The sequence below is a fragment of the Xanthomonas sp. XNM01 genome (assembly GCF_014851915.1).
Classification (GTDB): domain Bacteria; phylum Pseudomonadota; class Gammaproteobacteria; order Xanthomonadales; family Xanthomonadaceae; genus Pseudoxanthomonas.
The window spans coordinates 114,818-171,479 of record NZ_JACVAP010000004.1; the positions used below are offsets into that span (position 1 = coordinate 114,818).

The following is a 56,662-nucleotide window of genomic DNA, read 5'->3' on the forward strand; positions in this document are numbered from 1 at the left end:
GTCGGTGGCGCCCTCCAGCGCGACGCTGCCGGACACGCCCAGGCGGGCTGCCAGACGGGCCAGACCGGTCTTGTCGCCGGGGCCGACGATGTGCAGCCTGCTGTCCGGGTGCCGCGCGGCGATCCGCGCCCAGGCCCGCAGCAGCAGGTCGAAACGCTTCTGCCGGGTATTGCGCCCAAGCGCGAGCACGCGCGCGCCATCCAGCGCCGCGCGTGGCCCGTTCGGAAAGCTCTGCGCGTTGGGAATCACCGCGATGTTGTCCAGCGCGCCCCAGGCCTGCCGGTCCTCCTCGGTCAGCACCACGAACCGGTCGTAGCGGGCGATCAGCGCGTAGTCGGCATGCTTGTACAGCCGCAGCAGGCCGCGCAGCAGCGGAATCCGCTCCAGCCCGTACAGGTACTGCGCGCTCTTGTGCTTGGCGAAATGCAGTTCCAGCAGCGTGGCGCTGCCGCCGGCCACCGCATGCACGTGCCGCGACCACGTGTCGAACATCGAGACGACGATGTCGCTGCCGATCTGCGCCAGCACGCGTGCGGCGGCATCCAGGAACTGCCTGCGACGGGCGCGTGCGCGCAGTCGCGCCGACAGCCCCTTGCGGTACAGGTGCTCGCAGTCCAGCGACCACATGCGGACGCCGGGATGGAAGGCGAAGAAGGTCGGGCGTCCAGCAGTGCTGCCGATCGAGACGATGTGCACCTCGTGGCCGGCCTCGGCGAGCGCGTTGCACTTGTTGGCCAGCACGCGTTCCATCCCGCCGTGCGCGGTGACGTCCTTGAGGAAATACGTGATCTTCACTGCAACAGGCCCGACCGCGTTGGCGCGTGGGCGCAATCGTACATGTAAACTGGAGCGCGACATCGGCGGGGCGCTATGGACAAGGTATTCATCGAAGGGCTGGAGATCGACGCGCTGATCGGCATCTACGACTGGGAGCGCCGGATCCGCCAGACCCTGCGCTTCGATCTGGAGATGGCCTTCGACAACCGCGTTCCGGCGGCCAGCGACGACATCGCCCACACCCTGGACTACAAGGCGGTCAGCAAGCGCCTGATCGCCTTCGTGCAGCAGTCCGATTACGGGCTGGTGGAGACGCTGGCCGAGCGTTGCGCGGCGATCGTGCTGGACGAGTTCCGGGTGCCGTGGGTGCGGCTGAAACTGAGCAAGCCCGGCGCCGTGCGTGGTGCGCAGGCGGTGGGCGTGATGATCGAACGGTCGCGGACGGACGCGACGCAGCAGGAGTAGCACGGCAATGGCGGTGATGGCGGTGGCGGGAACGGCGGCAGCGGCGACGATCCGGTGGCTGGATGGACTCGAGAGCGCGCTTCAGCCGTATCCCTGGGCCTATTCACTGTTGACGCTGGGCGCGCTCGCGCTTGCCGCATGGCTGGCCAATTTCGTCACCAAACGGATCCTGCTGCGCGGCCTGCGCCGCGTGCTGGGCCTGCTGGCCGGCGGCTCCGACAGCGATCGGAGCGTGCCGCTGCGGGTGATCTCGCGCCTGGCCAACGTGGTACCGGCGCTGGTGATCTCGGCCGGCATCGGCTGGGTGCCGGAACTGCCGCCGGCCCTGGTGGCGTTCGTCCACGGCGCGTGCAAGGTCTGGGTGGTGCTGACCGTGGCGCTGGCGGTCTCGCACGCGCTGGACGCGCTGAACCTGGTCTACGAGCGCCGCCCCGACGCGCGCAACAAGCCGATCAAGGGCTACCTGCAGGTGGCCAAGATCGTGGTGTTCGTGCTCGCGGGTCTGTCGATCGTGGCGACGCTGGCCGGCGTCAAGATGCTGCACCTGATCACCGGTCTGGGCGCGGCCACCGCGGTGCTGATGCTGATCTTCCAGGACACGATCCTGTCGCTGGTGGCCAGCGTGCAGATCAGCGGCGACGGCCGCGTGCGCCTGGGCGACTGGATCGAGATGCCCAGCCAGAACGCGGACGGCGACGTGATCGACATCGCGCTGCATACGGTCACCGTGCAGAACTGGGACAAGACCGTCACCACGATCCCGACCAAGAAGCTGATCAGCGAGTCGTTCAAGAACTGGCGCGGCATGCAGGAATCGGGTGGGCGCCGGATCAAGCGTGCGCTGTACCTGGACCAGTCCAGCGTGCGCTTCCTCGACCCGGCCGAGCAGGCCGATCTGAAGCGCTTCGCGCTGCTGCGCGACTATCTGGCCGACAAGGAGCGCGAGCTGGCCGAGTGGAACGGGCGGCTGGCGCCGGACGAGGCGCTGCCGGTCAATGCGCGCCGGGTCACCAACCTGGGCACCTTCCGCGCGTACGTGCAGCAGTACCTGCGCAAGCATCCGGGCATCAACCAGGACATGACCCAGCTGGTGCGGCAGCTGCAGCCCGGCTCGACCGGCCTGCCACTGGAGGTCTACTGCTTCACCGCCAGCGTGGCCTGGGCGGTGTACGAGGGCACGCAGTCGGACATCTTCGACCACCTGATGGCGATCCTGCCGGAGTTCGGCCTGCGCGTGTTCCAGGAGCCCAGCGGCGCCGATTTCCGCACGCTGCTGGCGGCCGGGGCCGCGTCACCGCCCGCGCCAGCAGGCCCGCAGCAGCGCGCCTGACCGGCATCACCCGCGGCAGCGGGCGGAGCCTCCGCGGATTCAGCGGCAGGCCACGCCTGGCTGCGGTACGAATCCTGGATGATCGGCGAGGCGCACCACGCCGACGCGGCCCTGCAGGTCTGCGCGCGAGCGGAAGTAGCGCTCGGCCCGTGCCACATAATCGTCCGGCGCCGCCACGTCGCAGACGCCGAAGCGGGCCATGTCGACCGGATCCAGCGTGTACATGTAGCCGCCGTCCGTCCCGGTGACCCGCGGCAGCTCCAGATGGTCGCCCAGGCACAGCAGGCGGTCGTCGATGCCGCTGCCGTCGAAGATCCGGCGATGGCCGGCCTTGGTGTCCCGGACGGTCTGCACGAACTGCGCCGCATGCGCTTCCAGATCCTGCTCGAACTGCCTGCGGACGTCCTCGTCGGTGCCGGCGGTGCGCGCCTCCGAGCGCTCGATCCGGAGCGCGCCGCCATAGTTGTGCCGCAGCCAGCCGCGCCAGTACGCCGGATCTTCGGAGAATCCGGTCGGGCAGGAGTTGTGGAACATCACCAGGCTGCCGGGAGCGATGGTCCTGCTGCGCGCGGGCACGAAAAGATAGTTGGCGCAGGAGGAGCCGCAGCCACGGCCGACGACCTCCACCGCCAGGCCGCGCGCGTGCACCGCCTCCCCGGCCGCGATCGCGGCGACCGCGTCGCCGCCGCGCGAGGTGACCACCAGGCGCGACACCGTCGCCGGCGCCGCCACCAGCGCCTGCAGCAGCCGGTTCACGTCGCGCACCTCGAGCGCGCCGTAGTAGTGCAGCGCATCGCCTTCGACGAAGACCTGTGCCGGCTCGCTGTCCCAGTCGGGTGCCGGCTTCGCCGCGTCCTGCGCGCGTGCGGGCACGGCGAGGGCGAGGGCCATCAGCAACGTGAATGCGCTCCACTCCATCTGCATGCGTGTCGTCCGGCTCCGCTGTGTTGCGCCGAGTGTGAGCGGGGCGATGCCGGCTGTCACGGCCGGGTCCACCCGGCGGCCGGTGCAATTCGTCCGCGGGCCGTCGATCCCGTCCTCGTGCCCGGCGCAGCGCGCATGCCGGCGAATGACGGCGCGCCCGCCCTCAACGCTGGCGCCGGCTCGGGAGGCCCTGCGCGGATGGGCATCGCATCTGCATCGCGCGACACGCCAAGCGCCATGCTGCCGCCCTTCTGAAAAGGAGATGCCACGCGCGCAGCGGCGCATGGCGTCCAGGCCCAACCTAGCCATCCCCGGCGGTGCTGAATAGAATCGCGCTGCACAGCATCATGGGCCCGTCATGACCTACTGCGTCGGCATCGAAGTGGACGAAGGCCTGGTCTTCGCCGCTGACACCCGGACCAACGCCTCGCTCGACGACGTGCGCGTGCATCGCAAGCTGCACACGTTCGAGTATCCGGGCGAGCGCGCGCTGGTGGTGATGAGCTCGGGCAATCTGGCCACCACCCAGCTGGCGATCTCGCGCTTGCGGCGCGATGCCGACGACCCGGCCGCCGCACGCAGCCTGCGCAGCTTCCGGCACCTGTTCGAGGTGGCCGAGTACGTCGGCGAGGTGCTGGTGGCCAGCCAGGTCCAGCTCAGCGAGGAAGACCGGCACAACGGCATCAGCACCCAGGCCACGTTGATCCTCGGTGGCCAGATCGCCGGCGAGCGGCCGGGGCTGTACATGGTCTATTCGCTGGGCAACTGCATTTCGGCCTCGCCGGAGACCCCGTACCTGCAGATCGGCGAGTCCAAGTACGGCAAGCCGATCCTGGACCGCATCATCCGCGCCGATACCCGGCTGGAGGACGCCGCGCGCTGCGCGCTGGTGTCGATCGACTCGACCATCCGCTCCAACCTGTCGGTGGGCCTGCCGGTGGACCTTGCGGTGCTGCGCGCGGGCGACCTGCGCATCAGCCAGCAGATGCGGCTGGACGCCGATACGCCGCTGTTCGCCGAGATCCATGGCACCTGGTCGCGCAAGCTCGAGCATGCGGTGCGGACGCTGCCGCGCTTCCCGTGGGAGCCCGCACTGGACGAAGCGGCGGACGAGGCGCAGGATGCGTCGCCATCGCACGGCGGCGCCGGCCCGGCCCCGCGTCCGTAGCACAGGACCACGCAGACGCCATGCATCCAGTCAGCGACAACGGGGAAGGCGCACCGGTGCGTGTGCTGCTCAGTCTTGGCAGCAACATCGAACCGCAGCGCCACCTGCGCGCGGCGATGGAGGCGCTGGCCGCCCGGTTCGGCACCCTGACCGCCTCGCCCGCCTACAGCACGCCGGCGGTCGGCTTCGACGGTGCGCGGTTCCTCAACAACGCGGTGGCGTTGGAGACGGCGATGCCGCTGCAGGCCCTGGAAGACTGGCTGCATGCACTGGAGGACGCGCACGGCCGCGACCGCAGCGGCCCACGCCTGAGCGACCGGACCCTGGATGTGGACGTGGTGTTCTACGGCGATCTCGTCCAGCGCGATGGCGACAAGGTCAGGATCCCGCGGCCTGAGCTGAAGCACGCCTTCGTGCTCAAACCGCTGGCCGACATCGCCCCCGACTTCGTCGATCCGCTCAGTGGCCGCGCGCTGGAAGCGCTGTGGCGCGCGCATCCGCAGCATGCCGATGCCTTCGACGTGTTGCCGCTGTAGCGCGACGCGTCGCTCCCGACTTTATCTATTGATGGACCTTGCCCGATGACATCCCGCTGGCTTGACTCGCCTGAACGTTATGGCCTGGTCTCGCGTCTGCTGCACTGGTCGATGGCCGCGCTGCTGCTGTGGCAGTACATCGGCATGACGGTGAAGATCGTGCTCGGCCGGCATGCGCTGACCGCGTTCCTGGTCGGCACCCACAAGCCGGTCGGCACCGTGCTGATGCTGCTGATCCTGCTGCGTGGCGTGTGGGGGCTGTCGCAGTGGCGTCGGCGTCCGCCGCATCCGGCCGGCGCGGTCAGGCGGCTGGCTGCGCTTGGCCATGCGCTGCTGTACGCGTTGATGGCGTGGATTCCGCTGGTCGCGCTGCTGCGCGAGTACGGCAAGGGACGCGGCTTCGCCCCGTTCGGCATGCCGCTGTTCCCGCAGACCGGCCAGGAGATCGGCTGGATGCTGTGGCCGGCCGACTTGTCGCACGGGGTGCTGGCGTGGGTGCTGCTGGCGCTGGTCGCCGGGCATGTGGCGATGGTCGCGCTGCACCAGGTCTGGTGGCGGGACGCCACCCTGTCGCGGATGGCCGGCAGGCTGTAGGCGGCGCGCTGGCCGCGTCGGCGATGCTGTCGCTGCGATCCTTGCATGGCCGCGGCATGCGGGCCGGTCACGGAAAGCACGGCACCGGCGTCGATGCGCGACGTGGTGCGGCCGGCAGGGCGCGCGGTGCAGTGCGAGTGATGGTGGACGCGCGCGCCTAGTCGCGGCCGCCGTCGACGTGCAGGACCTGGCCGGTGATGTAACCGGCATCGGCCGACAGCAGAAAGCGTACCGCCGCGGCGATGTCGTCGGCCTCGCCGGTCCGGCCCAGCGCAGTCGCATCGAGGATCGCCTGGCGTGCCGCGTCGTCCTTGCCGTGCTCCGGCCACAGGATCGCACCGGGCGCGACCGCGTTGACCCGCACCCGGGGCGCCAGTTCCAGCGCCAGGCTGCGGGTCAGTGAGACCAGCGCGGCCTTCGCCGCGCTGTACAGCGGGTGCCCGGCCAGTGGCCGCCCGGCATGCAGATCGGCGAGGTTGACGATCGCGCCGCCGGCTGCACGCAGATGCGGGGCGGCCGCCTGCGCCAGGAACAGCGGCGCACGCGCGTTGACCGCGAACAGGTCGTCCCACTGCGCCGGTGTCGCCACGCCCAGCGGGGTCGGATAGAAGTTGGAGGCGTTGTTGACCAGCGCATCGAGCCGGCCGTAGTGGCCGACCGTCCGTGCGACAAGCTCGGGAAGACGGTCGAACGCGCGCAGATCGGCGCTCAGCACCAGCACGCTGCCGGTGCTGAGCGCGTCGAGTTTGGCGGCCAGCGCCGCCATTTCCGCCTGCGAACTGTGGTGGTGCAGGGCCAGGTCGTAGCCGGCCGCATGCAGCTGGCGCGCGATCGCCGCACCGATGCGGCGGGCGGCGCCGGTGACCAGGGCGACGGGTCGGGATTCGCTCATGCGTCAGGCTCGCTCGGCTATGCTGGCCATTGTCCCTTCTGTTCCATGCCGATGCACGCCGATCTGCCGCCCCCCGATACCGAAGCCCTGCAGCACAGCGATGAACTGGCCGCGCGCCTGCGCGCCACGATCATGCAGGAAGGCGGCAGCATCCCGTTCTCGCGGTTCATGGAGCTGGCGCTGTACGCGCCCGGGTACGGCTACTACAGCGCCGGCAGCACCAAGTTCGGCGCCGCCGGTGATTTCGTCACCGCGCCCGAGCAGGGCCGGCTGTTCGCGGCCACCGTCTCCAACGTGCTGGCCGACGCGCTGCGCCAGCTCGGCCCCCAAGCGCGCGTGCTCGAACTCGGCGGCGGCAGCGGCGTGTTCGCCGAGGTCGCGCTGAAGCGGTTGCTGGCGCTGGATGCGCTGCCGGACCGCTACGCCATCCTCGAGCCGAGCGCCGACCTGCGCGAGCGCCAGCGCGAGCACCTGCAGCGTGCGCTGACGCCGACCGTGTTCGAGCTGGTCGAGTGGCTGGATGGCCCGTTCGACGACGAATGGAACGGCGTGCTGTTCGCCAACGAGGTCATCGACGCATTGCCGACGCCGCGCTTCACCCTGCGCGATGGCGAGGTGATGGAGGAGCATGTCGCGCTCGATGGCGATGGCCGCTTCGTCCGCAGCGACCGCCCGGCCGATCCGCTGATGGCCGCGGCCGTGCGTCACGTCGAGCGCTACCTGGAAACGCCGTTCGCCGAGGGCTACCGCTCCGAGCTGCTGCCGCAGCTGCCGTACTGGATCCAGGCGGTGGCCGGCGGGCTGCGCTCGGGCGCGATGCTGTTCGTCGATTACGGCTACAGCCGCCGCGAGTACTACCAGCACGACCGCAGCGACGGCACCGTGCGCGCGTTCTACCGGCACCGCATGCATGGCGACGTGCTGCGCTGGCCGGGCCTGCAGGACATCACCGCCTCGGTCGATTTCACCGCGCTGGCCGAGGCCGGGACCGGTGCCGGCTTCGACCTGGCCGGCTACTGCAGCCAGGCCAGCTTCCTGCTCGGCAACGGGCTGGACGTGCTGCTGGCCGAGGCCGAATCGCGCAGCGACGAGGTCGGCCAGCTGCGCCTGCGCCAGGAGGTCAAGCGCCTGACCATGCCCGAGCACATGGGCGAGCGCTTCCAGGCCATGGCGTTCTCGCGCGACATCGAACTGGGCCAGGCGTTCCTGCTCGGCGATCTCACCTGGCGCCTGTGAGCATGGCGGCACCGCGGGTGTTGAAGCCGCTGCGCTGGCCGGCGTTCTGGGTCGCGTTGTGGGGCGTGGCGGTGCTGGTGGTGGTGGTCGGCAGCCTGAGCGCACCGGTGACGCTGGAACTGCCGCGCAACAGCGACAAGGTCCAGCACCTCCTCGCCTACGGGCTGCTGGCCGCGTCGGCGGTGCAGCTGTTCGCCGACCGGCACTGGCGCCGGGTCGGCCTGGGCCTGGTGCTGCTGGGCGTCGCGCTGGAGTTCGCCCAGGGCGCGCTGACCGACAACCGCCAGGCCGATCCCTGGGACGCGCTGGCCAACACCGTCGGCGTGCTGCTGGGGCTGTCCACGCGGCTGACGCCGCTGCGCGACCTGCTGCTGCGCTGCGTGCCTGCGCGCCGCTGAGCGCGCGTCCGCGCGATCAATCGCGATCCGGCAAGGCGTCGACGAAGGCAGCTGCGCGCCGCTTCTCGTGCCAGCGGCAGCCCTGGACGACCGCGGCGGCCACGGACAGCGGCCAGACGACGGACAGCAGCACATGCCAGGCCCCGTCGGGATCGATGCTGGCGACGCCGCTGGCGGGCACCAGCAGCATCGCGCCGAGCGGCCCGGCGGAGAACAGCAGCTGCGTCACCGCGTTCCAGCCCAGATGCATGCCGGGCGGCGCGGCGATCGAACCGGTGGTAGTGAACGCGCGGGCCAGCATCAGGCCGATCGCACCGGTCATCACCAGCACGTAGGCCATCGCGACCGGTTGCCCGAGGACGTCGGCACTGAACCAGTGGTAGATCCCGAACGCGGCCGCGTCGAGCCACACCGCGCGCCGTGGGCCCAACCAGCGCACCGCCCGGTACAGCAGACAGCCGCGAAACAGCAGCTCCTCGTACACGACCGAATCGAGCACGAATCTGGCGCCCTGCAGCAGGGTGGAAGGAGCGGCGTCCGCGTTGGCGATGAAGCTGTCGCCGGTGGCGAGCGCACCGCCCAGTTGCTGCACGGCGGCGGCGAGGCCGAGCAGCATGGCACCTGCCGCGAACTCGACGCCTCAGCGCGCCGGCCTGTCGATTCCCAGTGCCGACAAGCCCTTGCCGTCCAGGCGAAGGCGCATCCAGCTGACGCCAGCAAGACGACTCCGATCATCGCGCTTGCGCCATCCATGAGGGGGCGCGTCGCTCCGTGTGATCGGGTGAGTGCGCGGTGGCGGCAACTACGCCGGCGGCAGCGGACACGCGTCGGGTGCGTGACCGGTTCATGGCGCGACCGGTCGCGATGCAGGCGGCGCCCTTGTCGGCGCACCGGCGCAGCAATGCGGTGGACATGCCGCGATCGCGTGCCGGCCATCAACGGCCGGCACGGCGTTCGCCCGGACCGCGCGTTGCTCAGCGCGGCACGAGGGTGGCCCGGTCCAGCACCCACATCCGTGGCCGGGTGTCGCCGGTGAAGCGCAGGCACAGGTCGCGGCGGCCGGCGATGTCGGCGGGCAGTGGCGCGGTGACCTCGATGAAGCCATCGGCGCCGGTTGCGGCGGGCAGCGGCACGCTGGCCAGGCGGTCGCCACCGCAGCCATCGGCATGGATGTCGAGTTCGCCGTGGACGGAACGCGCCGGTTCGAAGCGGCGTGCCGGTTCGTCGTGGGCCAGCTGGAAGTAGTACGGGATCCGCCCGGCACGCACCCTGACCGCGGCGATGCCGGTCAGGTCGGCGCCGTTCCACTGCGAGCACGGGTAGAAGATCGTGGTGTTGAAGATCGCGCGCTCGCCGTCGGCCGGGACGTCGTCCTCGAGCCGGAGCAGCAGTGCACCGGCATCGGGGCACAGGTCGAGCTGTTCGTCGGTGCGGCTCAGCAGCGCGGCAGCGTCGTAGGCGAAGCTGCGCGACGCCGCCAGCGGACGGCCCTGGGCGAAGGCCGCCGTGCGCACCTGCGCCGGCAGGCGCAGCTGCAGCGGGGTGGTGTAAACCGCCGCATCCGTGCCCGGCTCGCTGCCATCGGTGGTGTAACGCACCTCGTAGCCCAGCGGGTTGGCCAGCGTCACCTCGACCGTGCCGGCGGCACGCTCGTCCTTTGCGACCGCATCGACCTGGAATGGCGTCTGCGCGTAGCCGATGTTCCAGCGCCGGTAGCGCTCCAGCTGCACCGGCAGGCGTTCGAGGAAGCCGGCGTAGTCCTTCGATGCCTGCGGGCTCCAGCCGGTTTCGGCCACGGCGGCCAGGCGCGGGAACATGTGGTGCTGCAGGCGCGCGAAGGTGCGGGTGTGCTCGGTCCACAGATTGGCCTGCAGGCCGAGGATGTGGTGGTGCTGGCTGGCTTCCAGCTCTGCCGGCACCGGCTCGAAGTCGTAGACCTGCTGCAGCGTGATCGTCGCCGGGCGCCCCGGCGGCTCGTCGGGCGAGGACGTCTGCAGGTAGTCCAGATACAGCGACGACACCGGCGACATCACCACGTCATGGCCGGCACGTGCGGCCTGCAGGCCGCCTTCGGTGCCGCGCCAGGACATCACCGTGGCCTCGGCCGGCAGGGGCGCTTCGAGGATCTCGTCCCAGCCGATCAGGCGTTTGCCGTGGCCGGCCAGGAACTTCTCCAGCCGCGCGACCATCACGCCCTGCATCGCCATCTCATCCCTGGCGCCGAACTCGCGCATGCGCTGCTGCACGCGGGCCGAGGCCTCCCACTGGTCCTTGACCGCCTCGTCGCCGCCGATGTGGAAATAGGTGCCCGGGAACAGCGGGATCATCTCGGCGATCACGTTCTCGAGGAATTCGAAGGTGGCGTCCTCGACGTTGAACAGATTCGGGAACACGCCCCATTCGCTGGACGGCACCAGCGGCTGGTCGGTGGTGCCCAGTTCCGGATAGGCGGCGATCGCCGCGGTGGCATGGCCGGGCACGTCGAACTCGGGAACGACGGTGATCTGGCGCGCGGCCGCATAGGCGACCACGTCGCGGATCTGGTCCTGGGTGTAGAAGCCGCAGTACGGGCGCGGCTGGCCGGTCGCCGGCTCGATGCCGCCGTCGCCGGCCGGGATGCGGCAGCCGCCGATCTCGGTGAGCTTCGGATACCGCTTGATCTCGATGCGCCAGCCCTGGTCGTCGGTCAGATGCCAGTGCAGGGTGTTGAGCTTGTGCAGCGCCATCGCATCGATGACCTGCTTGGTTTCTTCCACGGTCCAGAAATGACGCGCGGGGTCGAGCATGAAGCCGCGCCAGCCGAAGCGCGGCGCGTCCTCGATGCGCACCGCCGGCACCACCAGTGCGGCATCGGCGTCCACGGACGAGGTGGCCAGCTGCAGCAGCGTCATCGCGCCGTAGAACAGCCCGCGCGGCGTGCCCGCGCTGATGCGGACGCCGTCGGCATCGGACTGCAGTACATAGCCTTCGGGATGGCCGTCGGCCTGGGTCGGGTCGATCGTGAAGCGGATGCCGCCGGTCCTGCCGTCGTCGGCGATCGAGAGTGCCGGACCCTTGCCCTTCGCCAACAGGTCGACGAACTGCGTGGCGACCGCCTGCGCGCCGTCGCCTTCGGCCAGCAGCGGTGTCTGCGCCGTGATCGTGTACCGGCCCTGGGCCGGTGTCAGCGATGCGGGGGCCGGGATGAGGACGGATGCGGCCACCGTCGCCGCATCCGGCACGCTGCTGGCGTTCCCTGACGCCGTGCATGCCGTCGACAGGGCGAGTGCGGCCACCAGCAGGAGGCGCGAATGGGCGAATGGATGCATGTGCTGCCTGGTCGTGTGAGGCGGGACACGGCACCGTCCCGCGGGAGTGTCGCCCGGCGACGACCGGCCATTGCAGGCCGGTCGTCCCCGGGAGCCTGGCGGTGACGGGGCCAATCCGCCAGGCCGGTGCGCCGGTCAGTAGCTGACGCGCAGGTTCAGGTAGTACTGGCGCCCATTGGCATAGAACGCGTAGGGCAGGTACCCGGCATCGCTGTCGGTGTAGTACTTGTAGGTCGGGTTGTTGAGGTTCAGGCCATCGACCGAGACCGACAACCAGTCGGTGAAGCGGTACGACAGCGACGCCGAGAGGTTGCCGACGCTCTTCTGGTAGAAGTCGTCGGTACGGCTGACGCCGGCGAAGAAGTCGTCGCGCCAGGTCCAGCTCACGCGCGCGCTCAGCCGGTCGTTCTCGAAGTAGCCGGCGAGGTTGTAGGTGCTCTTGGAGGTGCCGTTGAGCGGCGCGCCGTCGGTGGTCTCGCCATCGGCCCAGGTGTAGTTGGCCGAGACGCCGAACCACTCGCCGATCGGCTGCTGGTAAGCCAGTTCGAAGCCCTTGATCTTGCCGTTGGTGTTGACCGGGACGGAGACCTCGTAGTCGGCGTACACGGGGGTGCCCGCGGCGAGGCTCGCCGCCTGGTCGAGGTACTGGATGGTGGTGGTGCCGAAGTTGATGTAATCGTCCAGCTGCATCGCGAACACGCCGAACGAGAGCAGCGCACGCGGTGCGAAGTACCACTCGATGGCCGCGTCGTAGTTGGTCGAGATGATCGGATCCAGCTGCGGATTGCCGCCGCTGCCGGTGTGGGTCAGGTCGGCCAGCGACAGGGAGCCGGCCAGCGCCGAGTAGTCCGGACGGGTCATGGTCTGCGACACGGCGAAGCGCGTCACCAGGTCGTCGGACAGGTTGATCTTGATGTTGGCGCTGGGCAGCAGGCGCTTGTAGTCGTTCTGTTCCACGATCGGCAGATAGTCGCCGAACGCCGACCCGGTGACCGCGCCGGGGATGCCCGAGCCGACAGGAAGGGCCTGGTTGTAGCGGACATCGGTCCTGGTGCTGACGTAGCGCAGGCCGAAGTTGCCGCTCCACGCCGTGCCTTCCAGATTCGCCTGGAGGTAGGCGGCGCCGATCTTCTCCTTCACGCCGTAGACGTCGGAGAAGTAGAAGCGCGAGACCGGATCGCGGTTGGCGAAGCGCTCGTTGAGATCCGCGAGCTGCTCCGGCGTGTAGTACCAGATGCCGCCGGGGAAGCTGCCGCCCAGATCGCTGCCGTAGTCGCCCGGATAGACGCCACCGGTAGTCGGGTAGTTGCCGATGTCGTTCCAGTCGGTGGCGAAGTTCGGGCCCTGCGCGATCTCGAAGTCGTTGCGGCGCTCGTGCTCGGAGTAGCGCGCGCCGAAGTCCAGCGAGCTCAGCACGCTGCTGGCGTCGGCGAACAACGTGGCATCGGCCGCGAACCAGTCCTCCTCGTCGCGTACGTCGATGGCCTGGCCGCCGAAGATCCAGCCGCTGCCGATCATGTGGTTGGAGGGCGTGTTGTTGCCGCCCAGCGTCCAGTCGATCGGGTCGCCGAGACCCCCCATCGACCAGCTCGCGCCGCCATTGGGCGCCAGCCCGGTTTCGATCACGTCCTGGGTCGGGCTGCTGCCCTTGCCCTGGGTGGTGCCCAGCTGGAACTTCAGCGTGAGGTTGTCGGTCGCCTGCCAGTCGGTGTCGAGCGTCACGTACTTCGACTCGGAGGACGCACCGGGACGGGAGATCATGTCGTACACGCCGTAGGGCGTCGGCGCGGCCGGGTCGCCCACGCCGGATGCGTAGGTCGCCTGGGTCAGCACGCCGTTGCGGATCACGTAGCCCGGCTGCGGCGCCCGGGTGTTCGCGAACTGGCTGGTCCACAGCATGTAGTTGCGGTTGTAGTTGTCCGCTTCGAGCTTGGAATAGAACGCGTTGAGGTTCAGCGACAGCGTATCGGTCGGCTTGACCTGGATCCCCAGCACGCCACCCTTCCGCTCGCGCTGCTGCTCGAAGTAGGTGGCACCGAGCAGGTTCGGGTAGTACACGCCGGCCAGATCCGGATTGGTCGCCACCACCGCCGCGTCGTCCGCGATCTGGCCGTAGCCGCCGACGACCTCCTGGCCGTCGCGGCGCAGACTGCGCTTCTCGACGAAGCCCTGCACCATCACGCCGAAGGTGTTGGCGTCGTTCTTCCAGTTCAGCAGGCCGCTGAACTGGGGCTCGGTGTCGCCGGGCAGGTCCGAATAGACCGCGCCGAGCGAGGCTTCTGCGGTGAACGGATCGGCGAAGTTGAGCGGCTTGCGGGTGACGATGTTGACCGAGCCGGCGCTGCCGCCTTCGACCAGCTTCGCTTCCGAGCTCTTGTGCACCACGACCTGCTCGACGATCTCGGCCGGCAGCAGCGAGTAGCTGACGCTGCGGCCGACGTTGGCGACCTGGCTCAGCACGAACCAGTCGCCGGTGCCGACGGTATGGCCGTTGACCAGGGTCTGGGTCAGGCTCGGATTGGTGCCGCGCAGGCTCACCCGGTCGGCCTCGTCGAATGCGCCCTCGCTCGCGCTGGACGAGCTGATGTTCACGCCCGGCAGCTCGCGCAGCGTGTCGGCGACGTTCTTGGCGGGCAGCTTGCCGATGTCCTCCGCGGTGATGACGTCGACGTGGGACTGCGCGTCGCGCTTGGTATCCAGCGAGCGCTCCAGGCTGCCGCGGATGCCGGTCACGACCACCGTGTCGAGCTCGGTCGGATCGGCGTCGGGAGCCGGCTGCTGCGCCTGCGCGGAAAAGGCCAGGCATGAGGTGACGGCGACGAACAGAATGCTCTTGCGGTACTTCATGATGTCTCTCCTCATCATTGTCTGAGTGGGCCGGGCGATCCCGGCGACGACTGCTTCAGGCGCGATGGCCGGACCGTGCCTCGCGCGCATTCCCCTGGTCCTGCAGACCCCGATCCTTAGTCCCGCTCCTGCATTCCCGATTCCAGATACCAGCTGGCCGCGCCGATCACGCCCAGCTGGCCGTGTTCCACCAGGCGCACCGATACCCGCTCCAGCGCTTCGCGCATCGGCCCCTTGTTGAGGAAGCGCGCGACGAAGTCGCTGCGCAGCAGGTAGTCGCGGATGTGCGGCAGGATGCCGCCGGCCAGGTACACACTCTGCACGCCGTAGAGCAGGGCCATGTCGCCGACCGCGCTGCCGAGCAGGCCGCAGAACACGTCCAGCGCCTCGCGCGCCCGGGCGTCGCTGCCCTCCAGCGCGGCGGCGGTGATGTCGCCCGGCCGTGCGAACCGCGGCGCATCGCCACGCAGCGCGCACAGCGCGGTGTAGATGTTGAGCAGCCCGGGTCCGGACAGCGCGTGCTCGATCGGCACATGGCTGCGCTGGCGCAGCATCTCCCGCAGCAGGTCCATTTCCAGGTCGGTGCCTGCGGCAAGCGCGGCCTGGCCCGGCTCGGTCGCCAGCACCACCGGCCGTGCGCCGGTGGGGATCCAGACCGCGCCGCCCAGGCCGGTGCCCGGGCCCAGGACCAGCGCCGGACCGCGCGCGGCCTGCTCCGGGCCGGTCAGGCGCAGCACGGCATTGGCGTCGAGCTGGGCGACCGCATGGGCGACGGCTTCGAAATCGTTGACCAGGTGCACGCTGCTCAGGCCGGTCTGCTCGCGGATCCGCGCCGGCGACAGCGGCCACGGCAGGTTGGCGGTGATGACGGTGCCGTCTTCGAGGGGAAAGCCGGCGCTGGCGATCACCGCGACGTGCACCCGGGTACCGGCGTCGAGCCCGTCGAGGAACTCGCGGACGATGTCGGACAGGCTGGCGTAGTCGGCACAGCGGAACTTGCTGTAGGCCTGCACGCGGACCGGATGGCCGGCGTCGCCGCTGGCGTCGACCAGTCCGATCCGCACATGGGTGCCGCCGACATCGGCGGCGATGAAAGGCGCGGGGGACCGGCTGGACGCCGGGACGAGGGTGGCATTGGCAGCTGCGGACACGCGGTTTCCCCGTTGCAGGTGATGGGCCCGACGCCATGCGTGGACCGACGGATTGGGCCGGAGTGTGGAAGTGCTCTGACAACGATGTCAACAGCCGATGACAGAGAAAATGGCATGACCTCGGGCTTCGCACCAAAAGCGGCGAACTGCGCAGGCCGCAACGGCGATTGCGCACAAAACCGGTGCTATTCAAGTCAAAAACGGTCCCTATTCAGTTCCTTGTGCGCCGTGCAACGTGCTGCATGGCAGCATGCGACGGCGCGTTGCGGTCCATCCGGCGGTTGACAAGCCGTGCCTGCCCACGGAAAGAATGTGACAACGTTGTTCCCGCTTGTCCGGTGCCTGCCGGACCACAGTCCACTGCCGGGGAGGCATAGACGGGATGTCCGCAACCACCGCCGCGCAACCGCGCACCAGCCTGGCCACCTCGATCGCGATCGTCGGCGGCCTGTTCTTCATCATCGGCTTCTTCACCTGGATCAACGGACCGCTGATCACCTTCGTCAAGCTCGCTTTCGACGTCAGCGAGATCTCGGCGTTCCTGGTGCTGATGGTGTTCTACCTGTCGTACTTCTTCCTGGCGTTGCCCTCGTCATGGATCCTGCGGATCACCGGCATGAAGAAGGGACTGGCGCTGAGCCTGGCGGTGATGGCGGTGGGCGCGATGATGTTCGGCGAGTTCGCCACGCGGCGCTGGTTCGGCGGCGCGCTGTCGGGCCTGTTCGTGATCGGTGGCGGGCTGGCGCTGCTGCAGACCGCGGTCAATCCCTACATCAGCATCCTCGGCCCGATCGAGAGCGCGGCGCGGCGGATCGCGCTGATGGGCATCTGCAACAAGATCGCAGGCATCCTCGCACCGGTGGTCCTGGGTTCGTTCGTGCTGCATGGCGTCGGCGATCTCGCCGCGCAGGTCGAGGCTGCCGATGCCGCCACGCGCACGCAGCTGCTGACCGACTTCGCCACCAAGATCCACACGCCGTATCTGGTGATGGCCGGCGTGCTGCTGGTGATCTCCATCTGCGTATTGTTCTCGCCGCTGCCGGAACTCCGTACCGCCGATGCCAATGCCACCCCTGCCGGAGGCGCAGGGGCGCGCAGCAGCATCTTCCAGTTCCCGCACCTGTGGCTGGGCGTGTGCTGCCTGTTCGTCTACGTCGGCGTGGAAGTGCTGGCCGGCGATGCGATCGGCACCTACGGGCATGCATTCGGCCTGCCGCTGGACCAGACCAAGTTCTTCACCTCGTTCACCCTCGGCGCGATGCTGCTCGGCTACCTGGTCGGCCTGGCGCTGATTCCCCGCGTGGTCTCGCAGGAGCGCTGGCTGAGCGTGTCGGCGGTGCTGGGCGTGCTGTTTTCGCTGGGCGCGCTGTTCACCCACGGCTACGTGTCGGTGGGCTTCGTCGCCGCGCTGGGCTTCGCCAACGCGATGATGTGGCCGGCGATCTTCCCGCTGGCGATCCGCGGGCTGGGCCGCTTCACCGAGATCGGCTCGGCGCTGCTGATCATGGGCATCGCCGGCGGCGCGATCATCCCGCAGCTGTTCGCGGTGCTCAAGCAGCATGCCGACTTCCAGCTGGTGTTCGCCGGGCTGACCGTGCCCTGCTATCTGTACATCCTGTACTACGCGCTGCGCGGGCACCGTGCCGGGCTCACCGGCGGGCGCTGATGCGCGCATGATGGACAGATACCGGAGAGGACAGTGACGGGCATGCGCAGACCCACCATCAAGGACGTCGCGGAGCGGGCGAAGGTGTCGCTCAAGACCGTGTCGCGGGTGATCAACAACGAGCCGTCGGTGATGCAGGCCACGCGCTCGCGCGTGCTGCAGGCCATCGCCGACCTCGACTACGAGCCGGACGCGACCGCGCGCAACCTGCGCTCGGGTACGCCGTTCGTGATCGGACTGGTCTACGACAACCCGAATCCGTACCACATCATCGGCGTGCAGAACGGCGTGCTGGCGGCCTGCCGCGAAACCGGCTTCGGCCTGCAGATCCATCCCTGCGACTCCACCTCGCCGCTGCTGGCCGAGGAACTGGCCGAACTCGTGCAGCGCTCGCGCCTGGCCGGGCTGGTGCTGACCGCGCCGATGTCCGAGCGCCCCGAACTGCTGGCGGCGCTGCGGACCAAGGGCGTGCGCCTGGTGCGGATCATCGCCGCGACCGAGGATCCCGCGGACGGCATGCCCTGCGTGTTCATCGACGACCGCGATGCGGCCTACGAGGTCACCGAGCACCTGATCCAGCTCGGCCACCAGCGCATCGGGTTCCTGTGGGGCGGGGCGCAGCACCGTTCCAGCGGCGAGCGCTACGCCGGCTACGAGGCCGCGCTGAAGGATTACGGCATCACCCTCGACAAGCACCTGGTGATCCCCGGCGACTACACCTTCGACGACGGCTTCCGTGGCGCGCGCCGCCTGCTGGCGCTGCGCGAGCCGCCGACGGCGATCTTCGGCAGCAACGACGAAATCGCCTCCGGCGTGCTGGCCGCGGCCAAGTCGGTCGGGCTCAACGTGCCCTACGACCTGTCCATCGCCGGCTTCGAGGACAGCCCGTTCTCGCGCCAGTCCTGGCCGCCGCTGACCACCGCCAAGCAGGCCACCGGTGAGATCGCCCGGCATGCCGCGCGGCTGCTGATCGGCAGCCTGCGCCAGGACGCCTACGACGATGCACCGATGGCCGTGGCCAACCAGGGGTTCGTGCCGCAGCTGGTGGTGCGCGGCTCGACCGCGCCGGCGCCGCTGCAGCAGCGCCCGAAACCGGCCTCCTCTTCAGACGCCTGATCGACCCTGCCCAGACCATGTCCGATTCCCTGCCCGAGCCGTCCCAGACCCTGATGTTCCGCGAGGCCGCGGAGACCGCCGACGTGGTCGCGGCGCAGTTCCAGCGCAACCGCGACACCATCGCCGCGCTGGCCGCCCGGCTGCGCTCCGCGCCGCCGCCGTTCGTGGCGACCTGCGCGCGCGGCAGCTCCGATCACGCCGCCACCTACGCCAAGTACCTGTTCGAAACAGGCGCAGGCTGCGTGACCGCGTCGCTGTCGCCATCGGTCGGTTCGATCTACAACGCGCCGCTGCGGCTGCGCGATGCGCTGTTCATCGCGATCTCGCAGTCGGGCAAGAGCCCGGATCTGCTGCGCAACGCCGAGGCCGCGCGCGCGGCCGGCGCGCACGTGGTCGCGCTGGTCAACGTCGAGGACGCGCCGCTGGCGGCGCTGGCCGATACCGTGATCCCGCTGGGCGCGGGCCCGGAAAAGAGCGTGGCCGCGACCAAGAGCTACCTGGCCTCGCTGGCGGCGATCGCGCAGCTGGCCGCGCACTGGACCGGCGATGCGGCGTTGCTTGGCGCGCTCGACCGCCTGCCCGACAGCCTGCGCGCGGCCTGGGCGTCGGACTGGAGCGCGCTGACCGACGGGCTGGTCGATGCGCACAATCTGTTCGTGCTCGGCCGTGGTCCGGGCCTGGCCGCCGCGCAGGAGGCGGCGCTGAAGTTCAAGGAGACCTGCGGCCTGCACGCCGAGGCCTACAGTTCGGCCGAGGTCAAACACGGGCCGATGGCGCTGGTCGGCGCCGGCTTCCCGGTGCTGGCATTCGCCCAGCCCGATGGCATCGGCGAGGGCACCGGCGCGCTGGCCGCCGAGTTCCACGCGCGCGGTGCGCAGGTGTGGCTGGCCGGGCAGGGCGGCGACCTGCCGCTGGCCCAGGCGCCGCATCCGGCGCTGGCGCCGCTGCTGACCGTGCAGAGCTTCTACCGCGCGATCAACGCGCTGGCGCTGCGCCGCGGGCACAACCCCGACCTGCCGCCGCATCTGAACAAGGTCACGGAGACGGTGTGATGGCCAGCGTCGCCCTGCTCAATGCCCGCATCCTGTTCGACGACGGCTTCCGCGACGACCGGGCGCTGCTGATCGAGGGCGGCCGCATCGCCGCGGTGCTGGCACCGGACCAGGCGCGCGCGCGCGCCGACGCCGTGCAGGACCTCGGCGGCGGCACCCTGCTGCCCGGCTTCATCGACGCGCAGGTCAACGGCGGCGGCGGGGTGCTGTTCAACAACGACACCAGCGTCGCCGCGATCGCGGCGATCGGCCGTGCGCACCGGCGCTTCGGTACCACCGGCTTTCTGCCGACCCTGATCAGCGACGACGCCGAGGTGATGGCGCGCGCGGTCGAGGCCACCGGCGCGGCGATCGCCGCCGGCGTTCCCGGGGTGCTCGGCATCCACCTGGAAGGGCCGTACATCGCGCCGGCGCGCAAGGGCACGCACGATGCGGGCAAGTTCCGCGTGCCCGATGCCGACGAAGTGGCGATGGCCACCGCGCTGCGCGGTGGCATCACCCTGATCACGCTGGCCCCCGAGCAGGTGCCGGCCGACACCATCCGCGCGATGGTCGCGCGCGGTGCGATCGTCGTCGCCGGGCATACCGCCGCCACCTACGAACAAACGCGTGCCGGCCTCGCGGCCGGCCTCAGCGGCTTCACCCATCTGTACAACGCGATGTCGCCGCTGCAGGGCCGCGAGCCCGGCGCGGTCGGCGCGGCGCTGGAGGATGCGGACAGCTGGTGCGGCGTCATCGTCGACGGCGTGCACGTGCACCCGGCCAGCCTGCGCGTGGCGCTGGCGGCCAAGCCGCGCGGCAAGCTGTTCCTGGTGACCGATGCGATGCCGATGGTGGGCGCGGACGATCCGGCCTTCGCGCTGTACGGCGAAACGATCACCGCGGTCGATGGCGTGGTCCGCAACGCCGCCGGCGCACTGGCCGGCTCGGCGCTGGACATGGCCACCGCGGTGCGCAACTGCGTGCAGCTGCTGCATCTGCCGCTGGACGAAGCCGCGCGCATGGCCTCGACCTACCCGGCGCGGTTCCTGGGCATCGCCGACCGTCGCGGGCGCATCGCCGAAGGCCTGCAGGCCGACCTGGTGCTGCTGGACGACGCGTTCGGGGTGCGTGCGACCTGGATCGATGGCGTGCGCGAGGACGTGGCGTGAGCGTGGCATCGGCATGCCGGCTGTGCCATCGCGGACGGTGAGCAGCCCGCGTGCGGCCCGGTTCGCCTCGGTCGACGCGCTGCGTGGCCTGACCGTCGCGGCGATGCTGCTGGTCAACAACCCGGGCGACTGGGGCCATGTCTACCCGTTGCTGCTGCATGCCGACTGGCATGGCTGCACGCCGACCGACCTGGTGTTTCCGTTCTTTCTCGGCATCGTCGGTGTCTCGATCGCGCTTGGCGTGGTGCCGCGGCTGGAAGCAGGCGGCGATCGCGCCGCGCTGATGCGCGGAGTCGCAGTGCGCGCACTGCGCATCGTGGCGGTCGGGCTGCTGCTGCACCTGCTGGCCTGGTGGCTGCTCGACCGGCCGGGCTTCCGCCCCTTCGGCGTGCTGCAGCGGATCGGTCTGTGCGTCCTGCTGGCCGGCGCAGCCGCGCTGTGGCTGCGCCCGCGCATGCAGTGGTGGCTGCTGGCGGCACTGCTGCTGGGTTACTGGGCGCTGCTCGCCATCGGCGCAAGCTACGCGCCCTATGCCAACCTGCCGAGCCGGGTCGACGACGCGCTGCTCGGCCCGTGGCTGTACCAGCACGATCCGCCGACCGGTCGCGGCCAGGATCCCGAAGGCCTGCTCAGCACGCTGGGCGCGCTGGCGACGACGCTGCTCGGCCTGCGCGCCGGCGACTGGCTGCGGCGTGGCCGCCTGTCGCGGTTGTGGGTGGGCGCTGCAGCGGCGTTGCTGCTGGGCCTGCTGTGGTCGGCCTGGCTGCCCTGGAACAAGGCGCTGTGGACGCCGTCCTATGTGCTGTGGAGCAGCGGCTGGCTGCTGCTGACGCAGGCGGCCGCGCACGTGCTGATCGACCGGCGCGGCTGGCCGGCGCTCGGCCGCAGTTTCGGCGTCAATGCGATCGCCGCGTTCGCCGGCTCGGCGCTGATGGTCTACGTGTTCGCCGCGCTCGGTTGGTGGGCGCCGATCTACCGGATCGGGTTCGCCGGCTGGATGACGCCGCTGGCGGGCCCGTCTCTGCCGTCGCTGGCGTTTGCGCTGGCCTTCGTCGGTGTGTGGTGGCTGATCGTGCGCTGGATGGACCGGCGCGGCTGGCACCTGAAGATCTGACGGGCTCCGGTGCCTGCCGGTGCGCGGACGGTGCTGTGCCGATCGCGCAGCCGGTCCGGTTGTGGCCAGTGCGCAGTCGTCGGTCCGGTATCGCCCGTCGCGGTGCAGGCCGGCATCGGTGGCCGTCCCGGTCGAGCCGCCTGTCCCACGACATTGCGATGCGCCTGTGCCGTCACCTCGCCCGACACCGACGTGTGCGCCGTCTTCCGCCGGGCCTAGTCGCGCCACTGGATCGGCGTCCTCGCGGTGCCACGCCGATCGACAGGGACGACGACGCGCGCGTCCCTATCGTCGACACGCCGCCGCACGTGCCTCCAGCAGTGCACGCTCGCGTGCGTTGCCGGTCATCGCCGCCGCACGCGTGAATTCGACGCATGCCTCGTCGATTCTGCCGAGCCTGCACAGCAGGTCGCCGCGCACGCTGGGCAGCAGGTGATAACCGGCCAGCTTCGCGTCGTCGCGCAGCGCGTCGACCAGCGGCAGCGCGGCGGCCGGCCCGTTGGCCATCGCGACGGCGACGGCACGGTTGAGTTCGACCACGGGCGAGGGCGTCACCTGGGCCAGTGCCCCGTACAGCGCGACGATGCGCGTCCAGTCGGTGGCCTCGGCGGTGGTGGCGCGCGCGTGGCAGGCGGCGATCGCGGCCTGCAGCGCATAGGGGCCCGACGCGCCGCCCAGCCGTCCCGCCTGCGCCAGCGCCTCCAGCCCGCGACCGATCAGCAGGCGATCCCAGCGCGACCGGTCCTGCTCCAGCAGCAGCACCGGCGTGCCGTCCGCCGCGACCCGCGCATGCTGGCGCGAGGCCTGCAGTTCCATCAGTGCGAGCAGACCGAACACCTCGGGCTCCTGCGGCATCAACCCGGCCAGGACCCGGCCCAGGCGCAGCGCTTCCTCGCACAGCGCCGGCCGCATCCAGTCCTCGCCGCTGCTCGCCGCATAGCCCTCGTTGAAGACCAGGTAGATCACGCCGAGCACGGCCGAGAGCCGCCCGGGCAGTTCCTCGCGCCGCGGGATCTCGAACGATACCTGCGCGTCGGCCAGGGTGCGCTTGGCGCGCACGATGCGCTGGGCGATGGTCGGCTCGCTGGTCAGGAACGCATGCGCGATCTCGCCGGTCTCCAGCCCACCGAGCAGGCGCAGTGTCAGCGCGACCCGCGACTCGGCCGGCAGCACCGGATGGCAGGCGATGAACATCAATCGCAGCAGGTCGTCGCCGACGGTGTCGTCGAGCAGTTCGTCGCCGCGCGCATCCGCATCGCGCTGCCACTGCTCGAGTTCCCAGGCCAACTCCACGTGCTTGTGCTCGCGCAGCTGCAGGTGGCGCAGGCGGTCGATCGCACGGTTGCGGGCGGTGGTCATCAGCCAGGCTCCGGGATTGTCCGGCACGCCGGTGTCGGGCCATTTCTCCAGCGCCGCCACCAGCGCGTCCTGCGCGAACTCCTCGGCCAGGCCGACATCGCGCACGATGCGGACCAGGCCGGCGATCAGGCGCGCCGACTCCATCCGCCAGACCGCGTCGATGCTGCGATGGATGTCGTGTCCGCTCATGCGCGGCGATCACAGCATCGACACGGCGACGCGGCAAGTGCCGCGCACGGACTCATGCGGCCCCCGGCGCCGCTCCCGGATCCATGTGGAAGGGCTCCCACTGGTGTCCGTCCAGATCGGCGAAGCTCTGCTGGTACATGAAGCCCAGGTCGCGCGGCGGCTGGGTGACGCTGGCGCCGGCGCCCACCGCGCTGGCCACCAGCGCATCGACCTCGGCGCGGCTGTCCAGCTGCAGCGCCAGCAGCACTTCGGTCTGCCTGGTCGCGTCGCTGATCGGCTTGCCGCCGGTGAAGCCGCCGAAGAACGGTTCGACCAGCAGCATCACGGAGATGCTGTCGGAGACGATCATGCAGGTGGCGTTCTCGTCGGTGAAATCCGGATTGAAGCTGAAGCCGAGCGCGGTGAAGAAGTCGACCGAGCGCTGCAGGTTCCTGACCGGCAGGTTGACGTAGATCTGACGTGCCATGCGGGTGTCCTCGGGAAAGGGGGGACGCGGTCGCGTCGTTCGTGGTCGATCGGGCGTGGCGGGTGCCGCGTCCGTCAGGGCTGGCAGGGGTCGGAGCAGTTGACCATCCACGGCACGCCGAAGCGGTCGACCAGCATCGCGTAGCACTTCGCCCAGAAGGTCTGCTGCAGCGGCATCTCGATGCGCTGCGCGCCGTCGGCCAGCACCGCATAGACCTGCTCGGCCTCGTCCGGGGTGTCCACGTGCAGCACCACGTAGGCCCCCTTGATGCCTTCATGGGGCGCCTCGCCGAGGCCATCGCTGCCCATCAGCAGCGCGCCGCGCAGGTCGAGACAGGCATGCATGACCCGGTCGCGGTCGCCCGGGGCAATGTCCGGACCTGCGCCGGGCGGCATCCCGCCGAACGTGGACAGCGTCTGCAGCGTCGCCCCGAGGTGCCGCACGTAATGGTCGAAGGCCTGGCGGCAGGTGCCGTCGAACAGCAGGTAGGCGTTGAGCGTCATGGCGTCGTTCTCCTGGATGCGGGCGGCTCAGCCGCGGTCGGCCAGCTGGTCGCGCAGACGTCGTTCCTGCTCGCGCAGTTCCGGCGTGAACTCGGCGCCGAAGTCGTCCTCCTCGAACACCGGACGGATCTCGATCTCGCTGTCCTCCGGATGTGGATTCGGGCAGCGTCGCGCCCACTCGATCGCTTCGTCCATCGAGCGCACCTGCCAGAGCCAGAAACCGGCGACCAGTTCCTTGGTCTCCGCGAACGGCCCGTCGATCACGGTCCGGCTGCTGCCGGAAAAGCGCACCCGCACGCCTTTCGAGCTTGGATGCAGGCCTTCGCCCGCCAGCATCACGCCGGCCTTGACCAGTTCATCGTTGAAGCGGCCCATGTCGGCAAGCAGCTGCTCGCTGGGCATCACACCCGCCTCGGAACCGGGGGCCGCCTTCACCATCACCATCACGCGCATGTCCGTTCTCCTGGGTCGCGGCCCGATCGGCGGGATGCCTGCCGGGCTCATGGTGGGACGACGGGCGGGCGACCGCGGAATCGACACGGCCGGTCGGCGCCTGACGACCGGCACGGCGCGGAGAGGGTCAGAACGTCACGATCGGCTTGAAGCCGCCATGCAGCATGCGCGATGGCTGGAACGGCATGTTCTCCGGCCCCATCGCCGCGACCCGCGGATCGCCCAGGACCTCGGCATTGACCTGCTGGCGGTGGGCGCGCGAGCGGTACAGGATCCAGGAGAACACCACGACCTCGTCCGGCCCGGCCTGGACCGCCTTCGGAAACGAGACCGCCCCATCGGGAGCGAGATCGTCGGCGACCGCTTCCAGGTACTGCAGCGCGCCATACTCCATCCAGATCCGGCCGGCCCGGCGCGCGAGCCGGCGGTACTCGCGCAGGCGGTCGCGCGGGACCGGCACCAGGAATCCGTCCATGTAGGCCATTGCGGGGTCTCCTGTCCGTTGCGGGCGGACGATGCCCTGACCGGCGGGACAGCGACATCGTGGGGCAGCATGCGCCCGGGCGCGTGTACCCGATGTCGGGCGCGGGGTGTGGGCATGCGGCGCAGCGGTGCGTGATCGGCCGCTGCCGCAGTGCGGCTGGCCCGGCCAGGCATGGCGGAGTGCGATGACGCCGGAGCGTGCGGTGTGCGGCGCCACCGCGCCGCATCTGCAGTGCGTCGATGGCGCAGGACCAGCGTGCGGATCGCGTCCGCCGCGCGGCGCGCACGCCGGATGTCGTGGTCCGCAGCGTGATCCGGCCGTGTGGATTCGTCTGTCGGTGCGTCGGCCGTCAGCGGGTGGATCGCGTCGTGGACGCACCGCTGGCGATCTTCCTGCGGACAGCGTCGGGGCCCGGGCTTCCGCCTGTTCCATCCGCATGCATGCGGCCATGCGCTGCATGCGCGCCTGCGATCAGGGCGGATCGGGGCGCCGCAGCGTGCGGGCCGCGCCGATCGCGGCGATCCGTGCCTTGCGCAGGGCGGTGCCGATGGCCGGGCCGCTCAGGCCCTGCGCGGCCAGGTCGCGCGCGTTCACGGCGCAGGCCGCGGCGTGCAGCCGCACCAGTTCCGGGCCCTGCGGATAGGCGGCGTCCTCGCTGCCGGTGCGGCCGCGCTTGTCGGCCTCGCAAACCAGCGCCAGCTGGGCCACGCGCTGCGGCCGGCGGAACGCGTCGCAGCGTTCCAGCAGTTCGTGCACGGTGGCATCGCGCAGCTCGGCCAGGCGATGCACGTTCAGATGTTCGCGGCAGGCGAGCTGGGCCAGCTGCCGGTGCTCGGTCGGGATCTTCAGCCGCTCGCACAGCGCGGCCAGCGGTTTCAGGCCGGCGCCTTCGTGGCCGATGTGGCGCGGCAGCACGTGCGCTGGCGTCAGCGCCTTGCCCAGGTCGTGGGTCAGCGCGGCGAAGCCGATCAGGTCGTCGCCCGGCGCGAGCCGCGCGGCCATGTCGCTGACCAGCTGCTGGTGGATGCCGGTATCGACTTCCGGGTGGTACTCGGCGCGCTGCGGCACGCCGTACAGCGCATCGACCTCGGGCAGGATCGCGGCCAGCGCGCCGGCGTCGTGCAGCGTGGACAGGAAGGCCGATGGCTGCTTCGCCACCAGCGCCTTGCGCAGCTCCTGCCAGATGCGCTCGGGCACCAGCGCGTCGAGTTCGCCACTGGCCGCCATCCGGCGCATGAGCTCCATGGTTTCGGGGGCGACCGTGAATCCCAGCGGGGCCAGCCGCGCCATGAAGCGTGCCGCGCGCAGCACCCGCAGCGGATCCTCGGCGAAGGCCGGGCCGACGTGGCGCAGCACGCGCTGTTCGATGTCGCGCACGCCGCCATACGGGTCGACGATGCGGCCGTCGTCCTCGTCGCGGGCGATGGCGTTGATGGTGAAGTCGCGGCGCTGCAGGTCGTCTTCCAGCGTCACCGACGGATCGGCATCGACGACGAATCCCCGGTAGCCGCGGCCGCTCTTGCGCTCGGTGCGGGCCAGCGCGTGCTCCTCGTGCGTCTGCGGATGCAGGAACACCGGGAAATCGCGGCCGATGGCGGTGTAGCCGAGCGCTTCCATCTGCGCCTGGCTGGCGCCGACCACGACCCAGTCGCGGTCGCCGGCCGGCAGGCCGAGCAGTTCATCGCGGATCGCACCACCGACGAGATAGGTCTTCATCCGGGCATCGTAACGTGCCGCGTGGCGGCGTCCTGCATGAAAAGGGGCCGGCGATGCAGTGGGTCGTTGCGTTCGGCGATCGGTTGCGACCGGCGGACGGCGCGATCGCACGCCACCCGGCTGGCAGCGTTGCGCGTCTGGAAAGAGCGGGCGTCAGCGGCCCGGGAGCAGGAGCAGGCGGGCCAGGCGCGATCTCCGCTCGGGTTCCAGCCCCGCGATCTCCGGCGTGCCGCGTGATCGGCACGGCAGGCTGTCGGATCCCGTGCGGGCAAGCCGGATCGCGTGTGGTGCCGTCATGGCGGACACCGCGCCGGTCATCGCCCCCATCGGCTCGGAAGAAACGCGGAACGCCGGCTCAACGTGGCACGGCATGGCGATGCATCCGGCCTGCAGCGGTGCGGCCCGTGGCGGCTGCGCTTCCGGTGCCGGTCAGCTGCCTGTCGCAGGACAGGCGAACGCGCGCCGCCTGCCTTCGGTGCGGCCCATCATCCGGTCGCTGACCGGCAGGGCGTCGCCGTTGAGGCGCCAGTCGTAGATCGCGCTGAAGGCCAGCACGCGCGCGACGTACTCGCGGGTCTCCTTGTAGCTGATCGTCTCGATCCAGATGTCGGGATCCATGTTCGGCCGCTGCGACTGCCAGCGTGCGACCGGGGTCGGGCCGGCGTTGTAGGCGGCGATGGCGACGTAGGTGGTGCCGTACTTGTCCTCCATCTCGCGCAGGTAGGCACTGCCGAGGGCGATGTTGGTCGACGAGTCGTACAGGCTGTCGGCGCCGTTGTACGCCAGGCCGGTGCGTTTGGCGACCGCAGCGGCAGTGGACGGCAGCAGCTGCATCAGGCCGCGTGCGTTGGCGCCGGAGCGCGCGTTGGGATTGAACACGCTCTCGGCGCGGATCTCGGCGGCGATCCAGGCCGGGTCGAGGTCGTGCCGCTTGGCCGCGGCGCGGATGTCGGCGTCGTGGTGCAGCGGAAAGCGCAGCGTGTACAGGCGCTGTTCTTCCGGCTGCTTGCCGAGCGAGAACAGGCCGCGGTCGAACCAGCCGGCGTCCTGCGCCAACGCGACCGCGGTGCGCCGGCGCGCGTCGTCGAAGCCGGCCAGGGCGTTGTCCCATTCGCGCAGCGCCCAGCCCGGCTGGTCGATGCGGTACAGCGCCAGCGCGCGGACCAGCGCGGGGTTGCGTGCGACCTCGGTGCGCAGGGTGGGGCTGTCGGCCGGCTCCCACGGGCACAGCGTATAGGTCTGGTCGAGCCGGTCGGCGGCGAGAAAGCCGTGGAAGGTCGGGCTGGTGGCGACCTGGCGGAACAGCGCCTGCGCTTCGCTGCTGCGGCCGGTCTTTTCCAGCATCCGCGCCTCGAACCAGCGCCAGCGCGAATCGGCGCGCATCGATGCAGGCAGCTTGCGCAACGCGGTCAGCGCCGACGGCCAGTCGCCGCGGGCCAGCGCCTCACGCACGCGCCATTCGTGCAGGCGCTCGTCGTAGGCGGACTCCGGCACCGCGTCGAGCCGGCGTGCCGAGTCCGGGAGATAGGAGGCCACCGTCCACAGCGCGATCTGGTACAGCACCTGGCCGCGCTCGGCCTCGGTCATGCCCAGCGCCTGCGCGTACTGCGGCAGCTGGCGCTCGGCGGCATCGGGATCGTCCTTGCCCAGCTTCGCCAGACCGATCGCGGCGATGCGGCGGCTGCGTGCGTCCTTCGGCCACTGCAGCGCGCGCGGGTGCACGGCCTGGACGAAGGCGGCGTAGTCGGTGGCCAGCGCCTGCGCGGCGGCAGGCAGGCCGCGTGCGGCGGCGCGCATCACCGCCGGCTGCTGCTCGGCCGCGGCCAGGTCGATGCGTTCCCAGCGCAGCGCATCGTCGAGGCCGCCGCGGGCGGCGAGCGCGGCGAACACCGGGTCGCAGGCGTCGGGCAGCGCCTTGCCGCTGCGCCAGATCGCCTGCGCCTCGCCGTTCCAGCCGGCATCGGCGCGGCCGAGACTCTGCAGCGCGTCCAGCCGCGCGCAGCGCAGGCCGGTATTGGTGGTGGGCCGCCAGTCGGCCAGCAGCGCGGTCCAGTCCTTGCGCCGGGCCAGCGCGGCCAGCCACAGCGGCCGCAGCGTGTCGGCGGCGGCCTGGCCGTCGTGGCGCTGCAGGAAGGCACGCACGACGACCGCGTCGGCACGATCCATGTCGCGGCTGAAGCGGGCGACCTCCAGCCACGGCGCACGCGGGTCGCTGCGCAGCGCATCGAGCTGCTGGTTGCTCAACGCGCCGCGGCGCGCATCGGCCAGCGCGCTCTTGAAGGCGGCATCGGCGGCGGTGGTGGACGGAGTCTGGGCGGCGCCGGTGTGGGCGGCCAGCAGCAGGGCGAAGCCGGCAAGGATGGTAGTGGGACGCGACATGCGGTCGAATATACGCATCGCGCCTGAATGGCCGTGTCGACATCGTGTCGCGACGACCGCGTCGCGTTCTTCGCCGGAGTGCCGTGTTGGATCTTCTGCCGTACCTGCTGTTTCCACTGCTCGGCATCTTCGCCGGGGTCATGGCCGGCCTGCTCGGTATCGGCGGCGGGCTGGTGATCATCGCTGCGCTGGCCTGGCTGCTGCCGCTGTTCGGCATCCCGCAGGACGCGGCGATGCATGCCGCGCTGGCGACCTCGCTGGCCAGCATCGTGCTGACCGGCCTGTCGTCGGCGCGCGCGCATGCCAGGCGCGGCAGCGTGCTGTGGCCGACCGTGGCCTGGATGGTGCCCGGGCTGCTGATCGGTGGCTGGCTGGGGAGTGGTCTTGCGGTGCTGCTGGACGACCGCACGTTGCGCTGGATCGTCGCCGGCTACTGCCTGATCGCGGCCTGGCAGATCGGCTTCGGCCGTACCCGCGCGCCCGCCGACGGCAGCGAGATCGCCGCGCCGCGCGGCTGGCCGATGAGCGTGGCCGGCGGCGGCATCGGTGCGTTGTCGGCGGTGGTCGGCATCGGTGGCGGCAGCATGACCGTGCCGCTGCTGGTCTGGCGCGGCGTGCGCCCGGTGCGCGCGGTGGGCACGTCCAGCGCCTGCGGAGTGGCGATCGGCCTGTCCAGCGCGTTCGGCTATGCGCTGCACGCGCCGGAGGGCGCGCTGCCGGGGGCTTCGGTCGGCTACATCTACCTGCCGGCGGCGCTCGGTGTGGCCGCCGCCTCGGTGCTGGCCGCGCCGTGGGGCACGCGGCTGGCGCACCGGCTCAGCGGCGAGGCCCTGCGCAGGGTGTTCGCGGTGTTCCTGCTGCTGGTGGCGCTGAGCATCTTCTGGTCGGGCTGAGGACGGACCTGCTGCCGCACCAGGTCGATGCAGCGGCTGGCGCGCGCTGCGGCCACGCACGGTGGCGTGGTGCGCCGGACGCTCGATCCTCCCGCAGCGGCGCGACGACCCGACAGGGGCCGCTGTACTGGCGCGATCGCGATGCCCCCGCGGATGCGCCGGCTGCGGCGCCCCGCGGTCCTGGCGTGTCGAGGTGGTTCTCTGCAGTCGGAGCACCCCGTGATGCCGCATCGGGGGCGACATCCGCTGCGCGTGCTCAGCCGCCGCAGCTGCTCTCGGCCACGATGCGCGCCAGCCGTTCGTAGGCCTCGCGCCGCGTGCCCTCGTTGTCCGGGTGCGCGAAGCGCCAGCGCGATTCGGCCTCGCGCGTGAGGCGTGCCCATGCCTCGCAGGCGCCGCCGTCCGGGACCCGCGCGCACTGGTCGCGCTTGACCTCGCAGGCCTGGCCGGCGCCCATGGCGGGATTGCCGTCCAGTCCCACCGTCCGCAACGCAATGCAGCGCGGCGGCTGCTCTTCCTCTTCCGCCAGGTAGCTGTCGTTGTCGTAAGTGGTGCAGCGGAAGATCGGCGGTGGCGGCAGCCGCTGTCCGGACGTGGCATCTGCCGGCGTGTCGGCAGTGCGGTCGCGGCGCAGGGTGGCGCTGTCCAGGATCCGCGGCGGCTCCTGCGCATCGCCAGTCCCGGCCATCGTTGCCGTCGATCCATCGGATGCGGCGGGAAACAGCGGCGAACGCACTGCGGGCGTGGCCGTCGGTGCGGCGCCCACGCCTTCCATCCGGCGGATTTCGGTCCGGCTGCCGGCGGGACAGGGCTGGTTCTGCACGCTGAGGTTGCCGGCGGCATCGGTGCAGCGGTAGATGGTGACCGGCTGCGCCTGCGCGGCACCGGCCGGCATCCCCGCAAGTACCAGGCAGAGGGCGACGACGCGTGGGAGGACGGCGGCCGACACGCTCAGTATCCGGGGCAGTCGCTGCCCATCCGTGCGTCGATGCCCTGCTGTTCGAGATCGAGCGCGCGCCGGTCGCTCGGCATGCCGGCGCCGTAGATGCGCAGGATCTCGTAGCGCCGGTCGGACAGGCGCCTGCACACCTCCTGCTGCGGCAGGCGCTGGCAGGGATCGCGCACCCAGGTGCCGCCTGCGGCGACGGGCACCACGACCGGATGCGACGGGCGCGGACCCGGGCCCAGGCCGGGTCCGGTCGGCGGGCCCGGTGGGCGCGGTCCATGCAGTGGCGGTCTTGGCGGATGGGGCGGGCGTGGCCCGGCGACGCCCCAGGCGGTGGTCCAGAAGGGCACCCAGCGCGGATTGCCTTCGCCGTCGTCGCTGATGTATTCGTCTCCGTCCGGTGCGGTGCAGGCGTACATCGGCTGTGGCGGCTGCACCATGACCACGCGGACCTCGCGTTCGATCGCCGGTGCGGCGACGGCCTCCGGCGCGGCGGTCGAGGTCACCCGCGGGGGCGGATCCTGCGGACGCTGCATCTGCACCGTCTGCTGCCGCGCGCCTGCCTGGCAGGGCGTGTCCTGCACGCTGAGCTGGCCCCGGCTGTCGGTGCAGCGGTACAGGGTCACCCTGTCGCTGCCGCCCTGCGCGCGCGTGGTCGCGTCCTGCGCCCCGGCGAGCACGCTGCAGCAGGCGAGCGCGAGGCCGGCGACGCGCGCGGCGCGGCGCGCGCGTGCAGGCAGGACAGGGCCGGGAACAGGCTGGGTGGGCCGATGCATGGGCGGATCCCTCCGGAGGTCCGCGTCATCCTACCGCGGCCATGCCGCGCGGTTTCCTGGCGGTTCCTGGCGGTGCCGCGTGCCGTGTCGTCGGCGCGGTCGCGGATCGGGCAGCGCAGGCGACCCTCAGTCGCGCAGCACCTGGCCGGTGGCGGCGATGCGGATCCTGGTCGGCTGGGCGAGCCCGCCGGTCCGGCCGTCGACCACGCCGTCGATCTCCGCCAGCAGGTCGGGATCGAGCTCGGCACGCGCGTAGGCCGGCGGTGCGCCGGCACGGTTGGCACTGGTGGACACCAGCGCGCCACCGAAGGCCTCGCACAGGGCGACCACGGTCGGGTGCGCGCTGATCCGGATCGCGATGCCGTCGTGTGCGCCGCGGATCCACGCCGGGGCCGTGGCCGATGCGGGCATGACCCAGGTGTGCGGTCCAGGCCAGGTTTCCAGGACCGCGGCCAGGCGCTGCGGCGCCAGCCTGGCCAGGTCCAGCCACGGACGCAGCGGATCGAGGTGCGCCGCGACCAGGATCACGCCCTTCTCGACCGGCCGCTGCTTGATCCGCAGCAGCCGCTGCACGGCGTATTCGTCGGCTGGATCGCAGCCCAAGCCCCAGACCGCTTCGGTCGGGTAGGCGAGGATGCGGCCGCGCCGCAGCAGGGCGGCGCCGGCATCGGGCGTCAGGTCGGTGGGCATCGGCTGCATTCTAGGCGGCGGCCGTGACGGTTGCATGCGTGTCGGCGGCGGGCCCGGCCAGGCGGGGTCGATCGCTGGCGTGGCCGCACTCGCCGCGGGCAGCGACGGTCCGCATCGGGACCGCCGCAGCCTCCGGACTCAGAACGGCGGTGGATCGTTCCTGTCGCCGCCCGCCTTGACCACGGTCTTCTTCGCCACGGCTTTCTTCGCCGGTGCCTTCTTGGCCGCGGTCTTCTTGGTGGCGGTCTTCTTCGCGGCCTTCTTCGCCGGTGCCTTCTTCTCGGCCGGCTCGGCGGTCTTCTTCGCGGTGACCTTCTTCGCCGCGGCCTTTTTGGCGCCGAAGCCCTTGCGCGCGGGCTTGCCGGTTTCTTCCATCAGCTGCTGGACTTCGGCCAGGGTCAGCGACGCCGGCTCGCGGTCCTTCGGAATCTTGCCGTTGAGCTTGCCGTCGCTGATGTACGGGCCGAAGCGGCCGTTGAGCACCTGGATGTCGCTGCCGTCGAATTCCTTGATGATCCGGTTGCGCGCGATCTCTTCCTTCTCCTCGATCAGGAAGATCGCGCGCGCCAGGTCGATCGCGTACGGGTCGTCCTCCTTCTTCAGCGAGGCGTAGGTGCTGCCGCGCTTGGCGAACGGACCGAAGCGGCCGATGCCGACGCTGACCGGCTGGCCGTCGCTCTCGCCGAGCGTGCGCGGCATGTCGAACAGTTTCAGCGCCTGCTCCAGGCTGATCGAATAGATGCTCTGGCCCGGCTGCAGCGAAGCGAACTTCGGCTTCTCCTCGTCCTCGACCGTGCCGATCTGCACCATCGGGCCGAAGCGGCCGATGCGCGCGCTGATCTCCTTGCCGCTGGCCGGGTCGATGCCGAGCACGCGCGCGCTGCCGGCGTCGGTGCGGTCCAGCGATTCCTTCTTGTCCTCGACCAGTTCCTTGAACGGGCCCCAGAACTTCTCCATCAGCGGCACCCAGGCTTCCTCGCCGCGGCTGACCGCGTCCAGGTCGTCTTCCAGGCGCGCGGTGAAGTCGTAATCCACGTAGCGGGTGAAGTGGCTGGACAGGAACTTGGACACCGCGCGGCCGACGTCGGTCGGGCGGAACGCGCGGCCTTCCATCTCGGTGTACTTGCGGAACAGCAGGGTCTGGATGATCGAGGCGTAGGTCGACGGACGGCCGATGCCGTACTCCTCGAGCGCCTTGACCAGGGCGGCTTCGGTGAAGCGCGGCGGCGGTTGGGTGAAGTGCTGGTCGGCGTGGATGCGGTCCAGCGGCACGCGGTCGCCGACCTTCATCGCCGGCAGCTTGCGGCCTTCGTCCTCGTCCTCGGCGCTCTTGCTGTCCTTGCCTTCCTCGTAGACGGCCAGGAAGCCCGGGAACACCACGGTGGTGCCGCTGGCGCGGAAGCTGTGCGCGCTGCCGGCGGCCAGGTCGACCGATACGGTGTTCAGCGTGGCCGGCACCATCTGGCTGGCGACGGTGCGCTTCCAGATCAGCTCGTACAGGCGGCGCTCGTCGTCGGACAGGTAGCTGGCCACCTGCGCCGGGGTGCGCAGCGCGCTGGTCGGGCGTACGGCCTCATGCGCTTCCTGCGCGTTCTTGGACTTGGTCTGGTAGACGTTGGGCTTGTCCGGCAGCGACTGGGTGCCGTAATCGCGGGCGATCACGTCGCGGATCTCGCCCAGCGCATCGACCGACAGGCTGACCGAGTCGGTACGCATGTAGCTGATCAGGCCGACGCTGCCCTCGTCGCCCAGGGTCACGCCTTCGTACAGCTTCTGCGCGACCTGCATGGTCTTGCGCGTGGTGAAGCCGAGCTTGCGCGAGGCTTCCTGCTGCAGGGTGGACGTGGTGAACGGTGCGGCCGGGCGGCGCTTGCGCTCCTTGCTGACCACGTCGGTGACGTGCAGCGCGCCCTGCGCGGCCTGCTGGATCCGCATCCGCGCCGCTTCCGCGGCTTCGCCGTCGGTGATGGTGAACTGCTCGAACTTCTCGCCGTCCAGCTTCGCCAGCTTGGCCGCGAACGGCTGCGAGGGGTGCGCCATGTCGGCGCCGATGCTCCAGTACTCGCGCGCCTTGAACGCTTCGATCTCTTCCTCGCGCTCGACGATCATGCGCAGCGCCGGGCTCTGCACGCGGCCGGCGGACAGGCCGCGCTGGACCTTGCGCCACAGCACCGGCGACAGGTTGAAGCCGACCAGGTAGTCGAGCGCGCGCCGCGCCTGCTGCGCGTCGACCAGCTCGGCGGCGATCGCGCGCGGCTGGGTCATCGCCTCCTTGATCGCGCGCGGCGTGATCTCGGTGAAGACCACGCGCTGCATCGGCTTGTTCTCGACCAGGCCGCGCTCGCGCAGGATCTCGGCGATGTGCCAGCTGATCGCCTCGCCTTCGCGGTCCGGGTCGGTCGCCAGGAAGATGTCGTCGGCGCCCTTGGCGGCCTTGGCGATCGCGTCGACGTGCTTCTCGTTCTTCTCGATGACGTCGTAGCGCATCGCGAAGCCGTTGTCCGGATCGACCGCGCCTTCCTTCGGCACCAGATCGCGCACATGCCCGTAGGAGGCCAGGACGGTGAAGTCCTTGCCGAGGTATTTGTTGATCGTCTTGGCCTTGGCGGGCGATTCGACGATGAGCAGGTGCTTGGGCATGGCGAGGCGGATTCTGCGGTGATGCGGGGGCTGCGATCCGTCCTGGATCGTGGAGGGGCGGGGTGACCGGAGGGTGAAATCCGGCGGTCGCCAGAGAAGCCGACGCCCGGGGGTGGGACCCCCGGGCGCGTGCATTTCCTTTTATAGGTGAATCATGCCCCGCCCGGCCGTGTCAAGCCGGGCGGGCCGATGTTCAGAAATTGGCCGCGAACAGCGCGCCGAACACCGCCAGCATGCCGATGCCCGCCACGGCGATCATCAGGCCCAGCAGGACCAGGATCACGATGGTCACCGCGCCGAGGTCGCGGCGCTGCCATTCGGGGTGTTCGGTGAACGCCCATTTGTCGACCACCAGGGTGTCGCAGATGATGTCGTGCAGGCCCTGCTTGCGCTCGGTGAAGGCGGCCATCAGGAAGCCGATGCCGATGATCAGGCCACTCAGCAGCGTCGCGAAGTAACGGCCGATGCCGCGCGCCAGGCTGATGCGGGTGCCATCGGTACGCACCACCTTGATGCCCACCGCCATCTTGCCGAGCGTGGCCATGCCGGTGGAGGCGTGGAAGCCGGCGTAGTAGGCGGCGCTGATGGCGATCGAGATCAGCTGGGTCACCAGCTGGACCAGGACCAGACCGACTCCCGAACTGTCGCCGGCGAGCACGATCGCGCCCATCACCGCGCCGATGATCGTACCGATGATGCCGCCGACCATGCCCACCAGCAGGCTGTCGATGGTGTAGGCCGCGACCCGCTTCCAGAAGCCGGCGTAGACGATCTCGCCGCCCAGGACCGGGCCGCTGCCCGCATCGGCGGTGACCGCCGGCGCCGCGTACGGTGTGTACTCGGCCGGCGCGGTGCTGGCCGGTGCTGCCGACCAGGCATCACCATCGACGGTGCCGGACGCGGCCAGCGGCTCGACCTCCGCCGACAGCGGCAACTCCGCCCGCAGGCCGGCCAGCGGCTGCCAGTCGGGCAGGCCGTCGCGCCACACCAGGGTGGCATCGTCGACCTGTCCGCCGCGCAGCAGCTCGACCAGGGTCTCGGCCGTGACCGGCCCCTGTTGCTGCTGGCGCCGGTCCGCGTAGTACCACTCGGTCATCGTCTGTTCCTTCGTTCGTGTCGTGTCATGTCATGCGGAATGCGGCGCGATCAGCCGCGGCATTCCACCGGCAGATGCTTGTCTGCGATTTCCGAGCTGCACTCCCAGGTGCCGCTGCCGGAATCGTACTCGAGCCAGATCGGGTAGCCGTGCAGGTCGTCCTCGGCTGGCGCCTCGATCGTGGCTTCCAGGCCGCAGAGGTTGCTGCCCTCGAATTCGCCGAACACCACCGACGACACCGCCTGGCCGGCGTACTGCTCGGCCGGCAGGAAGCCCTCGTCGTCGTTGGTCGGGCAATGCCCCTGCGCGTCGAGGAACGCGATCACCTGCGGCTGATAGGTGCGTGCCTCGACGATCGCCGCGCTCGCCTTGGAGCGCAGCGTGTAGTCCTTGTAGGCGGGCAGGGCGATGGCGGCGAGGATCGCGATGATCGGCACTGCCACCACCGCGACCACCGCCAGCACGATCGCGCTGATCGCACAGCCGGACAGCCCGCGCGCCGGCGGCGGCGCGGCTGGCACGGCTGCCGCCGGCGCCCCCCCGGTGCACAACGGCGGTGGACCCGCGCTCAGTCCCAGCGCGGCCGCGTGCACGGACAGCGGGCGCCAGTCGGATTCGCCGGCGTGCCACAGCAGGGTCGTCGGCCCCAGCGTGCCGTTGCCGGCCAGGGCCCTGATCTCGTCCGCACTGAAGGGGCCGTGCTGCTGGCGCTGCGGGTCGGCGTAGTACCACTGGATCATCGGAAGGCTCCGTCGAGGGCGGCCAGACACACCAGGGCAAGGAAGATGAGCACGAGCGACAGCGCCGACCAGATCGCCCACAGCCGCGCCTTGCGCGAGGCGTCCCAGGCGCCGGCCACGTCGCCCTCGGCGCGGCGGCGATCGACGCGGCATGCGTACACGATCGAGACCACGCCCAGCGGCCAGCAGCAGCACAGGGTGCTGAGGATCGCCCAGACCAGATGGGTGGGGATCGGTTCGACCGGCGCACGCGCGGCCATCGGCGCCTGCGCGGCAGGAGTCGGTGCGGCATAGGGATTGTCGCGCCGGACCGGCGGCGCCGGGTCCGGCGTGGCGATGCCGTCCAGCCCGAGCTCGGCGGCGACATCGGCCAGCGCGACCCAGCCGGGCAGGCCCTCGCGCCAGACCAGCGTCCGCGCATCGACCGTCCCGGCAGCGGCCAGGCCCTTCAGCGTTTCGCTCGTCAGCGGGCCGTGCTGTTGCCGGTCGGCGCTCGCGTAATACCAGCTGGACATCCGTTTCCCCGTCTTTCAGGCCGAGGAAGGTAACCGATGCCCCGGAGACGCGAAAGCCGGCACGTGGCCGGCTCGGGTGACGCGTGATCGCGGGCAGCGCTCAGTGCACCGGTTCGGGGTCGTCTCCGAACATCTGGGTTTCCATCCACGCATAGGCGGCCTCGGCGCCGGGCTGGCTGAACAGCACCATCAGCACCACCCACTTCAGGTCGTCCAGGTCGAGTTCGTCCTGGTCCAAGGCCATGGCGCGGTCGAGCACCAGCTCGCGCTGGTGCGCGTCGAGCACGCCGTGCTGTTCCAGGAACAGCAGGAAGCCGCGGCACTCGACGTCGAGCTTGTCCAGCTCCGGGCCGTGGTACACGCGCACCGGCCCGTCGACGCGCGCGTCAGCGTTGGCCGGCCGCTGTTCGGCCAGCCCGTCGAGCCAGTCGAAGGCCTTGCTGATCTCGCTGGGGCTGAAGCCGGCCTCGATCAGGCCCTGCTGCAATGGATCACGGTCGCGGAGCGTGTCCGCGTCGTCGGAAATGTAGTGTTCGAAGAGGTACAGCAGGACGTCCAGGATGCTTTCTTTCATTGCCCTCGGCCCGCGCCCGGGAAGGCGCCGTGGGGTTGGGAACCACAGGCGGATGCGCCATCGCCGTCAGGCGACCGTGCCGCCACCGGTGGACCTGCGTGCATAGCGGCCATGTTCGACCGCCACCCGCCCATCCAGTTCCATGTGCAGCAGCATGGAGGACAGGGTGGCGGCCGTCAATCCGGTGCGTTCGACGATCAGGTCCATAGGGATGGGGTCATGACCCAGCGCCAGCCACAACCGGTGGTGGTCGATATCGGGTCGATCCGGGGCATTCCCAAGCCCGGCCGAGGTGCCGCGTTCATCGCCGTAGTCAGGCGCAAGTGCGGTCGCCAGATGCCCCGCCAGCGGCGCGATGCCGGCCAGCACTTCCTCCGGTGTTTCCACCAGGCAGGCGCCGTCGCGGATCAGCCGGTGGCAGCCGCGGGCCTGCGGGTTGAGGGTCGAGCCGGGGATCGCGAACACCTCGCGGCCGGCCTCGGCAGCCTGGCGCGCGGTGATCAGCGCCCCGGAGCGGGCAGCCGCCTCGACCACCAGGGTGCCCAGGCTCAGTCCGGCGATGATCCGGTTGCGCGCCGGGAAATGGCCGGCCCGGGCCTGGGTGCCCGGCGCATGTTCGCTGACCACCGCGCCGGCCGCGGCGACCTGGGCGAGGAGGTCGGCGTGGTAGGCCGGGTAAGGTACGTCCGGCCCGGTGCCCAGCACCGCGATCGTCAGGCCGCCGGCATCGAGCGCGGCCCGGTGCGCGGCGGCATCGATGCCGGTCGCCAGCCCGCTGGTGACTGCCAGTCCGGCGCGGCAGAAGGCGCGGGTGAAGCGCACTGCCAGGTCGCGGCCACCGGCAGTCGCTGTCCGGCTGCCGACGATGGCCACCGCGGGCTGCCAGAGCCGGGCCGGATCGCCGGCCACGAACAGCGCCAGCGGCGGCGCGGCGGTCCGGGACAGCAGGGGCGGGTAGTCGGGAGTGTCGATCCCGACCAGATGGTGGCCGGCGGTGCCGAGCCAGGCCCGCGCCTGCGTGATCGCGCCGGGCGGCGAAGCGAGTGCGGCGGTCTGGCGGGGATCCAGCCCCGATGCGGTCCACGCCGCGGGTCCGGCCGCCAGTGCAGCGGCCGCGGTGCCGTGTGTGCCGATCAATGCCCGGCGCGGCGCGCTGCGGCCACCGGCCAGAACCAGGCGCAGCAGGGCTTCGGTGTCGTCCGGGAGTGTTCGCATCACGCAATGCTGACGGCGGGCTGCCGGTGGGGCATCGGGTCTGCTGCGCGGATCGGCGTAGGAAAACGCCGGATCCTGCCGCGATCGCGGCAGGATCGAATGGCGGCGGGCTGTCCGCCGCCAGTGCTTACTGCGCGTCCGGGTGCTGCGCGCTGTAGCCGACACGGACCGGCTTCACGCCCTGCATCACCAGCGCGTAGCTGACCTTGTCGAAGGTGCGGAAGACCATCGCGTGCGCGGCGTACTCGTCCGGCAGGACTTCGCTGCCGCCGCTGAAACGGTCGTTCTGGCGCGAGGTGCCGACGCGGGCCATCGGATCGTTGATGTGCCGGCCCTGCCGCCACAGCGAGAACACCGTGCCGTTGTCCACGCCGTCGGCGCTGCCGGCCGAAATGGCGATCACGTCGCGCGGGCCGGCGGCGCTGAAGGAATCGGCGACGGCCAGTACGCGGACCTCGGCCGGCACCTGGCCGGACGGCGGGTGCGGGAAGAACTGCAGGTCGTACGGCTGGGCCTGGACCGGGATCACGCGGTCGCCGGCACGCACCTCATGGCCGCTGTCTTCCAGCTGCAGGGTGGCGACGGTGGCATCGCCCACGGCGGTGCGCAGCACGGTGCCGACGTTGACCTGGGCCAGTTCGTAGCCGAGGAAGGCGTTGCGGCTGCTCGGCGGGACGTAGTCCTTCCAGAGCGTGCCGTCGCCCGGGGTGTGCCGGCCATCGGCCTCGAGGTCGCGGAACGAGCGCGGCAGCGCGTAGCTGACGGTCGGGCGCACCACTGCGTAGCGCTGGCCGGGGCGCGCGTCGTCCAGGCCCTTCACGTAGGCCGGCTGGCCGTAGCTGCCGCGCAGGCGGTTGTCCTCGAAGCCGACCACGTAGGGCAGGTGCTGGAACGCGTCCACGACCTGCAGGTCCTTGAGGAAGGGCTCGATGTCCGACAGCGGCAGGCCGGTGATCGGCGCCTCGTCGCGCGGGCCGGGCCGCACCGCGCCATCGACGCGGTCCAGGTAGGCCAGGCTGAGCACGTCGCCCGGATAGATCAGGTGCGGGTTGGCCACCTGCGGGTTGGCCTGCCAGATTTCCGGCCACAGCCAGGGCTTCTTGAGGAAGCGGGCGGAGATGTCCCACAGCGTGTCGCCCTTGCGGACGACATAGGTGTCCGGATGCGCCCCCGTGGACTCCACGGCCATGGCGTAGGTGGCGACGGTCAGCATCGCGACGGCAGCGGCCGTCCGAAGTCGAATGAACATGGTTGCTTCCGCCTGATTCCCCAACAGGTTCGCGACTATAGTCCAGAATTCAGGGCGCAGCACAAGCATCCGCGCTAGAATTGCGACGGCTGGCCGGTTTGTCGCCGGCCTCCCCCACGGAGTGCGCCATGGCCCTGCTTCCCATCCTCGAGTTCCCCGATCCGCGGCTGCGCACCAAGGCCGTGCCGGTCGATGCCGCGCGGGTGACCACCCCCGAGTTCCAGACCCTGCTCGACGACATGTTCGAGACCATGTACGCCGCGCCGGGCATCGGGCTGGCCGCCAGCCAGGTCGACGTGCACCTGCGTTTCATGGTCATCGACGTCAGCGAGGGCAAGGACGCGCCGATGGTCTTCATCAACCCGGAGATCGTCGGCCAGCAGGGCGGGCAGGTCTATCAGGAAGGCTGCCTGTCGGTGCCCGGCATCTTCGCCGACGTGACCCGCGCCGACAGCATCACCGTCCGCTTCCTGGACCGCCAGGGACTGCCCCAGGAGCTGACCACCGACGGCCTGCTCGCGGTCTGCGTTCAGCACGAGATGGATCACCTGGACGGCAAGCTGTTCATCGACTATCTGTCGCCGCTCAAGCGCGAGATGGTGCGCAAGAAGCTGGCCAAGCAGCGCAAGCACGCCGCCTGATCCGCGCCGGCTGCCGGAGCCGATCCGGCGGCCACCGATCCACGTCCGTTCCTCGCCCGGCGCATCGCGCCGGCGCCGTGCCGCAGCATGATGCGGCGACCGTCCGTTGAGTCTTCCGTCCGATGAGAATCGTTTTTGCCGGCACGCCGGAGTTCGCCGTGCCCTCGCTTCGTGCCGCCGCCCAGCGCAACGAAGTCGTGGCCGTCTACACCCAGCCCGACCGGCCTGCCGGCCGCGGCCGTGGCCTGGCGGCCTCGCCGGTGAAGCTGGAGGCGATCGGCCGTGGCCTCCCGGTACTGCAGCCGGAAACCCTGCGGGCCGAGGCCTCGCAGCAGGCACTGCGCGAGATCGCGCCGGACCTGATGATCGTGGTCGCCTACGGCCTGATCCTGCCGCAGGCGGTGCTCGACATCCCGCGCTTCGGCTGCTGGAACGTGCACGCCTCGCTGCTGCCGCGCTGGCGTGGCGCCGCGCCGATCCAGCGGGCGATCCAGGCCGGCGACGCCGAGACCGGCGTCTGCCTGATGCAGATGGAGGCCGGGCTCGATACCGGGCCGGTGCTGCTGGAACAGCGCACGCCGATCGCCGCCGACGAGAACGGCGGACAGCTGCACGACCGCCTGGCCGCGCTTGGCGCCCAGGTCCTGGCCGATGGTCTTGGCCTGTTGCGGGCCGGCATCCGACCGGTGCCGCAGCCGCAGCCGGCCCAGGGCGCGACCTACGCGCACAAGCTGGACAAGGCCGAGGCGCGGCTGGACTGGAACGGCGCCGCCGACGCGCTGGCCCGCACCGTCCGCGCCTTCAATCCCTGGCCGGTGGCCGAGGGCATCGTGGCCGGAGAGCGCCTGCGCATCCATGGCGCGATCGCGCTGCCGCTGGCCCATCGCGCTGCACCGGGCACCCTGTTGACCGCCGGCCGCGAGGGCATCGACATCGCCTGCGGCGAAGGCGCGCTGCGCCTGCGCGTGGTCCAGCGCGAGGGTGGCCGTGCGATCACCGCCGCCGACTGGCTCAATGCCCGTCGCGACCTGACCGCCGGCGGCTGAACCCGATGCAGCGACAGCGTCCCCCGGCGCGCAGCCGCCCGACCCGTCCGGACCGGCCGATGGCCCCCGGCGTGCAGGTCCGCGTGCATGCCGCGCAGGTCCTCGATGCGGTGGTCCACCGCGGGCGCTCGCTGAAATCGGAACTGGCACCGATCCTGCCGCGGCTGGACGACCCGCGCGACCGCGCGCTGCTGGAGGCGATCGTGTTCGCCGCGCTGCGCGGCCGTCACCGTTACGACGCGGCGCTGCGTGGCTGGCTGCAGAAGCCGCCCGGTGCATCGGAAGGGCCGCTGCTCGCGCTGCTGCTGGCCGGCTGCGCCCAGCTCGATGCGCTGCAGTTGCCGGCGCATGCCGCGCTGGCGGCCACGGTCGATGCGGTGCGCGCGCTGTGCCGGCCGCATCAGGCCGGGCTGGTCAACGCGCTGCTGCGGCGTGCACAGCGCGAGGGGTTTCCGGCGGCCGACCCGGCCGACGCCTGGCCACGCTGGCTGCGCGACCGCGTCCAGGCGGCGTGGCCGGCGCAGGCCGCCGCGGTGTTCGCCGCCAGTGCGCAACCGGCGCCGCTGTGGCTGCGGGTCAACCGCCGCGCGTCGACCCGCGATGCCTACCTGGCCCGGCTGCAGGAGGCCGGCATCGCCGCCGTGGCCGAACCGCGCCTGGCCGAGGCGCTGCGGGTGGACAGTCCGGTGCCGGTGGCGGCGCTGCCTGGCTTCGAACTCGGGCTGGTGGCGGTGCAGGACGGTTCGGCCCAGCAGGCGGCCGACGCGCTCGGCGCCGAACCCGGGGCGCGCGTGCTCGACGCCTGCGCCGCGCCGGGTGGCAAGGCCGCCCATCTGCTCGAGCGCGATCCCCGCCTGGAGCTGCTGGCGCTGGACGTGGATCCGCGCCGGCTGACCCGGGTCGAGGACAACCTGCGCCGCGCCGGCGTGTACGGCGAGACCGGCACCGAGCGGGTCCAGGTCCGGGCCGGCGACGCGACCACGCCGGCGCTGTGGTGGGACGGCTTCACCTTCGACGCGATCCTGCTCGATGCACCGTGCTCGGCCACCGGCGTGATCCGGCGCCAGCCCGACATCCTGCTGCACCGGCGCCCGGAGGATCTGGCCGCGCTGGTCCAGACCCAGGCCCGGCTGCTGGATGCGGTGTGGCCGCTGCTGCGTCCCGGCGGCATCCTGCTGTACGCGACCTGCTCGATCCTGCCCGAAGAGAACGCCGGCCAGGTCGCCGCCTTCCTCGCACGCACCGCCGATGCCGAAGAGGTGCCGCTGCCGGAAGCGTTCGGCCATGCGGCCGGCGTCGGTCGTCAGCGGCTCACCGGCGAGGACGGCATGGACGGCTTCTACTACGCCAGGCTGCGCAGGCGCGGCTGAGGCCGCGGCAGCGGAAGTCGGCGTGTGTTGGCGGTCATCGCGCCGACACCGGGTTCCGACATCCATGCGACATGACGCGGCTATCATCGCCGCCCATGCATATCGCCTTCGTGCGTCACCGCGACACCTGGCTGTTCTGGATCGTGGCCCTGCTGGTGCTGGGGGCCGGACTGGGGCTGCGCGATCCATGGCCCGCCGACGAACCGCGCTTCGCGCTTGTCGCGCGGCAGATGATCGAAAGCGGCGACTGGCTGTTCCCGCACCGTGGCGTCGAGCTGTATTCCGACAAGCCGCCGATGCTGATGTGGCTGCAGGCCGTCTTCTATCTGCTGCTGGGCAACTGGAAGCTGGCGTTCCTGCTGCCGTCGCTGCTGGCCGCGCTCGGCACCCTGTGGTGCGTGCAGGATCTCGGCCGTCGGCTGTGGACGCGGCAGGTCGGTCTCTATGCCGCCTGGGCGCTGCTGTTCGCATTCCAGTTCACCTGGCAATCGAAGAAGGCGCAGATCGATCCGCTGGTGACCTTCTTCATCACGCTGGCCAACTACGGGCTGCTGCGGCACCTGCTGCTCGGGCCGGCGTGGCGCTGGTGGGCGCTGGGCTGGGCCGCGGCCGGGCTCGGCACGATCACCAAGGGCGTCGGTGCGATCGCGCTGCTGATGCTGGTGCCAGCCGCGCTGGCGTCATGGCGGCACTGGCCCGGCGTGCGGGTGCATGTGCGCGACCCGCGCTTCTGGCTCGGCCCGCTGGCGTTTCTGGCCGCGGTGGCGGTGTGGCTGGTACCCGTGGTGAGCGTTGCCCTGGCCAAGGACCTGCCCGAGTACCGTGCGTACCTGGACGACATCCTGTTCCGGCAGACGGCCAAGCGCTACTCGCAATCATGGGATCACCACCAGCCGGGCTGGTATCACCTCGGGGTGATGCTGACCACCTGGGTTCCGCCCATCCTCGCGCTGCCGTGGGCCGTGTGCGCGTGGCGCCGCCGGCTGGCGCGGCACGATCCGCGCTACCTGCTGCCGCTGGCCTGGTGGCTGCTGGTGGTGGTGTTCTTCTCGATCCCCGACGGCAAGCGCGACGTCTACATCATGCCGGCGCTGCCGATGATGTGCCTGGTGCTGGCGCCACTGCTGCCGGGCCTGTTGAGGCGTGTGTGGGCGCAGCGTGGCGTGCTGGCGCTGAGCGGCTTCCTCGCCGTGCTGCTCGCCGGTGTCGGCGCCACCCTGCTGCTCGGTGACGGCGCCTTCGAGGCGCGCCTGCAGGCGCAGCGCGGGCTGGAACCGGTGCGGATCCAGGCCGCGGCATGGATGCTGGTGGCCGCCGGCATCTGGGGGATCGCCAGCATGCTGTGGTTCGGCCGCCGGCGCGCGGTGGCCGCGTTGTTCTCGACCCTGGCCGGGCTGTGGGTGCTGTTCGGCCTGGTCGGCTACGCGGTGCTCAACGACGCCAGTTCCGCGCGTGGCGTGATGACCGCGGTCGGGCAGCGGATCGGCCCCGATGCCGAACTCGGCCTGGTCGCCTGGAAGGAGCAGAACCTGCTGATGGCAGACCGCCCCGCCGTCAACTTCGGCTTCAAGATGGAGTGGGACGAACAGCTGCGGCGTGGCGTGGCGTGGCAGGCGCAGGCGCCCGCGCAGCGCTGGCTGCTGGTGCAGGAAGGCGCGCTGGAAGCATGCCTGGCGCGCGACCGGATCGAGCTTGCGGGCACGTCCAATCGCCGACGCTGGTGGCTGGTTCCGGGCGACGCGGTGATCGGGCCGTGCGTGCCGACGGCCAGTGAGCGTGCGGCGGCCGAGGCGCAGCAGCACGAAGACATCAATGACTGACCCTTCATCGTGCGTCCCGTAGACTGTACCGCGGCGCAACCAGAGGCCCGGATCCGATGAACTTTCCGGGGCGGGCTCAGTCGCCGTTCCGGATGCGCACAGGATGATGCGCAGCTCCACCAGTACAGGGATCGATGTGGGCGCAGTCCAGCTCGAAGCCGTGGATACGACACCGATGACGCAGCGCCTGACGCGTGCGCTCGCGGCGTGGGGCATGTTCAGTCTGCCCGCGCTGGCGGTGTCGGTCCCGAAGGGCGTGCTGCCGTTCGGCATCGTCCTGCTGGTCACCACCGTACTGATGGCACGCCGCATGGGCGAGGGCATCGCGCCGATCGTCCGGCCCCTGTCGTGGCTGTCGCTGGCCGTCGCGCTGGCGATCGGCGTGGCGCTCGTGTCCAGCCTCCGGCTGGGGCTCGACCCGGGCGACGTCGACAATCTCGACCGGTTGATCGGCATGCTCTGGGCCACCTTGTGGGCTTACGTGCTGCAGCCGCCACGCGCGGCGCTGTGGTGGGGCGCGCTGGTCGGCATCGCCGCGGCGTTCGCGCTCGCGCTGGGCCAGGTACTCGGCGGCGCGCCGCGCGCCTCGGGCTGGGGCAATGCGATCGTCTTCGCCGACGTGGTGCTGCTGCTGATGGTGCTGGCCGTGTTCTGCCGGCCGCGTCGCAGCTGGATGTGGACGGTGGCGGCGCTGGTGGTCGGCGTGGGCGCGATCCTGCTCAGCGGGACGCGCGGCACCTGGCCGGCGCTGCTGGTGCTGCTGGTCACGCTGGTGCTGGGCTGCGGCTGGCGCAGCCGGCGCAGCCGCGCGCTGCTGCTGGGCGGGCTGATCGTGGCGGCTGTCGCGGTGGTGATGTCGGTGCCGGCGATGCGCGAGCAGACGCGGCTTGCCGAGCTGCGGCAGGACATCGTACGGATGGACCGTGGCGACAACAACTCGTCCGCCGGTGCGCGCATGGAGCGGCTGGAAGTGGCGACCCAGGCGTTCCTGGCCCACCCGATGACCGGCGTCGGCTTCGTCCATTTCGATCTGGCGATGACCGCCGTTCCCGAATGCGCCGATCCGGTGCATGCCGGCGAGGAGCGCTGCCATCTCGGGCACGCCCACAACGACCTGGCCGAGTGGGCGGCGACGATGGGGATTCCGGGCGTGATCGCGCTGCTGGCCATCTATGGCATCCCGCTGTGGCTGTTCGCGCAGCTGCGGCGCCGGGCCGAGCCGGCCGGACAGCTGCGCGGCGCTGCCAACGCGGGGCTGATGCTGGTGGTCGCGTTCGTGCTGTGTGGCCTGACCCAGTCGATGTTCGCCCACCAGACCACGACCAGCGTGTATGCGTCCCTGGTCGGCCTGCTGATGGGCCTGGCGCTGCGCGAGGCGGGTGTCGGGCGCACCCGACGGCAGACAGGTCTCGTCTGAGACAGCCCAGGCAGTGAGGATGCCTACGCCGCATCGATGAAGGGCGTGGTGTAGCGAGACCAGGCCACGTCGCGTTGCCGATGATGGATGGAGACACGCGGACCTTCTGCCGTGTGTCCCCAAAGCAGCCCGAAGCCGGTACGCAACCCGCGTACGCCGGCAGACCGGCAGCGCGCGAAGCGATTCCGGATGCACGCACGTGCGTGACCGCCTGTGCCTGCCCCGCGGATCGCATCCGGTGGCGTGCAGCGGAGACGGTGTGTCGACCCGGGTTGCGACGTCACATCAGCACGCGCGACAAGCCGCGGCGGAAGCAGCGGGTGCTCGTGGACGTCTGCGCAGCGCTTCAGCAGCCACGCCTGCGGGTCGCACGGATGATGTCGTTGCTGGATGTGATGCTGGTCATGGCGCAGAGGTGCCGTCGCAGCGGTGTAGGCGAGACCGGCGGGTAGTGGCATCCGACTCTGCAAAAGCGGACGTCCGCGTTCGAGCGACGTCCCTCCTGTGCTTCCAGGCTGCGGAGACGGCGGACGCCGCACTCCGGCGTCATGCCCGACCGTCGCCGCTGGCTAAGCTGCGATGCCCCGCTCGGGCATCCACGCTTCTTTCTCCATGCGAAACGCAGAACGCCGGCCCTCGCGGGCCGGCGTTCCAGGGCAGGAGCCGGCCCGAAGGCCGGCCGGGCATCGTTTACTTGGTGATGTCCACGTCCTTGGTCTCGCGCAGGAACAGCGAACCGATCACCAGCGACATCAGGGCGATGCCGATCGGGTACCACAGGCCGTAGTAGATGTTGCCGGTGGCCGCGACCAGGGCGAAGGAGATCGCCGGCAGGAAGCCGCCGAACCAGCCGTTGCCGATGTGGTACGGCAGCGACATCGAGGTGTAGCGGATCTTGGTCGGGAACAGTTCGACCAGATAGGCGGCGATCGGGCCGTAGACCATCGTCACGAAGATCACCAGGATCCACAGCAGGAAGATCGTCATCGGAATGTTGATACGGCTCGTATCCGCCTTCTCCGGGTAACCGGCGGCATTGAGCGCCGCGCGCAGGTCTTTGCCGAAGCTTCCCTGCTGGGCCTTCAGCGCATCACCGGCCAGACCCGCGGCCTCGTAGGAGGGCACGCTGTTGTTGCCCACGTGCACTTCGGCCAGCGTGCCAGCCGGAGCCGGCTCGACGCTGTAGGGCACGCCGGCGTTCGCCAGCGCAGCAGTCGCCACATCGCAGGAGCTGGTGAACTTGCGGGTACCGGTCGGGTTGAACTGGAAGCTGCAGGTCGCGGGGTCGGCAACGACGACGGCGGGCGAACTCGCTACCGCTTCTTCGATCGCCGGATTCGCGTAGTGGGTGAGACCCTTGAAGATCGGGAAGTAGGACACGGCGGCGATCAGGCAGCCGGCCATGATGATCTTCTTGCGGCCGATCTTGTCCGACAGCCAGCCGAAGAACAGGAAGAACGGCGTGGCCAGGACCAGCGCGGCGGCGATCAGCAGGTAGGAGACGGTCAGGTCGACCTTCAGCATGCTCTGCAGGTAGAACAGCGCATAGAACTGGCCGGCGTACCAGACCACGGCCTGGCCGGCCGTGGCGCCCACCAGGACCAGGGTCATCAGCTTCAGGTTGCCGCCCTTGATCGAATCACGGAACGGGGTCTTGGAGCCCTTGCCCTCGGCCTTCATCTGCTGGAACAGCGGCGACTCGCTCAGCTGCAGGCGGATCCACACCGACACGCCCAGCAGCACGATCGAACCCAGGAACGGGATGCGCCAGCCCCAGTCCTCGAACGCCTCGACGCCCAGCACGTAGCGGCAGCCCAGGATCACCGCCAGCGACAGGAACAGGCCCAGCGTCGCCGTGGTCTGGATGAAGCTGGTGTACAGGCCGCGCTTGCCCGGCGGCGCATGCTCGGCGACGTAGGTGGCCGCGCCACCGTACTCGCCACCCATCGCCAGGCCCTGGGCCAGGCGCAGCACGATCAGGATGATGGGGGCGGCGATGCCGATCGAGGCGTAGTTGGGCAGCACGCCGACCAGGAAGGTCGAGATGCCCATGATCAGGATCGTGACCAGGAAGGTGTACTTGCGGCCGATGCGGTCGCCGAGGCTGCCGAAGAAGGCCGCGCCGAACGGACGCACGAAGAAGCCTGCCGCGAACGCCAGCAGGGTGAAGATCATGCCGGTCGTCGGATTGACGCCGCTGAAGAACTGGCGCGACAGGATCAGTGCGAGCGATCCGTACAGATAGAAGTCGTACCACTCGAAGACGGTGCCGAGGCTGGACGCGAAGATGACCTTCTTGTGGCCCTTCGTCAGCTCGCCCTTGGGCGCGGTGTTGGCAGGTGTGCTGGACATTGAGGCTTCCCCTCCGAAGCATTCATGGGTCGATGGCTCCGGTGCGTGTGCCGGATGCCGGTTGTCTGGCGGGTCCGCCGCGCGGCGGGGTGGCCGCGCGGCGTCTGCTGCATGGGAAACGGTCTCTTAGAAGGTGTACTTGGTGGTGAACTGCAGGCGGGTGATGTCGCCGTCGGCACCGCTTTCCAGCTCGCGTTTTCCGTACATCAGCTCGGCGCCGACGTCGACCTTGGGCATCGGCGAGTAGAAGACGTTGCCGCGGATGCTCTGCACGCTCCTGGTGACGCCGAGCCCGGTCAGGGCGACGTCGTTGTCGTAGTCGCTGCGGGCGAAGATCAGGTTGGTGCGCAGCTTGGGACTGAACGCATGGCGCCAGCCCACGTAGCCGGCCAGCACGCCGATCGAATCGACGCTGCCGTCGGTCGGGTCGAGCACGCCGTCCTGGTGGATGCCCAGGCCGATGTAGCGGGCGATGCCTTCGCCGCCGGTCAGCTGGTAGTGGATGCTGTCGCTGGCGCCGGCCTGCCACTTGCCGCCCAGGGTCAGGCCGCCGCCGATCGAGCTGTCGTCGTAGACGGTGGTGCCGACCGCGCGGTCGACCTTGAGCTGCTTGACCAGGCCGCCGATGCCGAAGGTGCCCCAGTCGCCCTTCCAGCCGTAGCGCAGGGTCAGATCGGGCAGGGCGCCGCGGTCGGACGAGGTGGTGCCGACCAGGGTGGTCTCCGGGTTCTCCAGCGCGACGCTGAAGCCGCCGCTGGTGTAGCGGATCTGCGCCTGGCGCACGAAGATCACGCCATCGGTCGGGCCGACGAAGTCGACCGCCTCGGGGATCGAGCCGGCGTCCATGAAGTTGGACCAGGTCTGACCGGCCAGCCAGTTGTTCCAGTACATGTAGGCGTGGCGCAAGGTGACGCCGTAGGTGTTGGTCGCGGCCTGGTTGCCCAGCGAGTTGCCGAAGAAGTCCATCTCGACCAGCGCACCGGCCTTGTCGCCGTTCTCGGCGACGTGGTCCACGCCCAGGTTGAAGCGCGAGAACTTGGCATGCGCGTTGTAGTCCACGTCCGAGCTGCTGCCGCCGACGGGGGTCTGGCCCGGCAGGTACAGCGCGCGGCCGGTCGCATCGTCGGCAAGCTGGCCGTCGCCGGTGCGGGTGGCCAGGAAATCAGCCTTGATGAAGCCGCCGAACTTGAACGTGGTGCCGGGCACCGCGCCCGGGGTGATCGAGGTCACCTGGATCGGCTGCTTGCCCGCCGGCACCGGCTTCGGCTGGTGCTGCTGCACTTCGACCAGCTGGGTCTGGGCCTGCTGGATCGCGCCCTGCTGCTGTTGCTGCGCCGACAGCAGCAGCTGCACCTGCCTTTCCAGATCGGCGACGCGTGCCTCGAGCGCCTTTTCCTTGTCGGTCTGCGCGAAGGCCAGGCCCGGCGCGGCCAGTGCGACGAACAGGGCGGCGGCCAGTGGCCGGCGCACCAGGTTGGATGAACGCATGCTCATTGCCCCTCTCTCCCGTGAATCTTCAGGTCATGACGCGTGGCCACGTCCGGCGCGGCTCGTGTCCGCAGACTGCGCATGCGCTTCCGGTGCGCCTATTCGCCATTAGTCGAATCCATCCGCCGCGCCGGCCGGCGGCCGCGCCGTTGCGGGTTCCTGCCGGCATCGCCATGGACGCGCCGTCGCGTTGTTCGACCAAGGTCGTATCGGAACTGCTGCATTGCGTCACGGTCGATACGGCAGACTGTGGTCACCGGTCGGCACACGCCGGCCCGCAGGCATCACGCAAGCATCAGAGGAGGGAGGCATGTCCGATCTGTACCCCGTCAAGCCGGAGTTCGCCGCCAAGGCGCGCATCGGCAAGGACGACTACCAGCGCCTGTACCGCGAGTCGGTCGAGGATTCCGAGGGCTTCTGGCGCAAGGCCGCCGAGCGCCTGGACTGGTTCACCACGCCGACCCGCATCAAGGACGTCAGCTACGCGCTGGACGACTTCCGCATCCGCTGGTTCGAGGATGGCGAGCTCAACGCCTCGGTCAACTGCCTGGACCGGCAGCTGGCCACGCGCGGCGACAAGACCGCGCTGCTGTTCGAGCCCGACAGCCCGGACGCGCCGGCGCAGCACGTCACCTACCGGCAGCTGTACGAACGCGTGTGCCGGCTCGGCAACGCGCTGCGCAACCTGGGCGTGGTCAAGGGCGACCGGGTCACCATCTACCTGCCGATGATCCCCGACGCGGTCGTGGCGATGCTGGCCTGCGCGCGCATCGGTGCGGTGCATTCGGTGGTGTTCGGCGGCTTCGCGCCGAACTCGATCGCCGACCGCGTCGGCGACTGCGGCAGCAAGCTGATCATCACCGCCGACGAAGGCCTGCGTGGCGGCAGGAAGATCCCGCTGAAGGCCAACGTCGATGCGGCGCTGAAGCTGCCGGGCACCAACAGCGTCGAGACCGTGCTGGTGGTGCGCCACACCGGAGGCGCCGTCGACATGCAGGCCCCGCGCGACCGCTGGTTCCACGACGTGGTCGACAGCCAGCCGGCGCAGTGCGAGCCGGAGCGGATGAACGCCGAGGATCCGCTGTTCATCCTCTACACCTCCGGCTCGACCGGCAAGCCCAAGGGCGTGCTGCACACCACCGGCGGCTACCTGCTGTACGCGGCCTACACCCATGAGGCGGTGTTCGACCTGCGCGAGGACGACATCTACTGGTGCACCGCCGACGTCGGCTGGGTCACCGGCCACAGCTACATCGTCTACGGCCCGCTGGCCAACGGCGCGACCTCGCTGGTGTTCGAGGGCGTGCCGAACTATCCGAGCGTGTCGCGCTTCTGGGAAGTGATCGACAAGCACAAGGTCACCATCTTCTACACCGCACCCACTGCCATCCGCGCGCTGATGCGCGAGGGCGAGGAGCCGGTGAAGAAGGCCGCGCGCAGCAGCCTGCGCCTGCTCGGCAGCGTCGGCGAGCCGATCAATCCCGAAGCCTGGCGCTGGTACTACGAGGTCGTCGGCGACGCGCGCAGCCCGATCGTCGACACCTGGTGGCAGACCGAAACCGGCGGCATCCTGATCTCGCCGCTGCCCGGCGCGACCGACCTCAAGCCCGGCTCGGCCACGCTGCCGTTCTTCGGCGTGCAGCCGGCGCTGGTCGATGCCAACGGCGAGAAGCTCGAAGGCGCGACCGAGGGCAATCTGGTCCTGCTCGATTCCTGGCCGGGCCAGATGCGCAGCGTCTACGGCGACCACCAGCGCTTCATCGACACCTACTTCCGCACCTATCCGGGCACCTACTTCACCGGCGACGGCTGCCGCCGCGACGCGGACGGCTACTACTGGATCACCGGCCGCGTCGACGACGTGATCAACGTCTCCGGCCACCGCATCGGCACCGCCGAGGTGGAAAGCGCGCTGGTCAGCCACCCGAAGGTGGCCGAGGCGGCCGTGGTCGGCTTCCCGCACGACATCAAGGGCCAGGGCATCTACGCCTACGTGACCCTGATCGCCGGCGAGACCCAGAGCGAGGAGCTGCTGAAGGAACTGGTGGCCTGGGTGCGCAAGGAGATCGGGCCGATCGCCACGCCCGACCACCTGCAATGGGCGCCGGGCCTGCCCAAGACCCGCTCGGGCAAGATCATGCGCCGCATCCTGCGCAAGATCGCCGAGAACGCGCCCGACCAGCTCGGCGACACCTCGACCCTGGCCGATCCGTCGGTGGTCGAATCGCTGGTCAACGAGCGCAAGGTGAAGTGATCGGGCCGCACGCGCCGGCGGATGCGGGAGGGCACCGCCGGCGCATGCATGCCATCCATCGCTGCCTGCATACTGCGAGGTCCCTCTCATCCGTCCCCCGGCTTCCTCCTGCATGTCCACGATCCTGATCGCCGACGACCACCCGCTGTTCCGCGAAGCCCTGCGCGGCGCCGTGCAGCGGATCCTGCCCGGCGCGGTGCTGCACGAGGCCGACAGCGTCGATGCGCTGTACACGCTGGTCGAGGCCAATGCCGACGCCGACCTGCTGCTGATGGACCTCAACATGCCCGGCGCGCACGGCTTCAGCGCGCTGGTCCACCTGCGCGCGCTGCATCCGCAGCTGCCGGTGGTGGTGGTGTCGGCACGCGAGGAGCCGTCGGTGATGCGGCGCGCGCTGGACCATGGCGCACTGGGCTTCATCCCGAAGTCGGCCGATTCGGACACCATCGGCGAGGCGGTCGGTCTGGTCCTGGACGGCGAACGCTGGGCGCCGCCGGCCGCGAGCAACGCTCCGTCGCTGTGCCAGGACGAGCTCGAGGTGGCGCAGCGCCTGCGCGACCTGACCCCGCAGCAGTTCCGGGTGCTGCAGATGCTGGGCGAAGGCCGGCTCAACAAGCAGATCGCCTACGACCTGGGCGTGTCCGAGGCCACCATCAAGGCCCACGTCACCGCCGTGCTGCGCAAGCTGGGGGTCAACAACCGCACCCAGGCGGTCCTGATGGCGGGCCGCCTGGCGGTCGATCCGGAGTCGGTCGTAGCCCCGCCCGAGGCCGACTGAACGGAATTTCACGCGGCCCCTTGCGGCAGGGGTGGTGACGCACCGCACAATACGCAGATGACGGACGGGCGACAGGCTGGTGTCGACCCTGCCCGGGTGGGCGCTGCGCGCACCCTGTCCGCCCCCGACGAGCTGCTGCGAGGTTGTACGTGCGATCTGCGATGAACCCGCCTGCCGGCACCGCGCCGGGGCCTGCGACGACCGTGGACGAACCCGACCAGGACTGGCTGCCGGCCGAGGCGCCGCTGGCGATGCCGGGACAATCCCTGCGCGAGGGCACGCTGCCCGCCGCCATTCCCGCGACCTCGCCGCGCGGCATCGGCTGGCGCCGCGCCTATGTGATCGGCGGCACCGCGGCGATGACCGCGGCCGCGGCGCTGGGCATGCTGCAGGTGCTGCGCGTGAACGGGATCAGCCTGCTGGACATGGTCCTGCTGGTGCTGTTCGTGGCGCTGTTCGCCTGGATCGCGATGTCCTGCCTGAGCGCGGTCGCCGGCTTCGTGCTGTCGCTGCGCGAGCGCCGGCATCCGCTGGGGATCGAGCGCGACGGCCCGCTGCCGACGCTGCGCGCCCGCACCGCGCTGCTGATGCCGACCTACCACGAGGATCCCGAGCGGATCATGGCCGGCCTGCAGGCGGTGTACGAATCGGTCGCCGCGACCGGCCAGCTGGCGCATTTCGATTTCTTCGTGCTCTCCGACAGCCGCCGCGAGGAGATCGCCGCGCAGGAGCGCGCGGTCTTCGCCGCGGTGCGCGAGCGGGTCGATGGCGCGGGCCGGCTGTTCTACCGCCGGCGGCGCGAGAACGGCGGGCGCAAGGCCGGCAACGTCGCCGAGTGGGTACAGCGCTTCGGCGCGGCCTATCCGCAGATGCTGGTGCTCGATGCCGACAGCCTGATGACCGGCGACACGCTGGTGCGGCTGGCCGCGGCGATGGAGCGCAATCCCGGCGTCGGCCTGCTGCAGACCCTGCCGCGGGTGGTCAACGGCGCCAGCCTGTTCGCGCGCATGCAGCAGTTCGGCGGGCGCGTGTACGGCCCGGTGATCGCGCGCGGCATCGCCTGGTGGCACGGCGCCGAGGGCAACTACTGGGGCCACAACGCGATGCTGCGCACCCGCGCCTTCGCCGACCACGCCGGCCTGCCGGCGCTGCCGGGGCGCAAGCCGTTCGGCGGCGACATCCTCAGCCACGACTTCGTCGAGGCCGCGCTGATGCGGCGCGGCGGCTGGGCGATCCACATGGTCCCCGACCTCGGCGGCAGCTACGAGGAAGGCCCGCCATCGCTGAGCGACCTGCTGGTCCGCGACCGCCGCTGGTGCCAGGGCAACCTGCAGCACGGCAAGGTGGTCGGCAGCGCCGGCCTGCACTGGATCAGCCGCATGCACATGGCGGTCGGCATCGGCCATTACTTCACCGCGCCGATGTGGGCGATGCTGATGCTGGTCGGCCTGGCGATCCCGCTGTACAGCACCGACCTGACCTGGAACGGCTTCCAGCTGCCGGGCTTCTCGCCGCTGGCGTTCTGGCGCGAGAAGGACGCCGAGCGCGTGGCCTGGCTGTTCGCCGCGACCATGGGCGTGCTGTTCGCGCCGAAGATCCTCGGCTACCTGTCGATGCTGCTGGATCCGGCCGAACGCCGCGGCTGTGGCGGCGCCTTCCGGGCGCTGGTCGGCGTGCTGATCGAGAGCGTGCTGGCCGCGCTGATGGCGCCGGTGGTGATGTACCGCCAGTCGCGCGGTGTCGCTGAAGTGCTGGCCGGTCGCGATTCGGGCTGGGAGGCGCAGCAGCGCGACGACGGCAGCGTGCCGTTGTCCAGCCTGGTACGCAGCTATGCCGGGCTGAGCCTGTTCGGCCTGTTCATGGGCCTGCTGGCCTGGGCGGTCTCGCCTGGGCTGGCGTTGTGGATGCTGCCGGTGGTGTTGGGCATGGTGCTGGCGATCCCGACGGTGGCGATCACCTCGAGCCGTCGCGGTGGTCGCTGGCTGCGCCGGCACCGGATCTTCTGCATCCCCGAGGAACTCGACCCGCCTTGGGTGCTGCGTCGGGCCGCCGAACTGCGCCACCGCAACGACGTCGCTTGATCATCGCGCCTGCTGCGCCGCCGGCAGCTGTCGGCGGCCGCGCCGTGTCCGCGCGCCGCGGCGGTGGGCCCGCTGCCGCCTTCGACCCGGGCTGCACCGACGCGTCCCGGCCTGGAGGCACGCCGGTGCCCGGCAGCGCTGTCCCGCGGGCGTCATCTGCTCCGGCTAGGCTGCGCCGCTCCAGGGGGTGTGCGATGCGTGCGAAGTGGGTCGTGGTGATGACGATGCTGGGCGGTGCGCTGGCCGGATGCGGCCAGGCGCCGGCCCCGGAACCGATGCCGGTCGTCGAGGCGGACGCGCCGCCGATGCAGGCGCCGGCGATCCCCGAGGACGATGCCGGCCTGCAGGCGGCGGCCGACCAGGCGATGCGCGAGCAGCATCTGTTCGCGCCGGCCGGCGCGAACGCGGTGGAGTACTTCCTGGCCCTGCGCGAGCGTCCGGCCCACGCTGCGGCGGCCGGCACCGCCCTGGTCCAGCTGCAGCCGTACCTGATGCTGGGCATCGAGCGCAGCCTGCAGGACGGCGGCGCCAGCGAGGCCGGCCGCCTGGTCGACCTGCTCGCGCGCGCCGATCCGGCCGCGCCCGCGCTGCCGCGCCTGCGCCAGGCGGTGTCGACCCTGCTGGCCGACCAGGCCCGGCAGGAGGCCGCGCTGACCGCGCAGGCCGCCGCCGCCCGGCCCGAGCCACGTCCGGCCGCGCCCGCGCCTGCGGCGCCGTCAGTGCAGGCTCCCTCGACGCCGGTGCCCGCGGTCGTCGCGGCGCCGGTCACGCCCGCGCCGGCCAGGGTGGAGACACCGCCTGCAGCGG

General features: G+C 70.7%; 48 protein-coding genes and 1 pseudogene (2 of these 49 cut by a window edge). 22 read left to right on the top strand and 27 right to left on the bottom strand.

What is annotated here, in order from left to right:
* Positions 1-795, bottom strand: partial view of a glycosyltransferase family 4 protein gene (locus tag IB242_RS14665; RefSeq protein ID WP_192280932.1) — the 5' portion only. The gene continues 393 nt to the left of window position 1, outside the view; only the first 795 of its 1,188 coding nucleotides appear in the window; it begins with the start codon at positions 793-795; its stop codon lies off the left edge, out of view.
* A 75-nt stretch (positions 796-870) separates the two neighbouring features.
* On the opposite strand from IB242_RS14665, the gene folB reads away from it, so the two are divergent.
* Both folB and IB242_RS14675 read left to right on the top strand, forming a co-directional pair.
* The gene (gene folB, locus IB242_RS14670; protein ID WP_192280935.1) at positions 871-1,242 is read left to right on the top strand and encodes a dihydroneopterin aldolase; all 372 of its coding nucleotides are present in this window, start codon (positions 871-873) and stop codon (positions 1,240-1,242) included.
* Positions 1,243-1,249: 7 nt separating this feature from the next.
* Entirely contained in the window at positions 1,250-2,572 is a 1,323-nt protein-coding gene (locus IB242_RS14675; RefSeq protein WP_192280938.1) for a mechanosensitive ion channel domain-containing protein, read from the top strand.
* 39 nt (positions 2,573-2,611) lie between these two features.
* On the opposite strand, the gene IB242_RS14680 is transcribed toward IB242_RS14675, so the two are convergent.
* Complete coding sequence (locus tag IB242_RS14680; protein WP_192280941.1) at positions 2,612-3,796, bottom strand: hypothetical protein; 1,185 nt, start codon at positions 3,794-3,796, stop codon at positions 2,612-2,614.
* 58 nt (positions 3,797-3,854) lie between these two features.
* On the opposite strand from IB242_RS14680, the gene IB242_RS14685 reads away from it, so the two are divergent.
* Genes IB242_RS14685 through IB242_RS14695 form a run of 3 tightly spaced genes read left to right on the top strand, consistent with a single transcriptional unit; the run spans position 3,855 to position 5,794 of the window.
* On the top strand, positions 3,855-4,664 hold the full coding sequence (locus tag IB242_RS14685) for a 20S proteasome subunit A/B (protein WP_192280944.1): 810 nt from the start codon (positions 3,855-3,857) through the stop codon (positions 4,662-4,664).
* Between the two features lie 20 nt (positions 4,665-4,684).
* Complete coding sequence (gene folK / locus IB242_RS14690) at positions 4,685-5,200, top strand: 2-amino-4-hydroxy-6-hydroxymethyldihydropteridine diphosphokinase (protein WP_192280947.1); 516 nt, start codon at positions 4,685-4,687, stop codon at positions 5,198-5,200.
* 45 nt (positions 5,201-5,245) lie between these two features.
* Entirely contained in the window at positions 5,246-5,794 is a 549-nt protein-coding gene (locus IB242_RS14695; RefSeq protein WP_192280950.1) for a cytochrome b, read from the top strand.
* A 157-nt stretch (positions 5,795-5,951) separates the two neighbouring features.
* On the opposite strand, the gene IB242_RS14700 is transcribed toward IB242_RS14695, so the two are convergent.
* A complete protein-coding gene (locus tag IB242_RS14700) occupies positions 5,952-6,686 on the bottom strand; it encodes a pteridine reductase (RefSeq protein WP_192280953.1) in 735 nt (244 codons plus the stop codon).
* A gap of 51 nt (positions 6,687-6,737) precedes the next feature.
* Between IB242_RS14700 and IB242_RS14705 the strand changes: the two genes are divergently transcribed.
* Entirely contained in the window at positions 6,738-7,922 is a 1,185-nt protein-coding gene (locus IB242_RS14705) for an SAM-dependent methyltransferase (protein WP_192280956.1), read from the top strand.
* Positions 7,919-8,320, top strand: a complete 402-nt coding sequence (locus IB242_RS14710) for a VanZ family protein (protein WP_192280959.1) — start codon at positions 7,919-7,921, stop codon at positions 8,318-8,320. Before IB242_RS14705 ends, IB242_RS14710 begins: the two co-directional genes overlap by 4 nt.
* Before the next feature lie 16 nt (positions 8,321-8,336).
* Here the strand turns inward: IB242_RS14710 and IB242_RS14715 are convergent, their stop codons facing one another.
* From IB242_RS14715 to IB242_RS14730, 4 genes are all read right to left on the bottom strand, one after another.
* Complete coding sequence (locus tag IB242_RS14715) at positions 8,337-8,936, bottom strand: CPBP family intramembrane glutamic endopeptidase (protein ID WP_192280962.1); 600 nt, start codon at positions 8,934-8,936, stop codon at positions 8,337-8,339.
* A gap of 358 nt (positions 8,937-9,294) precedes the next feature.
* Positions 9,295-11,628, bottom strand: coding sequence for a family 20 glycosylhydrolase (locus tag IB242_RS14720; protein ID WP_192280964.1), 2,334 nt, complete (start codon positions 11,626-11,628; stop codon positions 9,295-9,297).
* A gap of 135 nt (positions 11,629-11,763) precedes the next feature.
* Positions 11,764-14,475 carry a TonB-dependent receptor gene (locus tag IB242_RS14725; RefSeq protein ID WP_192280967.1) on the bottom strand — a complete coding sequence of 904 codons (2,712 nt, stop codon included), beginning with the start codon at positions 14,473-14,475 and terminating at the stop codon, positions 11,764-11,766.
* Between the two features lie 116 nt (positions 14,476-14,591).
* The gene (locus tag IB242_RS14730) at positions 14,592-15,626 is read right to left on the bottom strand and encodes a glucokinase family protein (RefSeq protein ID WP_192280970.1); all 1,035 of its coding nucleotides are present in this window, start codon (positions 15,624-15,626) and stop codon (positions 14,592-14,594) included.
* 382 nt (positions 15,627-16,008) lie between these two features.
* Here IB242_RS14730 and IB242_RS14735 point away from each other — a divergent pair, with 382 nt between their 5' ends.
* The 5 genes from IB242_RS14735 to IB242_RS14755 are packed head-to-tail and all read left to right on the top strand — an operon-like array spanning position 16,009 to position 21,725.
* On the top strand, positions 16,009-17,292 hold the full coding sequence (locus tag IB242_RS14735; protein ID WP_192280973.1) for a sugar MFS transporter: 1,284 nt from the start codon (positions 16,009-16,011) through the stop codon (positions 17,290-17,292).
* A 42-nt stretch (positions 17,293-17,334) separates the two neighbouring features.
* Entirely contained in the window at positions 17,335-18,408 is a 1,074-nt protein-coding gene (locus IB242_RS14740) for a LacI family DNA-binding transcriptional regulator (RefSeq protein ID WP_192280976.1), read from the top strand.
* Positions 18,409-18,425: 17 nt separating this feature from the next.
* Positions 18,426-19,460: an SIS domain-containing protein gene (locus IB242_RS14745; RefSeq protein WP_192280979.1), complete on the top strand. Its 1,035-nt coding sequence runs from the start codon at positions 18,426-18,428 to the stop codon at positions 19,458-19,460.
* Positions 19,460-20,611: an N-acetylglucosamine-6-phosphate deacetylase gene (nagA, locus tag IB242_RS14750; RefSeq protein WP_192280982.1), complete on the top strand. Its 1,152-nt coding sequence runs from the start codon at positions 19,460-19,462 to the stop codon at positions 20,609-20,611. Before IB242_RS14745 ends, nagA begins: the two co-directional genes overlap by 1 nt.
* 13 nt (positions 20,612-20,624) lie before the next feature.
* Entirely contained in the window at positions 20,625-21,725 is a 1,101-nt protein-coding gene (locus tag IB242_RS14755) for a heparan-alpha-glucosaminide N-acetyltransferase domain-containing protein (protein WP_192280985.1), read from the top strand.
* A 285-nt stretch (positions 21,726-22,010) separates the two neighbouring features.
* Here the strand turns inward: IB242_RS14755 and IB242_RS14760 are convergent, their stop codons facing one another.
* The 7 genes from IB242_RS14760 to IB242_RS14790 all read right to left on the bottom strand — a co-directional run bounded on the left by IB242_RS14760 (position 22,011) and on the right by IB242_RS14790 (position 29,274).
* On the bottom strand, positions 22,011-23,273 hold the full coding sequence (locus tag IB242_RS14760; protein ID WP_192280988.1) for an RNA polymerase sigma factor: 1,263 nt from the start codon (positions 23,271-23,273) through the stop codon (positions 22,011-22,013).
* A gap of 52 nt (positions 23,274-23,325) precedes the next feature.
* On the bottom strand, positions 23,326-23,739 hold the full coding sequence (locus tag IB242_RS14765) for a VOC family protein (RefSeq protein ID WP_192280991.1): 414 nt from the start codon (positions 23,737-23,739) through the stop codon (positions 23,326-23,328).
* A 74-nt stretch (positions 23,740-23,813) separates the two neighbouring features.
* Entirely contained in the window at positions 23,814-24,242 is a 429-nt protein-coding gene (locus IB242_RS14770; RefSeq protein WP_192280994.1) for a glyoxalase/bleomycin resistance/extradiol dioxygenase family protein, read from the bottom strand.
* A gap of 27 nt (positions 24,243-24,269) precedes the next feature.
* Positions 24,270-24,695 carry a YciI family protein gene (locus IB242_RS14775; protein WP_192280997.1) on the bottom strand — a complete coding sequence of 142 codons (426 nt, stop codon included), beginning with the start codon at positions 24,693-24,695 and terminating at the stop codon, positions 24,270-24,272.
* 127 nt (positions 24,696-24,822) lie between these two features.
* Positions 24,823-25,179 (bottom strand): DUF1428 domain-containing protein, encoded by a 357-nt coding sequence (locus tag IB242_RS14780; RefSeq protein WP_192281000.1) that lies wholly within the window; start codon positions 25,177-25,179, stop codon positions 24,823-24,825.
* Positions 25,180-25,650: 471 nt separating this feature from the next.
* Positions 25,651-26,895, bottom strand: a complete 1,245-nt coding sequence (locus IB242_RS14785; protein ID WP_192281003.1) for a multifunctional CCA addition/repair protein — start codon at positions 26,893-26,895, stop codon at positions 25,651-25,653.
* 429 nt (positions 26,896-27,324) lie between these two features.
* Complete coding sequence (locus tag IB242_RS14790) at positions 27,325-29,274, bottom strand: transglycosylase SLT domain-containing protein (RefSeq protein WP_192281020.1); 1,950 nt, start codon at positions 29,272-29,274, stop codon at positions 27,325-27,327.
* Positions 29,275-29,360: 86 nt separating this feature from the next.
* On the opposite strand from IB242_RS14790, the gene IB242_RS14795 reads away from it, so the two are divergent.
* Positions 29,361-30,167 carry a sulfite exporter TauE/SafE family protein gene (locus IB242_RS14795; protein ID WP_225540683.1) on the top strand — a complete coding sequence of 269 codons (807 nt, stop codon included), beginning with the start codon at positions 29,361-29,363 and terminating at the stop codon, positions 30,165-30,167.
* 256 nt (positions 30,168-30,423) lie between these two features.
* On the opposite strand, the gene IB242_RS14800 is transcribed toward IB242_RS14795, so the two are convergent.
* The 11 genes and pseudogenes from IB242_RS14800 to IB242_RS14845 all read right to left on the bottom strand — a co-directional run bounded on the left by IB242_RS14800 (position 30,424) and on the right by IB242_RS14845 (position 40,608).
* Complete coding sequence (locus IB242_RS14800; RefSeq protein WP_192281022.1) at positions 30,424-31,116, bottom strand: DUF4124 domain-containing protein; 693 nt, start codon at positions 31,114-31,116, stop codon at positions 30,424-30,426.
* A 2-nt stretch (positions 31,117-31,118) separates the two neighbouring features.
* Entirely contained in the window at positions 31,119-31,889 is a 771-nt protein-coding gene (locus IB242_RS14805) for a DUF4124 domain-containing protein (RefSeq protein WP_192281024.1), read from the bottom strand.
* 126 nt (positions 31,890-32,015) lie between these two features.
* Complete coding sequence (locus IB242_RS14810; RefSeq protein WP_192281040.1) at positions 32,016-32,579, bottom strand: Sua5/YciO/YrdC/YwlC family protein; 564 nt, start codon at positions 32,577-32,579, stop codon at positions 32,016-32,018.
* 138 nt (positions 32,580-32,717) lie between these two features.
* Positions 32,718-35,219, bottom strand: a complete 2,502-nt coding sequence (locus IB242_RS14815; RefSeq protein ID WP_192281043.1) for a DNA topoisomerase I — start codon at positions 35,217-35,219, stop codon at positions 32,718-32,720.
* A 193-nt stretch (positions 35,220-35,412) separates the two neighbouring features.
* Entirely contained in the window at positions 35,413-36,315 is a 903-nt protein-coding gene (locus IB242_RS14820) for an RDD family protein (RefSeq protein WP_192281046.1), read from the bottom strand.
* 50 nt (positions 36,316-36,365) lie between these two features.
* A complete protein-coding gene (locus IB242_RS14825; RefSeq protein ID WP_192281059.1) occupies positions 36,366-37,055 on the bottom strand; it encodes a GYF domain-containing protein in 690 nt (229 codons plus the stop codon).
* The gene (locus IB242_RS20850) at positions 37,052-37,315 is read right to left on the bottom strand and encodes a CD225/dispanin family protein (RefSeq protein ID WP_343237163.1); all 264 of its coding nucleotides are present in this window, start codon (positions 37,313-37,315) and stop codon (positions 37,052-37,054) included. The genes IB242_RS14825 and IB242_RS20850 overlap by 4 nt, the downstream gene beginning before the upstream one ends.
* A 111-nt stretch (positions 37,316-37,426) precedes the next feature.
* A pseudogene (locus tag IB242_RS20855) lies at positions 37,427-37,570 on the bottom strand (DUF4339 domain-containing protein); the annotation flags it as partial.
* A 100-nt stretch (positions 37,571-37,670) separates the two neighbouring features.
* A complete protein-coding gene (locus IB242_RS14835; protein WP_192281065.1) occupies positions 37,671-38,144 on the bottom strand; it encodes a DUF494 family protein in 474 nt (157 codons plus the stop codon).
* A 66-nt stretch (positions 38,145-38,210) separates the two neighbouring features.
* Complete coding sequence (dprA, locus tag IB242_RS14840) at positions 38,211-39,362, bottom strand: DNA-processing protein DprA (RefSeq protein WP_192281069.1); 1,152 nt, start codon at positions 39,360-39,362, stop codon at positions 38,211-38,213.
* Positions 39,363-39,486: 124 nt separating this feature from the next.
* Positions 39,487-40,608: a LysM peptidoglycan-binding domain-containing protein gene (locus IB242_RS14845; RefSeq protein WP_192281072.1), complete on the bottom strand. Its 1,122-nt coding sequence runs from the start codon at positions 40,606-40,608 to the stop codon at positions 39,487-39,489.
* Between the two features lie 128 nt (positions 40,609-40,736).
* On the opposite strand from IB242_RS14845, the gene def reads away from it, so the two are divergent.
* The 5 genes from def (at position 40,737) to IB242_RS14870 (ending at position 46,902) form a co-directional block, all read left to right on the top strand.
* Positions 40,737-41,249: a peptide deformylase gene (gene def / locus IB242_RS14850; protein ID WP_192281075.1), complete on the top strand. Its 513-nt coding sequence runs from the start codon at positions 40,737-40,739 to the stop codon at positions 41,247-41,249.
* A gap of 122 nt (positions 41,250-41,371) precedes the next feature.
* Positions 41,372-42,295 (top strand): methionyl-tRNA formyltransferase, encoded by a 924-nt coding sequence (gene fmt, locus IB242_RS14855; RefSeq protein ID WP_192281078.1) that lies wholly within the window; start codon positions 41,372-41,374, stop codon positions 42,293-42,295.
* Between the two features lie 59 nt (positions 42,296-42,354).
* On the top strand, positions 42,355-43,665 hold the full coding sequence (gene rsmB / locus IB242_RS14860; protein WP_225540686.1) for a 16S rRNA (cytosine(967)-C(5))-methyltransferase RsmB: 1,311 nt from the start codon (positions 42,355-42,357) through the stop codon (positions 43,663-43,665).
* A gap of 95 nt (positions 43,666-43,760) precedes the next feature.
* Positions 43,761-45,485, top strand: a complete 1,725-nt coding sequence (locus IB242_RS14865) for a glycosyltransferase family 39 protein (RefSeq protein WP_192281084.1) — start codon at positions 43,761-43,763, stop codon at positions 45,483-45,485.
* A gap of 214 nt (positions 45,486-45,699) precedes the next feature.
* Complete coding sequence (locus IB242_RS14870; RefSeq protein WP_225540688.1) at positions 45,700-46,902, top strand: O-antigen ligase; 1,203 nt, start codon at positions 45,700-45,702, stop codon at positions 46,900-46,902.
* Positions 46,903-47,592: 690 nt separating this feature from the next.
* Here IB242_RS14870 and IB242_RS14875 read toward each other — a convergent pair.
* Positions 47,593-49,254 (bottom strand): MFS transporter, encoded by a 1,662-nt coding sequence (locus tag IB242_RS14875; RefSeq protein WP_192281090.1) that lies wholly within the window; start codon positions 49,252-49,254, stop codon positions 47,593-47,595.
* A gap of 126 nt (positions 49,255-49,380) precedes the next feature.
* The gene (locus tag IB242_RS14880) at positions 49,381-50,748 is read right to left on the bottom strand and encodes a DcaP family trimeric outer membrane transporter (protein WP_192281092.1); all 1,368 of its coding nucleotides are present in this window, start codon (positions 50,746-50,748) and stop codon (positions 49,381-49,383) included.
* A gap of 304 nt (positions 50,749-51,052) precedes the next feature.
* Here IB242_RS14880 and acs point away from each other — a divergent pair, with 304 nt between their 5' ends.
* The 4 genes from acs to IB242_RS14900 all read left to right on the top strand — a co-directional run.
* On the top strand, positions 51,053-52,996 hold the full coding sequence (gene acs, locus IB242_RS14885) for an acetate--CoA ligase (protein WP_192281095.1): 1,944 nt from the start codon (positions 51,053-51,055) through the stop codon (positions 52,994-52,996).
* Positions 52,997-53,108: 112 nt separating this feature from the next.
* Positions 53,109-53,774 carry a response regulator transcription factor gene (locus tag IB242_RS14890; protein ID WP_192281098.1) on the top strand — a complete coding sequence of 222 codons (666 nt, stop codon included), beginning with the start codon at positions 53,109-53,111 and terminating at the stop codon, positions 53,772-53,774.
* A 161-nt stretch (positions 53,775-53,935) separates the two neighbouring features.
* Complete coding sequence (gene mdoH, locus IB242_RS14895) at positions 53,936-55,855, top strand: glucans biosynthesis glucosyltransferase MdoH (protein WP_192281101.1); 1,920 nt, start codon at positions 53,936-53,938, stop codon at positions 55,853-55,855.
* A 194-nt stretch (positions 55,856-56,049) separates the two neighbouring features.
* Positions 56,050-56,662: the 5' portion of an energy transducer TonB gene (locus IB242_RS14900; RefSeq protein ID WP_192281104.1), read on the top strand. 299 nt of this gene lie beyond the right edge of the window; 613 of the gene's 912 nt are visible here — the first part of the coding sequence; its start codon is at positions 56,050-56,052; its stop codon lies beyond the right edge, outside the window.

Excerpts from the sequence above, each read along its gene's own strand:
- folB (WP_192280935.1), top strand. The coding sequence starts at position 871 with ATGGACAAGGTATTCATCGAAGGGCTGGAGATCGACGCGCTGATCGGC.
- IB242_RS14675 (WP_192280938.1), top strand. The coding sequence starts at position 1,250 with ATGGCGGTGATGGCGGTGGCGGGAACGGCGGCAGCGGCGACGATCCGG.
- IB242_RS14685 (WP_192280944.1), top strand. The coding sequence starts at position 3,855 with ATGACCTACTGCGTCGGCATCGAAGTGGACGAAGGCCTGGTCTTCGCC.
- folK (WP_192280947.1), top strand. The coding sequence starts at position 4,685 with ATGCATCCAGTCAGCGACAACGGGGAAGGCGCACCGGTGCGTGTGCTG.
- IB242_RS14695 (WP_192280950.1), top strand. The coding sequence starts at position 5,246 with ATGACATCCCGCTGGCTTGACTCGCCTGAACGTTATGGCCTGGTCTCG.
- IB242_RS14700 (WP_192280953.1), bottom strand. The coding sequence starts at position 6,686 with ATGAGCGAATCCCGACCCGTCGCCCTGGTCACCGGCGCCGCCCGCCGC.
- IB242_RS14705 (WP_192280956.1), top strand. The coding sequence starts at position 6,738 with ATGCACGCCGATCTGCCGCCCCCCGATACCGAAGCCCTGCAGCACAGC.
- IB242_RS14715 (WP_192280962.1), bottom strand. The coding sequence starts at position 8,936 with ATGCTGCTCGGCCTCGCCGCCGCCGTGCAGCAACTGGGCGGTGCGCTC.
- IB242_RS14720 (WP_192280964.1), bottom strand. The coding sequence starts at position 11,628 with ATGCATCCATTCGCCCATTCGCGCCTCCTGCTGGTGGCCGCACTCGCC.
- IB242_RS14725 (WP_192280967.1), bottom strand. The coding sequence starts at position 14,475 with ATGAAGTACCGCAAGAGCATTCTGTTCGTCGCCGTCACCTCATGCCTG.
- IB242_RS14735 (WP_192280973.1), top strand. The coding sequence starts at position 16,009 with ATGTCCGCAACCACCGCCGCGCAACCGCGCACCAGCCTGGCCACCTCG.
- IB242_RS14740 (WP_192280976.1), top strand. The coding sequence starts at position 17,335 with ATGCGCAGACCCACCATCAAGGACGTCGCGGAGCGGGCGAAGGTGTCG.
- IB242_RS14745 (WP_192280979.1), top strand. The coding sequence starts at position 18,426 with ATGTCCGATTCCCTGCCCGAGCCGTCCCAGACCCTGATGTTCCGCGAG.
- nagA (WP_192280982.1), top strand. The coding sequence starts at position 19,460 with ATGGCCAGCGTCGCCCTGCTCAATGCCCGCATCCTGTTCGACGACGGC.
- IB242_RS14755 (WP_192280985.1), top strand. The coding sequence starts at position 20,625 with ATGCCGGCTGTGCCATCGCGGACGGTGAGCAGCCCGCGTGCGGCCCGG.
- IB242_RS14760 (WP_192280988.1), bottom strand. The coding sequence starts at position 23,273 with ATGAGCGGACACGACATCCATCGCAGCATCGACGCGGTCTGGCGGATG.
- IB242_RS14765 (WP_192280991.1), bottom strand. The coding sequence starts at position 23,739 with ATGGCACGTCAGATCTACGTCAACCTGCCGGTCAGGAACCTGCAGCGC.
- IB242_RS14770 (WP_192280994.1), bottom strand. The coding sequence starts at position 24,242 with ATGACGCTCAACGCCTACCTGCTGTTCGACGGCACCTGCCGCCAGGCC.
- IB242_RS14775 (WP_192280997.1), bottom strand. The coding sequence starts at position 24,695 with ATGCGCGTGATGGTGATGGTGAAGGCGGCCCCCGGTTCCGAGGCGGGT.
- IB242_RS14780 (WP_192281000.1), bottom strand. The coding sequence starts at position 25,179 with ATGGCCTACATGGACGGATTCCTGGTGCCGGTCCCGCGCGACCGCCTG.
- IB242_RS14785 (WP_192281003.1), bottom strand. The coding sequence starts at position 26,895 with ATGAAGACCTATCTCGTCGGTGGTGCGATCCGCGATGAACTGCTCGGC.
- IB242_RS14790 (WP_192281020.1), bottom strand. The coding sequence starts at position 29,274 with ATGTCGCGTCCCACTACCATCCTTGCCGGCTTCGCCCTGCTGCTGGCC.
- IB242_RS14805 (WP_192281024.1), bottom strand. The coding sequence starts at position 31,889 with ATGCATCGGCCCACCCAGCCTGTTCCCGGCCCTGTCCTGCCTGCACGC.
- IB242_RS14810 (WP_192281040.1), bottom strand. The coding sequence starts at position 32,579 with ATGCCCACCGACCTGACGCCCGATGCCGGCGCCGCCCTGCTGCGGCGC.
- IB242_RS14815 (WP_192281043.1), bottom strand. The coding sequence starts at position 35,219 with ATGCCCAAGCACCTGCTCATCGTCGAATCGCCCGCCAAGGCCAAGACG.
- IB242_RS14820 (WP_192281046.1), bottom strand. The coding sequence starts at position 36,315 with ATGACCGAGTGGTACTACGCGGACCGGCGCCAGCAGCAACAGGGGCCG.
- IB242_RS14825 (WP_192281059.1), bottom strand. The coding sequence starts at position 37,055 with ATGATCCAGTGGTACTACGCCGACCCGCAGCGCCAGCAGCACGGCCCC.
- IB242_RS20850 (WP_343237163.1), bottom strand. The coding sequence starts at position 37,315 with ATGGCCGCGCGTGCGCCGGTCGAACCGATCCCCACCCATCTGGTCTGG.
- IB242_RS14835 (WP_192281065.1), bottom strand. The coding sequence starts at position 38,144 with ATGAAAGAAAGCATCCTGGACGTCCTGCTGTACCTCTTCGAACACTAC.
- IB242_RS14845 (WP_192281072.1), bottom strand. The coding sequence starts at position 40,608 with ATGTTCATTCGACTTCGGACGGCCGCTGCCGTCGCGATGCTGACCGTC.
- def (WP_192281075.1), top strand. The coding sequence starts at position 40,737 with ATGGCCCTGCTTCCCATCCTCGAGTTCCCCGATCCGCGGCTGCGCACC.
- fmt (WP_192281078.1), top strand. The coding sequence starts at position 41,372 with ATGAGAATCGTTTTTGCCGGCACGCCGGAGTTCGCCGTGCCCTCGCTT.
- rsmB (WP_225540686.1), top strand. The coding sequence starts at position 42,355 with ATGGCCCCCGGCGTGCAGGTCCGCGTGCATGCCGCGCAGGTCCTCGAT.
- IB242_RS14865 (WP_192281084.1), top strand. The coding sequence starts at position 43,761 with ATGCATATCGCCTTCGTGCGTCACCGCGACACCTGGCTGTTCTGGATC.
- IB242_RS14870 (WP_225540688.1), top strand. The coding sequence starts at position 45,700 with ATGTTCAGTCTGCCCGCGCTGGCGGTGTCGGTCCCGAAGGGCGTGCTG.
- IB242_RS14875 (WP_192281090.1), bottom strand. The coding sequence starts at position 49,254 with ATGTCCAGCACACCTGCCAACACCGCGCCCAAGGGCGAGCTGACGAAG.
- IB242_RS14880 (WP_192281092.1), bottom strand. The coding sequence starts at position 50,748 with ATGAGCATGCGTTCATCCAACCTGGTGCGCCGGCCACTGGCCGCCGCC.
- acs (WP_192281095.1), top strand. The coding sequence starts at position 51,053 with ATGTCCGATCTGTACCCCGTCAAGCCGGAGTTCGCCGCCAAGGCGCGC.
- IB242_RS14890 (WP_192281098.1), top strand. The coding sequence starts at position 53,109 with ATGTCCACGATCCTGATCGCCGACGACCACCCGCTGTTCCGCGAAGCC.
- mdoH (WP_192281101.1), top strand. The coding sequence starts at position 53,936 with ATGAACCCGCCTGCCGGCACCGCGCCGGGGCCTGCGACGACCGTGGAC.